52 protein-coding genes (1 of these 52 only partly in view) are annotated in these 56,808 nt (G+C 57.1%); 23 read left to right on the plus strand and 29 right to left on the minus strand.

The features are described from left to right. Positions 1–511: the 3' portion of a helix-turn-helix domain-containing protein gene (locus BLR97_RS11015; RefSeq protein ID WP_089706354.1), read on the plus strand. Its footprint begins 293 nt before the window's first position; only the last 511 of its 804 coding nucleotides appear in the window; its start codon lies off the left edge, out of view; the stop codon is at positions 509–511. Positions 512–537: 26 nt separating this feature from the next. Here the strand turns inward: BLR97_RS11015 and BLR97_RS11020 are convergent, their stop codons facing one another. Continuing rightward, positions 538–1,128, minus strand: coding sequence for a TetR/AcrR family transcriptional regulator (locus BLR97_RS11020; protein ID WP_089706357.1), 591 nt, complete (start codon positions 1,126–1,128; stop codon positions 538–540). A gap of 216 nt (positions 1,129–1,344) precedes the next feature. Here BLR97_RS11020 and BLR97_RS11025 point away from each other — a divergent pair, with 216 nt between their 5' ends. Genes BLR97_RS11025 through BLR97_RS11040 form a run of 4 tightly spaced genes read left to right on the plus strand, consistent with a single transcriptional unit; the run spans position 1,345 to position 7,798 of the window. Next, complete coding sequence (locus tag BLR97_RS11025; RefSeq protein ID WP_089706359.1) at positions 1,345–2,553, plus strand: efflux RND transporter periplasmic adaptor subunit; 1,209 nt, start codon at positions 1,345–1,347, stop codon at positions 2,551–2,553. Continuing rightward, positions 2,550–5,648 (plus strand): efflux RND transporter permease subunit, encoded by a 3,099-nt coding sequence (locus tag BLR97_RS11030; protein WP_089706362.1) that lies wholly within the window; start codon positions 2,550–2,552, stop codon positions 5,646–5,648. The genes BLR97_RS11025 and BLR97_RS11030 overlap by 4 nt, the downstream gene beginning before the upstream one ends. Next, positions 5,648–7,069 (plus strand): ATP-binding protein, encoded by a 1,422-nt coding sequence (locus BLR97_RS11035; protein ID WP_089706364.1) that lies wholly within the window; start codon positions 5,648–5,650, stop codon positions 7,067–7,069. Before BLR97_RS11030 ends, BLR97_RS11035 begins: the two co-directional genes overlap by 1 nt. Before the next feature lie 30 nt (positions 7,070–7,099). Next, positions 7,100–7,798 (plus strand): response regulator, encoded by a 699-nt coding sequence (locus BLR97_RS11040; RefSeq protein WP_089706367.1) that lies wholly within the window; start codon positions 7,100–7,102, stop codon positions 7,796–7,798. Between the two features lie 17 nt (positions 7,799–7,815). Here the strand turns inward: BLR97_RS11040 and BLR97_RS11045 are convergent, their stop codons facing one another. Next, positions 7,816–8,751, minus strand: a complete 936-nt coding sequence (locus tag BLR97_RS11045) for an alpha/beta hydrolase fold domain-containing protein (protein ID WP_422821920.1) — start codon at positions 8,749–8,751, stop codon at positions 7,816–7,818. A 139-nt stretch (positions 8,752–8,890) separates the two neighbouring features. Between BLR97_RS11045 and BLR97_RS11050 the strand changes: the two genes are divergently transcribed. From BLR97_RS11050 to dauA, 3 genes are all read left to right on the plus strand, one after another. Further along, entirely contained in the window at positions 8,891–9,277 is a 387-nt protein-coding gene (locus tag BLR97_RS11050; protein ID WP_089706373.1) for a hypothetical protein, read from the plus strand. A 250-nt stretch (positions 9,278–9,527) separates the two neighbouring features. Next, positions 9,528–11,564 (plus strand): choline BCCT transporter BetT, encoded by a 2,037-nt coding sequence (betT, locus tag BLR97_RS11055; protein WP_089706376.1) that lies wholly within the window; start codon positions 9,528–9,530, stop codon positions 11,562–11,564. Positions 11,565–11,715: 151 nt separating this feature from the next. After that, positions 11,716–13,443: a C4-dicarboxylic acid transporter DauA gene (gene dauA, locus BLR97_RS11060; RefSeq protein WP_089706380.1), complete on the plus strand. Its 1,728-nt coding sequence runs from the start codon at positions 11,716–11,718 to the stop codon at positions 13,441–13,443. 112 nt (positions 13,444–13,555) lie between these two features. On the opposite strand, the gene adhP is transcribed toward dauA, so the two are convergent. Continuing rightward, on the minus strand, positions 13,556–14,584 hold the full coding sequence (adhP, locus tag BLR97_RS11065) for an alcohol dehydrogenase AdhP (RefSeq protein WP_170833017.1): 1,029 nt from the start codon (positions 14,582–14,584) through the stop codon (positions 13,556–13,558). A 115-nt stretch (positions 14,585–14,699) separates the two neighbouring features. Next, positions 14,700–16,220 carry an acetaldehyde dehydrogenase ExaC gene (exaC, locus tag BLR97_RS11070; protein WP_089706383.1) on the minus strand — a complete coding sequence of 507 codons (1,521 nt, stop codon included), beginning with the start codon at positions 16,218–16,220 and terminating at the stop codon, positions 14,700–14,702. A 116-nt stretch (positions 16,221–16,336) separates the two neighbouring features. Here exaC and BLR97_RS11075 point away from each other — a divergent pair, with 116 nt between their 5' ends. After that, positions 16,337–17,020 carry a response regulator gene (locus BLR97_RS11075; RefSeq protein ID WP_089706386.1) on the plus strand — a complete coding sequence of 228 codons (684 nt, stop codon included), beginning with the start codon at positions 16,337–16,339 and terminating at the stop codon, positions 17,018–17,020. On the opposite strand, the gene BLR97_RS11080 is transcribed toward BLR97_RS11075, so the two are convergent. From BLR97_RS11080 to BLR97_RS11125, 10 genes are all read right to left on the minus strand, one after another. Next, positions 17,017–18,417: an ATP-binding response regulator gene (locus tag BLR97_RS11080; protein ID WP_089706389.1), complete on the minus strand. Its 1,401-nt coding sequence runs from the start codon at positions 18,415–18,417 to the stop codon at positions 17,017–17,019. The two genes, BLR97_RS11075 and BLR97_RS11080, sit on opposite strands and share 4 nt — an antisense overlap. Beyond that, on the minus strand, positions 18,389–19,552 hold the full coding sequence (gene nosP / locus BLR97_RS11085; RefSeq protein WP_089706392.1) for a nitric oxide-sensing protein NosP: 1,164 nt from the start codon (positions 19,550–19,552) through the stop codon (positions 18,389–18,391). The genes BLR97_RS11080 and nosP overlap by 29 nt, the downstream gene beginning before the upstream one ends. After that, the gene (locus BLR97_RS11090) at positions 19,533–21,770 is read right to left on the minus strand and encodes an ATP-binding protein (RefSeq protein ID WP_089706395.1); all 2,238 of its coding nucleotides are present in this window, start codon (positions 21,768–21,770) and stop codon (positions 19,533–19,535) included. Before BLR97_RS11090 ends, nosP begins: the two co-directional genes overlap by 20 nt. Continuing rightward, positions 21,760–22,272: a putative pterin-binding protein gene (locus BLR97_RS11095; protein WP_089706398.1), complete on the minus strand. Its 513-nt coding sequence runs from the start codon at positions 22,270–22,272 to the stop codon at positions 21,760–21,762. The genes BLR97_RS11090 and BLR97_RS11095 overlap by 11 nt, the downstream gene beginning before the upstream one ends. Positions 22,273–22,467: 195 nt before the next feature. After that, positions 22,468–22,896, minus strand: coding sequence for a universal stress protein (locus tag BLR97_RS11100; protein ID WP_089706401.1), 429 nt, complete (start codon positions 22,894–22,896; stop codon positions 22,468–22,470). Between the two features lie 14 nt (positions 22,897–22,910). Further along, entirely contained in the window at positions 22,911–25,514 is a 2,604-nt protein-coding gene (locus tag BLR97_RS11105; protein ID WP_089706404.1) for a TRAP transporter permease, read from the minus strand. A gap of 140 nt (positions 25,515–25,654) precedes the next feature. Then, positions 25,655–26,644: a TAXI family TRAP transporter solute-binding subunit gene (locus BLR97_RS11110; RefSeq protein WP_089706407.1), complete on the minus strand. Its 990-nt coding sequence runs from the start codon at positions 26,642–26,644 to the stop codon at positions 25,655–25,657. A gap of 272 nt (positions 26,645–26,916) precedes the next feature. Further along, entirely contained in the window at positions 26,917–28,224 is a 1,308-nt protein-coding gene (locus BLR97_RS11115; protein ID WP_089706410.1) for a TRAP transporter large permease, read from the minus strand. Beyond that, complete coding sequence (locus tag BLR97_RS11120; protein WP_089706415.1) at positions 28,214–28,693, minus strand: TRAP transporter small permease; 480 nt, start codon at positions 28,691–28,693, stop codon at positions 28,214–28,216. The genes BLR97_RS11115 and BLR97_RS11120 overlap by 11 nt, the downstream gene beginning before the upstream one ends. Before the next feature lie 70 nt (positions 28,694–28,763). Next, positions 28,764–29,774 carry a DctP family TRAP transporter solute-binding subunit gene (locus BLR97_RS11125; protein WP_089706417.1) on the minus strand — a complete coding sequence of 337 codons (1,011 nt, stop codon included), beginning with the start codon at positions 29,772–29,774 and terminating at the stop codon, positions 28,764–28,766. Positions 29,775–30,027: 253 nt separating this feature from the next. On the opposite strand from BLR97_RS11125, the gene BLR97_RS11130 reads away from it, so the two are divergent. Together BLR97_RS11130 and BLR97_RS11135 are read left to right on the plus strand one after the other, a co-directional pair. Next, positions 30,028–30,888 (plus strand): DMT family transporter, encoded by an 861-nt coding sequence (locus BLR97_RS11130; RefSeq protein WP_089706420.1) that lies wholly within the window; start codon positions 30,028–30,030, stop codon positions 30,886–30,888. Between the two features lie 174 nt (positions 30,889–31,062). Continuing rightward, the gene (locus tag BLR97_RS11135) at positions 31,063–31,797 is read left to right on the plus strand and encodes a ParA family protein (protein WP_089706423.1); all 735 of its coding nucleotides are present in this window, start codon (positions 31,063–31,065) and stop codon (positions 31,795–31,797) included. 104 nt (positions 31,798–31,901) lie between these two features. Here BLR97_RS11135 and BLR97_RS11140 read toward each other — a convergent pair whose 3' ends face one another. The 8 genes from BLR97_RS11140 to puuE all read right to left on the minus strand — a co-directional run bounded on the left by BLR97_RS11140 (position 31,902) and on the right by puuE (position 38,829). After that, positions 31,902–32,423, minus strand: a complete 522-nt coding sequence (locus BLR97_RS11140) for a DUF192 domain-containing protein (RefSeq protein ID WP_089706426.1) — start codon at positions 32,421–32,423, stop codon at positions 31,902–31,904. Further along, positions 32,420–33,577 (minus strand): ABC transporter ATP-binding protein, encoded by a 1,158-nt coding sequence (locus BLR97_RS11145; RefSeq protein WP_089706429.1) that lies wholly within the window; start codon positions 33,575–33,577, stop codon positions 32,420–32,422. Before BLR97_RS11145 ends, BLR97_RS11140 begins: the two co-directional genes overlap by 4 nt. Beyond that, entirely contained in the window at positions 33,540–34,208 is a 669-nt protein-coding gene (modB, locus tag BLR97_RS11150; protein WP_089706431.1) for a molybdate ABC transporter permease subunit, read from the minus strand. The genes BLR97_RS11145 and modB overlap by 38 nt, the downstream gene beginning before the upstream one ends. Continuing rightward, complete coding sequence (modA, locus tag BLR97_RS11155; RefSeq protein WP_089706434.1) at positions 34,208–34,975, minus strand: molybdate ABC transporter substrate-binding protein; 768 nt, start codon at positions 34,973–34,975, stop codon at positions 34,208–34,210. The genes modB and modA overlap by 1 nt, the downstream gene beginning before the upstream one ends. 3 nt (positions 34,976–34,978) lie before the next feature. Continuing rightward, positions 34,979–36,463, minus strand: coding sequence for a pyruvate kinase (pyk, locus tag BLR97_RS11160; RefSeq protein ID WP_089706437.1), 1,485 nt, complete (start codon positions 36,461–36,463; stop codon positions 34,979–34,981). An 81-nt stretch (positions 36,464–36,544) separates the two neighbouring features. Beyond that, the gene (locus tag BLR97_RS11165) at positions 36,545–37,036 is read right to left on the minus strand and encodes an ureidoglycolate lyase (RefSeq protein ID WP_089706439.1); all 492 of its coding nucleotides are present in this window, start codon (positions 37,034–37,036) and stop codon (positions 36,545–36,547) included. Between the two features lie 9 nt (positions 37,037–37,045). After that, positions 37,046–37,879 (minus strand): bifunctional allantoicase/(S)-ureidoglycine aminohydrolase, encoded by an 834-nt coding sequence (locus BLR97_RS11170; protein ID WP_089706442.1) that lies wholly within the window; start codon positions 37,877–37,879, stop codon positions 37,046–37,048. Between the two features lie 11 nt (positions 37,880–37,890). Beyond that, on the minus strand, positions 37,891–38,829 hold the full coding sequence (gene puuE / locus BLR97_RS11175) for an allantoinase PuuE (RefSeq protein ID WP_089706445.1): 939 nt from the start codon (positions 38,827–38,829) through the stop codon (positions 37,891–37,893). A 309-nt stretch (positions 38,830–39,138) separates the two neighbouring features. On the opposite strand from puuE, the gene BLR97_RS11180 reads away from it, so the two are divergent. The 5 genes from BLR97_RS11180 (at position 39,139) to BLR97_RS11200 (ending at position 44,568) form a co-directional block, all read left to right on the plus strand. Beyond that, entirely contained in the window at positions 39,139–39,894 is a 756-nt protein-coding gene (locus BLR97_RS11180) for an aspartate/glutamate racemase family protein (protein ID WP_089706447.1), read from the plus strand. A gap of 151 nt (positions 39,895–40,045) precedes the next feature. Next, positions 40,046–41,404 carry an NCS1 family transporter gene (locus BLR97_RS11185; RefSeq protein WP_089706450.1) on the plus strand — a complete coding sequence of 453 codons (1,359 nt, stop codon included), beginning with the start codon at positions 40,046–40,048 and terminating at the stop codon, positions 41,402–41,404. A 28-nt stretch (positions 41,405–41,432) separates the two neighbouring features. Continuing rightward, entirely contained in the window at positions 41,433–42,911 is a 1,479-nt protein-coding gene (locus BLR97_RS11190; protein ID WP_089706453.1) for an NCS1 family nucleobase:cation symporter-1, read from the plus strand. 293 nt (positions 42,912–43,204) lie between these two features. Beyond that, positions 43,205–43,726: a hypothetical protein gene (locus BLR97_RS11195; RefSeq protein WP_089706455.1), complete on the plus strand. Its 522-nt coding sequence runs from the start codon at positions 43,205–43,207 to the stop codon at positions 43,724–43,726. 53 nt (positions 43,727–43,779) lie between these two features. Then, positions 43,780–44,568: a hypothetical protein gene (locus tag BLR97_RS11200; protein ID WP_089706458.1), complete on the plus strand. Its 789-nt coding sequence runs from the start codon at positions 43,780–43,782 to the stop codon at positions 44,566–44,568. Here the strand turns inward: BLR97_RS11200 and BLR97_RS11205 are convergent. Both BLR97_RS11205 and BLR97_RS11210 read right to left on the minus strand, forming a co-directional pair. Beyond that, on the minus strand, positions 44,555–44,725 hold the full coding sequence (locus tag BLR97_RS11205; protein ID WP_211605119.1) for a CcdB family protein: 171 nt from the start codon (positions 44,723–44,725) through the stop codon (positions 44,555–44,557). The genes BLR97_RS11200 and BLR97_RS11205 overlap by 14 nt on opposite strands. Then, entirely contained in the window at positions 44,706–44,900 is a 195-nt protein-coding gene (locus BLR97_RS11210) for a type II toxin-antitoxin system CcdA family antitoxin (RefSeq protein WP_244511291.1), read from the minus strand. Before BLR97_RS11210 ends, BLR97_RS11205 begins: the two co-directional genes overlap by 20 nt. A gap of 520 nt (positions 44,901–45,420) precedes the next feature. Between BLR97_RS11210 and BLR97_RS11220 the strand changes: the two genes are divergently transcribed. After that, positions 45,421–45,708, plus strand: a complete 288-nt coding sequence (locus BLR97_RS11220) for a helix-turn-helix domain-containing protein (protein ID WP_089706464.1) — start codon at positions 45,421–45,423, stop codon at positions 45,706–45,708. Positions 45,709–45,844: 136 nt separating this feature from the next. On the opposite strand, the gene BLR97_RS11225 is transcribed toward BLR97_RS11220, so the two are convergent. Genes BLR97_RS11225 through uraH form a run of 3 tightly spaced genes read right to left on the minus strand, consistent with a single transcriptional unit; the run spans position 45,845 to position 48,173 of the window. Next, complete coding sequence (locus BLR97_RS11225; RefSeq protein ID WP_089706467.1) at positions 45,845–46,561, minus strand: GntR family transcriptional regulator; 717 nt, start codon at positions 46,559–46,561, stop codon at positions 45,845–45,847. A 16-nt stretch (positions 46,562–46,577) separates the two neighbouring features. Next, on the minus strand, positions 46,578–47,804 hold the full coding sequence (locus tag BLR97_RS11230) for a urate hydroxylase PuuD (protein WP_089706470.1): 1,227 nt from the start codon (positions 47,802–47,804) through the stop codon (positions 46,578–46,580). A 15-nt stretch (positions 47,805–47,819) separates the two neighbouring features. Beyond that, positions 47,820–48,173 (minus strand): hydroxyisourate hydrolase, encoded by a 354-nt coding sequence (gene uraH, locus BLR97_RS11235; protein WP_089706473.1) that lies wholly within the window; start codon positions 48,171–48,173, stop codon positions 47,820–47,822. Between the two features lie 133 nt (positions 48,174–48,306). Here uraH and uraD point away from each other — a divergent pair, with 133 nt between their 5' ends. Continuing rightward, positions 48,307–48,861: a 2-oxo-4-hydroxy-4-carboxy-5-ureidoimidazoline decarboxylase gene (uraD, locus tag BLR97_RS11240; protein ID WP_089706476.1), complete on the plus strand. Its 555-nt coding sequence runs from the start codon at positions 48,307–48,309 to the stop codon at positions 48,859–48,861. A gap of 90 nt (positions 48,862–48,951) precedes the next feature. Here the strand turns inward: uraD and BLR97_RS11245 are convergent, their stop codons facing one another. Beyond that, on the minus strand, positions 48,952–49,308 hold the full coding sequence (locus tag BLR97_RS11245; RefSeq protein ID WP_089706479.1) for a phasin family protein: 357 nt from the start codon (positions 49,306–49,308) through the stop codon (positions 48,952–48,954). Between the two features lie 128 nt (positions 49,309–49,436). Next, a complete protein-coding gene (locus BLR97_RS11250; protein WP_089706482.1) occupies positions 49,437–50,132 on the minus strand; it encodes a glutathione S-transferase family protein in 696 nt (231 codons plus the stop codon). Positions 50,133–50,480: 348 nt separating this feature from the next. On the opposite strand from BLR97_RS11250, the gene BLR97_RS11255 reads away from it, so the two are divergent. The 5 genes from BLR97_RS11255 (at position 50,481) to BLR97_RS11275 (ending at position 56,674) form a co-directional block, all read left to right on the plus strand. Then, positions 50,481–52,175 (plus strand): L-lactate permease, encoded by a 1,695-nt coding sequence (locus BLR97_RS11255; protein WP_089706485.1) that lies wholly within the window; start codon positions 50,481–50,483, stop codon positions 52,173–52,175. A 146-nt stretch (positions 52,176–52,321) separates the two neighbouring features. Continuing rightward, positions 52,322–53,821 carry a glycolate oxidase subunit GlcD gene (gene glcD, locus BLR97_RS11260; protein WP_089706488.1) on the plus strand — a complete coding sequence of 500 codons (1,500 nt, stop codon included), beginning with the start codon at positions 52,322–52,324 and terminating at the stop codon, positions 53,819–53,821. Between the two features lie 24 nt (positions 53,822–53,845). Then, positions 53,846–54,946: a glycolate oxidase subunit GlcE gene (glcE, locus tag BLR97_RS11265; RefSeq protein WP_089706491.1), complete on the plus strand. Its 1,101-nt coding sequence runs from the start codon at positions 53,846–53,848 to the stop codon at positions 54,944–54,946. Between the two features lie 14 nt (positions 54,947–54,960). Further along, positions 54,961–56,190, plus strand: coding sequence for a glycolate oxidase subunit GlcF (glcF, locus tag BLR97_RS11270; RefSeq protein WP_089706493.1), 1,230 nt, complete (start codon positions 54,961–54,963; stop codon positions 56,188–56,190). 82 nt (positions 56,191–56,272) lie between these two features. After that, on the plus strand, positions 56,273–56,674 hold the full coding sequence (locus BLR97_RS11275) for a heme-binding protein (protein WP_089706496.1): 402 nt from the start codon (positions 56,273–56,275) through the stop codon (positions 56,672–56,674). Positions 56,675–56,808: the final 134 nt, after the last annotated feature.

A 56,808-nucleotide genomic window follows, 5' to 3' on the forward strand; every position in this document is an offset into this window, starting at 1 on the left:
CGAGGGCATGGAGCGCTATATCGGCCGCTACTTTGAGCTTTATCACTCCATGTCCCGGCCGGGGCAGTTAATGCGTACGTTGGTTTGCCTGGAAGCACGGGAAGGCGGCGTGGTTTATCAGCGCACCGAGCGCATGCAGACCACGCCCGACGCCCGCCCATGTCACAATCGCTATGTAGGTACCGCGGTTAAGCTTGCTGATCGACTATTTTTGGTCGACCACGAAACCCTTAACGGCCATGAAATTACTCAGACGATTCTGTTTCCGAGCTTTCAGAGTAAAGTGACACGTTTGACCGGCTTAAAAATGGGTGTGGCGGATAATAGCGAGCGCATGCCCTGCTGTGTCCGGGTGGTGTATCAGCGTCTGGATGAACATGTCAGCCTGCGCGAAGCGCTGGCACAGTGCGGTTTAATAACCCTGGATGATCCGTCACTTGATGACGCCCTGATAGCCGCCACCCGGAACGATATAGCCGGTGAAGAGCATCACTTTCGTGCTCGCCACTAGAACACAAGTGATTAGGGAAACAAACGTTAAGGAGAAGGCACCAACACCTGCTGGAACAGAATCGCCTCGAACTGTTCCATCGGCACCACGGACTTGAGGGTTTTGGCACGCAGAATGGCCCCTTCCCATCCGGATAGGATAAAGCTGGCGAGCGCCTCAGCGGGCAAAGCAGCGCTTAGCTCCCCGGTTTCCTGGGCACTACGCAAGCAGCCAACGAAGTACTGTTCCCAGCGCTGGAACACGCGATCCAAGGCATCGCGGAAGGTATCGCTTTGCCCCGAAAGTTCCTGGCCCAAGTTACCAATCAGGCAACCGGTGGTGTGATTACAGTTGCACATGTGCTCGCGACCGGCGGCAAAATAACGCCTCAGCCGCTCAAGCGGGGGCGTTGAGGTATCTTCCAACAGTTCGGCAAGCTGAGCATCATAGATGTCGGAAAACTGTTCAATCACCGCTAGACCAAATTCTTCTTTGCTAGAGAAATAGTGATAAAACGAGCCCTTCGGCACGCCGCAGGTTTTCAATACAGTATTGATGCCCGTCGCGTTATAGCCGTGCTGGCCGATCAATTCAGCACCGGTCTCAATGAGTTTTTCGCGGGTAGCGGTATTTTTCATAACGTTAAAAATAGACCAGTCAGTCTAGTATAAGCAAGTAAAGCGTCAGCCAAGAGGGTCATCATGCCACGTGGCAGCAATATCGGCACCTTGCGACGAGAGTTGCACGCAATTTGCACATTGCTTACCTAATCGCTGCGTGGCGTTGCGTGATGCTAGCATGATACGCCTGCATAGCTCTAAGTTTCGCTTTCAGCCAATGGATGACCCGCGATCATGACACCACCCCACCCTTTTTCACCTTCGCAACATGGTCGCATTCGGCTAAGTGCCGTGGCCGCACTGATTGTGCTGATAGGCGGCGTTGCGCTGGCGTGGTGGATCGTCAGCCAGCCGCCGCGCATCGAGCGCCAACCGCCTCCCGAGCCTACGCCACCGCTGGTCGATGTGGTCAGCGTCTCCGCCTCGGCCCGGTCGCCAGATTTGCAAGCCTTTGGCCGCGTTGAAGCCGAGCAGGAAACCATGCTCGCCAGCCGGGTCGCCGGACAGCTAGAGCGGTTTGCCGAGGGCGTGTTGCCCGGCCAGGTGGTAGAACAAGACGCACCGGTCGCCTATATCGACCAGGCAGACTTACAGCTGACACTTGAAGATGCCGAGGCGCAATTAGCCAATGCCCAAGCACAACTCGCCTTGGAGCAGGCGGAGCAGCAGCGCGCCCGCAGCGAGTATGAGTCTTTCGGCCGCGAGCTCTCGGCCGAGCGCCGAGCATTGGTGCTACGTGAACCACAGCAGCGCCAGGCTCAGGCGCAGGTGACCCAGGCACAGGTGGCCCGCGACCAGGCAGCGCTGAATGTCGAACGTGCCACCCTCAGCGCCCCCTGGCGAGCCATCGTGCAAGAACGCTTAGTAGGTGCTGGTAGCCTACTCAGTTTAGGTACCGAAGTACTGCATTTGGTGGGCGTCGAACAGTTTTGGGTGCGGGCATCGCTGCCCGGCGAGTGGCTTTACTGGCTGACGGAAGGCAGCCATGTCACCTTGACCAGCAGTGGCTGGCCCGGTGGCGAACAGCGTGGTGGCACTCTTGTGTCCATGCTACCCGCGCTGGAAGAAAATGGCTTGCAAGCGCAATTGCTGATTGCCGTTAGCGACCCGCTCGCGCTTAACACCGACGGCCCCGCCCTGCGCCTGGGCGATGTACTGCGCGCTTCGTTTGAATCCAGCGCCAAGCCCAACCTCATCGCCCTGCCCGCCGCCGCGCTGCGGCCGGGCGAGCAGGTGTGGTGGGTCGACGACGATAATCGCCTCCAGCGTAGCCAGGTCACGCTCGCCTATCGTGGCCAAAACGAAGCACTGGTGAGCGGCGGCCTCGCTGATGGCCGCCGGGTGGTGACGGCCGGTTTAGCCCAGCCCCGCGAAGGCCAGCGCGTGCGTATACGCCAGGGTGATAACACCCTAGCGAACGACGCAGGCGGTGATGCCCAATGATGCGCAAAGGCCCCCTGGCATGGATGGTGGATCACGGCGTCGCGCCAAACCTATTGATGGTGCTGTTTATTGTCGGCGGGTTAATGGCGTCGCTGGCAATCAAAAAAGAGATTTTTCCTGATTTCGAAACCGAAGTGGTTCAAGTCACCATTAGCTACCCCGGTGCCACCCCCGAAGACATTGAGCAAAGCCTGCTGCTGCCCGTCGAAGCGGCCATTTCCGATGTAGAAGGTATTGATGAACTGACCGCCAGCGCCAGCGAAGGCAGCGCCAATGTCAGCGCCACACTGGTGGATGGCATCGACGTCATGCGCGCCTACCAGGATATTCAGCAGGCGGTGAACGCGATCACCACGCTGCCCAGCGCTGCCGACCCACCCCGCTTTACCCTTTCGGGTCGCGCGCACAGCGTCTTAAGTCTGCAGGTTTACGGCCAGACCGACCTAGGAACGCTGCACGATGTCGCCGAAAACGTGCGGGCCGATTTACAGGCCACCGACGGCCTTTCCCGCGCCGAACTATCCGGTAATCGCGACCGTGAGATCCAAGTGCTACTGGATGACGAAGCCATCGAACGCTACGGTCTGGATCATCAGGCGCTTGCCAGTGTCATTGGCGAAGAAGCCCTAGACCTGGCCAGCGGTCAGTTAACCACCGACGAGGGCGAATGGCTGATTCGCTACCAAGGGCGTCGCCATAATGCTGCTGACTTTGCCGAACTACCGGTTCTTACCAGCACGCAAGGCGCGCCCATTCGACTGGGCGAGATCGCCGAAGTCCGCGAGGGCTTTGCCGACACGGATCGCGAGGAATTTTATAACGGTCAACCCAGCCTCTCCGTCAACGTTTACCAGATTGGCGACCAAACCCCGACCAGTATCTCCGAAGCGGTCAACGGGGAACTTGAACGGCTGCGCGCTGGGCTACCGGAAGGCGTTAGTCTGGCTGTCTCCCGCGATAACTCTGAGGTCTACGAAGACCGATTAGGCCTGCTGTTGAAAAACGCCTGGATGGGGCTGGCCTTAGTGCTGGTATTGATGGCGCTTTTCCTGGAAGCACGCCTAGCGTTCTGGGTCACGCTGGGGATTCCCACGGCGTTTTTGGGCGCTATGCTGTTTCTGCCGTGGATCGGCGTGTCGCTCAACCTGATGTCGATGTTCGCGTTTATTATCGCGCTGGGCATCGTGGTCGACGACGCCATCATGGTAGGTGAAAATATCTATAGCTATCGCGAAGAGGGCTACTCGCTGCGCGATGCGGCTGTTAAAGGCGCCGGCGAAATCGCCACCCCGCTGACCTTTGCGATTCTTTCCAACATCGTCGCTTTTCTACCGCTGCTGTTCTTACCCGGCTTTTTAGGGCTGATTTTCGCCACCGTGCCCGTGGTGGTGATTACGGTGTTCTTGATTTCCTGGGCTGAGGCGTTGTTTATTCTCCCTGCGCACTTAGCTCACAGCCGCAAGCCCCGCCAAACACCCAAGTGGCAACGCCCCCTGGAAGCGCTACGCCAGCGGCTACAGGGCGGGCTGCATCATTTTATCTACCACCAGTTCGAGCCTTTCTTGCAGCGAGCGCTCAACGCGCGGTTGCTAACCGTCGCGTTGGGGATCTTCATATTGTTGGTAGCACTTGCCTGGAGCATGAGCGGGCGACTGGGGTTTTCGCTGATGTCGCGGGTCGAGTCAGACCAAGTCCAGGCCACGGTGACCCTGCCGATAGGCAGCCATATCAGCGTCAGCCGCGAGCTGAGCGATCAGTTGTTAGCGGCGGCCGAGGCGTTGAGCGAGCGCGAACCGTCGCTTGCATTTTCTAGCACGCGTAGCCGCCTCGACGGCGAAAGCCTGGAGGTTCGCCTAGACATCGCCCAGGACAGCCTGGCTGAGTGGCCTCCGTCACGCATTGCCAGGGACTGGCGTACGCTTTCCGGCGATTTGCTCGGCGCCCAGTCGGTGCGCTTTGAGTCCGACGTAGGCGGCCCCGGTAGCGGGGCGGCGCTGAGCTTACGCCTGTCCCATCCTGATACCCAAGTGCTCGAAGCGGCAGCCAACCAACTGGCCGACTCGCTAGGCAACTACGGCTTAACCGATATCGATAGCGGCCTGGGCGATGGCAAGCCACAGTTAGAAATGCGCCTCTCTTCTGAGGGCCGCTCGCTGGGCCTCACCGGCAGCGACCTTGCCCAAGCCCTACGTGGGCCGCTTCAAGGCGCGACGGCGCTCGAGCAGTTCGTGGGCCGCAGCGAAATCAGTGTCGAAGTTAAACTGCCCAGCGACAGCCGCAATAGCTTGAACGACCTCTACCAACTCCCGGTGCGCACGCCGGACGGACTCAGCGTACCGCTTTCGCGGGTCGCCGATATAACGCTAAGCCAAGCCTCCAGCGGCCTGCAGCGGATTAATGGTCGGCGTATTATTACCGTCACTGCCGATGCCGAGGATGGGCTGGCCATCAACCAGGTTCTGGCCACTCTGCAGGACGACATCTTTCCCGATCTGGAGAACAACTGGCCGGGGCTTGAGGTCAGCATGGGCGGGCGTCAGCAGGATACCGCCGACAACCTCGCCACGCTACGTACCGCCATGTGGCTGATGATCGCCGCGCTCTATGCGTTACTGGCCATTCCGTTTAGAAGCTACCTTCAACCCCTGCTGGTGATGGCCGCGATCCCGTTTGGCATTGTCGGGGCGATTGGTGGTCACATGCTAATGGGCTTTGGTTTATCGATCATCAGCCTGCTGGGCATGCTGGCGCTCTCGGGGGTGGTAATTAACGACGCGCTGGTGCTAATCGATTACGCTAACCGCAAGCGCCGCGAAGGCATGGCGGCCCGCGAAGCGATTGTCGCGGCGGCCACTCGCCGCTTACGTCCGATCATGATGACCACGCTCACGACCTTCTTGGGGTTAGCTCCGATGATTTTGGAAACGTCGCGTCAGGCGCGCTTTATGATTCCTATGGCCATCTCGCTAGGCTTTGGCATGCTCTTCGCGACGCTGATTCTGTTGATTTTGGTGCCCTGCCTCTATCTTAGCCTTGAGAATCTTCGCGAACGCTTGAAAGCCCCACCTCAGCCTGATTCACCAGGAGCCCGCTAATGTCCTCGCGCTTATCACGCTTTGCCCGAGGTCGTGTCGGCTGGCGCTTTTCGCGACTGGGACTGAAACTGTTCTTGATTATTCTGAGCGTCAACGTGGCGATCTCCGCCGGGGTCTTTATGGCGGTGTCGTTCAGCATCGACCGCGGCTTTCTCGATTACCTTAGCCAGGCTCAGGAGCGCCGGGCCACCCTACTGGCCGACAGCTTGGTCAACCGCTGGCAACCCGGGCAAAGCTGGGAGTGGCTGGAGCGCTCGCCGGAGCGCTGGTCGATGGTGGTGCGCCACGCGCTGGGCCGGGAGCGTAGCGATCGCCCCAGCCCCCTAGGCGAAGCGCAGGACTTCGTACTCCGCGATGCCGAACAGCGCTTCGTTGTGACGCCACGTCACACCGGCGAGGGTAAGAGCGATTGGCATTGGCTCACCCTACGTAGCGGCAATCAGGTGATTGGTGAACTGGGATTTCGTCCTCCCGTGCAAATCATGGAGCGCATGGAAAATCGTTTTCTCGAACGTCAGCAGCGTAACTTGCTGATTATTGTCGTCTCGCTAGGGGTGGCTTCGCTATTATTGGCCGGTGGCCTTTCCTGGTGGCTGGGGCGGCGCACCCGCGCACTGGCGACCGCCACTCGGCGACTAACCGAGGGCGATTACCAAAGCCGCCTTCCGGAACGCGGCCGTGATGAGCTTTCACGGCTAGCGAGGGATTTCAACGTATTAGCCGCCACCCTAGAAGCCAGCCGTAATGCCCGGGCCCGCTGGGTGTCCGACACGGCCCACGAACTGCGCACCCCGCTAGCCGTGCTGCGCGGGGAAATTGAAGCCATGCAGGACGGCATTCGTCCGCTGAACCACGATAGCCTGGCGTCTCTCAGGCAGGAAGTCGATCAGCTAGAGCGCCTGGTCGCCGACCTGCGCTTGCTCTCGCAAAGCGATGCCGGTGCACTGGGTATCCAGCTGGCGCCGCTTAATCTCAGCGACACCTTAGCGGGTCGTCTGGACGATGCCGAACGCTGGCTGAAGGAGAGCCATTTGAGCTTAACCCAGCAGATCGCCCCGAACGTGATGATTCGCGGCGACGCCCAACGCCTGCGACAGCTGTGGGATAACCTGCTAGATAACAGCTGTGCCTACACCGACTCCCCTGGCTCGCTTAACGTCACCTTGGCCTGCGAGAGAAACGAAGCAGTGGTGACCTGGCAAGACAGCGCCCCGGGCGTTCCGGACAGCGAGCTTGCCCGACTCACCGAGCGGCTTTACCGGGTGGAAGGCTCGCGCAGCCGCGCCAGCGGCGGCAGCGGCTTGGGGCTGTCGATTGCCAGCGCCCTGGCGCATGCCCACGACGGCAGCCTTTCAGCCTCCCACTCGATGCTGGGCGGGTTATGCTGGACGCTACGTTTTCCGCTGTTAAACGATCATTAATCCCGATACTTTTCTTCAAGTGAGCTTGCCATGATGGATAACGCCTCTTTACTGGTCGTTGAAGATGAACCCAAGATTGCCCGTCTAATGGCGGATTATCTGACCACCCATGGCTTCGAGGTCACCACCCTGGATCACGGCGACCATGTGATGCCGTGGCTGGCGAAGCAGGCTCCCAGCCTGATACTGCTGGATCTGATGCTGCCCGGCAAAGACGGCCTAACGCTATGCCGCGAGATCCGCCAGCAGTGGCCGCATATCGCGATTATTATGGTGACCGCCAAGGTCGAAGAAGTGGATCGCCTGCTGGGGTTGGAACTAGGCGCCGATGACTATATCTGCAAGCCATTCAGCCCGCGCGAAGTGGTTGCCCGAGTAAAAGCCGTACTACGCCGCAGTCAGGCGGCCGCCGAGCCAGCTCCACCAGCGGCCGGCAACGCGCCGGTCACACTGGATGAAGACGGCTGGCAAGCGCTAGCCAACGGCCAGGACTTAGGGCTGACCGCGGTCGAGTTCCAACTCCTGCGCGTTATGATGCAAGCCCCAGGGCGGATTTTTAGCCGCGAGCAACTGATGGATCACATGTACCGCGACAACCGGATTGTCTCGGAGCGCACCGTGGACAGCCATATCAAAAAGCTGCGCAAAAAAATCCACGAGGCGTTGCCCGAACTGGAAATTATCCGCTCGGTATATGGCGTCGGTTATAAGTATCAGCCGGAGGGCTGATCTTCCGCCCCGCTATATCAGGGGGCAACCTGCTGGTTAAGAAACGCAATACCCGCCTCGATTGCACCGCCGCGCAACAGAAAGCTGGCGAAATGGCCGCGGCCGTGGAGTAGATACAGCTCGCTCTCGACGCCGTTGTCGATCAGCGTCTGGTAGAAATCCCGCCCATGATCAACGGTCACCAGTTGATCCCAGGTGCCGTGGAAGATAAAGAACGGCGGTGCGTCAGGCGTTACCTGCCGCTCGGGGGACGCCAGGCGATACGCCTCCGGCTTTTCGGCGCGGGTGCCGCCGATAAAGTCGACCACCAGGCGCCCATCGTCGAACTTGAGCAGGTCGCTGGGCAGCCCGCCCGCCAATACCGCCGCCAACCGGCTCTGCTCGCCGCCATGGGGGTCAGCCAGCGGCCCCTTTACGCCAGCCACCGCCAGCAGACTGACCAGATGCGCGCCGGATGAAAACCCGACGCCCACGATACGCTGAGTATCCACCCGCCAGGCGTCGGCGTTGTCATGCAGCCAGGCCATGGCCTGCTGCAAGTCGTACAGCTGTGCTGGGAAGCGGTAGGTCGGCGCAAAGCGGTGTTCGATGTTGACCGCCACATAGCCTTGCTCAGCCAACTGCTCGGCAATGCCCTGCATGTCCTCGGGGCCACGGTTACGCCAGCCGCCGCCGTGGACGATCAGCGCCGCCGGACGGCGCGCCCGAGTCGGCGTATCGGGCAAGTAGACCTCCGCATTGAGGGTTTCGGGCCACTCGTCGGGGGTATACGCCATCGGCGGGAGACGTTTATAGGTCAGCGCCTCCTGGGGGGCGGCATCGTCAACCACGTTGGCGGGTGTCCCCTGGCTTGCCAGGTGCGTGACGCCACAGCCGCTGAGCAGTAACGTCAAGACACTGATACCGCCAACGCCCTGCAAGTGCTTCCAGCGAGGTTTCTTCCACATAGCCATTCGCCTCATGGGCTTTCTCCTCTAACGATCCCCCACCCTCTAGCAAGCATACTAAGATCACGATTGTTGCACACTCTCTGCATGTGTTTTGCACCCAGGCGGTCAATACTTAGATCGTCAACTCATCAGGAGATACGTTATGACCCAGTCACTTCGTCAATTAATGGCACCAGCGCTATTCGCCGCCGCCCTCTTGCCGCTAGCCGCTACCGCCCAGGCAGGCCAACATGACGTCGACAAGCAAGGCCCGGATCGCGAGCGCATGGAAGAGCGCATGGAAGCACACCGTCAGGATGTCTACGAACGCGCCGAACTGAGCGACGACAAGCAGCAAGCGCTGAATGAAGCCCATCAAACATTTCGTGAAGAAATGAGGGCGGTACGCGAAGCCCACCGCGAACTTATGGACGAGATTCTGTCCGACGACGAGCAGCAAGCGTTGCGCGAGGCCATGCACGAAGCCCGTGAAGATTACCGCCAAGCGCATGGTCAGCGTCGTCACGGTGAGGAGAAAACCAGCGAATAAGCGCACCTTCGAAACGTCTATCGTGCTGCTAATGCCCGGCTTTTGCCGGGCTTTTTTGTGTCTATAGCGGGTGAAGTAAGGGGTTCAGCGCTTCACGTTTTTGCGTATTGATTACAAAGGAGTATCGCTATGCGTTCGCACAGAGACTTGAAGACGCGCAACAAACCGCGTATTTTATTTGAACGTTCATTCAAAATAAAACGGATTCGTAAATTCTTACGTTTATTTCTAACAAAAGGAGACCGCCTCCATGGCGAAAGACAACCCCGTGCATCCCTCCCGCGATCGCCTAAACCCTGTGGTGTTTCACGGTAGCGTAGCCGGTATCGTAGTGTTCTTGGTGCTTACCATGCTTTTCACCGAGCAGGCAGGCGCTTTTTTTGATGCTGGCCTCGCCTGGGTGAGCAAAACCTTTGGCTGGTACTACATGCTGGCGATTGTCGCGTACCTGGTGTTCGTCGTGATGATTGGCATGTCGCGCTACGGCAGTATCCGGCTGGGGCCTGACCATTCACGACCCGAGTTTTCGCTGCTTTCCTGGTCGGCAATGCTGTTTGCTGCAGGCATCGGTATCGACCTGCTATTTTTCAGCGTTGCCGAGCCGGTGGCCCATTACTTGGCACCGCCCGACCTAGCGCCTGAAAGCCAAGCCGCGATGCGTAACGCCGTCGTCCAAACCTATCTGCACTGGGGGCTCTCCGGCTGGGGACTATACGTGTTGATGGGTATGGCGCTGGCCTATTTCAGCTACCGTCACCGCCTACCGTTGGCGATCCGTAGCGCACTCTATCCGATACTGGGCAAGCGAATTCACGGCCCAATCGGCAACGCCGTGGACATTACCGCAGTGATCTCGACGGTCTTTGGCATCGCGACGAGCCTCGGCATCGGTGTGATGCAGCTTAATTATGGCCTGAACTATATGTTCGACGTGCCGGAAACGCTCACCGTACAGGTTATTTTGATTGTACTGGTGGTGATATTAGCGACGATTTCCGTGGTGACCGGCGTTGAGAAAGGCATCCGTCGACTTTCAGAGTTCAACATGCTGCTGGCCCTGGCGCTGATGCTGTTTGTGCTCTTTTCAGGCAATACCTTGGTGCTGTTGGATAAAGTGGTCAATAACGCCGGTGACTACCTGTCTGGCTTTGTGGCGGCTAGCTTCAATACCTACGCCTTTGACGGTGAAGACGCTCAGCAATGGAAGATGTGGTGGACAATCTTCTTCTGGGGCTGGTGGATTGCCTGGACACCGTTTGTGGGCCTCTTCCTGGCGCGCATTTCCCGCGGCCGTACCATTCGTGAATTTGTCGCCGGCGCGCTGTTTATTCCGTTGGCCTTTATGATGGTGTGGATGTCGATATTCGGTAACAGCGGCATCGACCTCGTTGCCAACCATGGCGTAGCCGAGCTGGGTAAACAGGCGCTGAACACACCGCAAACCACGCTTTATACGCTGCTTGAGTACTATCCCTACGTGGGCATTACCGCGGCCGTCGTGACCATCCTGGGTATTGTGTTCTTTATTACCTCGGCAGACTCCGGCGCACTGGTACTGGCCAACTTTACGTCTATTCTTAGCGACGTGAACCACGATGCGCCGGTAAAACTGCGTATTTTCTGGTCAGCAGTGATCGGCTTGATCACCATTGCGCTGCTGATGGCCGGTGGCTTGAACGCGCTGCAAAGTGCCGTTGTAATAACCGCCCTGCCGTTTTCGGTGGTGATCTTTGCCATTATGGTCGGCATGTATAAAGCACTTAAGCTTGAAGGCAGCAAGGCCGACGCGCGCCGCATGATTGCCGGTGGCGCGCCTGGTGGCGACTGGCGCGAGCGTTTGGATCGCGCCTTGGATACCTCTACCCGCGCGGGTGCCGCCGCAACCCTTGAGCACTCTATTCGCCCAGCGATGACCCAGTTTGCCCAAGAGCTTGAAAGCCGTGGCCAAACCGCCAACGTCACCGAAGAGCACCTTGAGGGCGAGTCACTGCCTAACCTGATGCTACAAGTTGATTTAGGCGACGCCACCAGCTTTGTTTATCAGGTCTGCCCGCACCGCATGCGCACGCCGAGCTTTATCCCGGCGGACGATGACTTCTACGTGCGCCTGGATGTCTTCCTTGCCGAAGGCGGACAAGACAAAGACCTTAACGGTTACACGCGTGGTCAGGTCATTGGCGACTTGGTCGCCGAGTATGAGCGCCACCTGCACTTCTTAACGCTGGCCGGACATCAGCATGCGATGCCGGGCACTATCGGCGAACCACCGGAAGACGCCCAGTTGTAACGGCGTCTGCTTCAAAGCGAAAAGAAAAATCCCGGCCACGCGCCGGGATTTTTTATGTTCGAGCAACTCCATGACTAACAACCAGTTGTGCACATTCCAAGCTAAGCGTAGCGTAATAGCCTGTTTTCCCTGTTCTTAGGAGGTTGGCCCCATGTCCCGCGCCCATCGACCCTCGGATTATGTCTTCCCGGTGCCTGGCAGTGCATTACTTAACGCTTGGCGCGAGGGCTATACGCTGGACAAATTAAAGCGCGATGTGATGGCGGGGCTGACAATTGGCGTGGTGGCGGTACCACTTTCCATGGCGCTGGCGATAGCCACGGGCGTGCCGCCTCAACACGGGCTTTACACCGCGATTGTGGCAGGTGCTGTTATCGCGTTAACCGGCGGCTCGCGGTTTAACATCTCCGGCCCCACCGCTGCCTTTGTGGTGATTCTATTTCCCATTGTGGCTAATCACGGCCTAGGCGGGCTGCTGATTGCTACGCTCATGGCCGGTGCAATTTTGGTGGCGCTGGGGCTTTCACGGTTGGGCAGCCTGATTCAATACGTCCCCTACCCGGTGATTTTGGGCTTTACGGCGGGCATTGGGGTGGTGATTGCGCTGCTGCAACTGCCGGATTTTTTGGGGTTAACCGGGGTCGAACTAGGCGATAGCACCCTGCATAACCTAGTGCTGATTGGCCGAGCGCTGCCTAGCCTGTCGCTTGCAGAGGTCAGCATCGGGCTTATCACCTTGGCGACGCTGTTGATCTGGCCGCGTTTAGAAACACCGGTTCCTGCGCCACTCGTCGGCTTGGCAGTTGGCACCCTGGCTGCCTCGCTGCTGATGGTGGCTGGCATTGAAGTCGATACCATTGCCTCACGCTTTAGCTGGGAATCCCAAGGCGAAATCGGCAGTGGCATCCCGCCCTTCGCGCCAAGCTTTGCTGCACCGTGGCATCTACCAGGGGCGGATGGCACACCGCTTGAGATCAACTTTGCGCTGTTTCAAGCGCTGCTGGGCCCGGCGTTGGCCATCGCCTTACTGGCGGCGATTGAATCGTTGCTCTGCTCGGTGGTGGCGGATGGCCTAACCTGTACTCGTCACGACCCTAACGCCGAACTGATTGGCCAGGGGCTCGGCAACTTAGTGGTGCCCTTTTTTGGTGGCATTACCGCCACGGCAGCGCTTGCCCGCACTGCCACCAACATCAAAAGCGGGGCTTTTTCACCGATCTCCGCCGTGGTGCATTCGCTGGTGGTCTTGCTGGCGGTGGTCGCCCTAGCGGGGGTGCTAGGGTATGTGCCCATGGCAGCTTTGGCTGCGCTGCTGTTTATCATTGCCTGGAACATGAGCGAGGCGCGCCATTTTGTGCACACGCTAAAAAGCGCCCCCGCTAGCGATGTGTGGGTGCTGGTGATCTGCTTTTTGCTCACGGTGATTTTTGACATGGTCATTGCAGTGGCGGTGGGTATTGGGTTGGCAGCAGCGCTATTCATCCGCCGCATGGCCCAGTTAACCCATACCCAGCGCTTGACCAAGCCGGATGGCGACGAACACTTCCCGCCGGAAGTCGCGCTGTATAAAGTCAGCGGCCCGCTATTTTTTGGCGCTGCTGAAAAGGCCATTGCCACGCTGCGGGTGATTGATCACAGCGTGCGGATTGTCGTTCTCGATATGCGCGATGTGCCCAGCCTGGACACCACCGCCATGGTGGCGCTGGATACGCTGCGGCGCGAGCTGGGCGAGCATAACGTAGGGGTGATGTTTGTTGGGCTGCCACCGCGCATGGCACTGAAAATCAAACGCGCGGGCATTAAGCGCGAAGCGGGTAAATTAGCGGTCGTCAGCAACCTTGCCCATGCCGAGCGTATGACGCGCCGCTGGTTGGGCTAACTTGATAGAAGCGAGGTTACTGCAGGGATTTAAACAGCCGGTAAGCAATGACAGGCATGAAATTAAAAAGGGGGAGCTGCCTCCCCCTGGTATGACACCAACTAGCTAACTGTTAGCTAGCCATATCCAACACGATGCGGCCTTCTATCTTGCCGTCGACCATGCGCTGGAAAACATCGTTGATATTATCCAGCGTGTCGGTTGCTACCGTGGCTTTGACCTTGCCTTCAGCTGCGAAATCCAGCGCTTCCTGGAGATCATTGCGTGTCCCCACGATGGAGCCGCGAATGGTAATACCGTTGAGCACCGTGCTAAAGATCGGCAGCGGGAAGTCGCCCGGCGGTAAGCCGTTGAGCACCAGCGTGCCGCCGCGGCGTAGCATATTCTGAGCCTGGTCGAACGCCTTTGGCGACACTGCAGTGACCAGTGCCCCGTGAGCGCCACCAATGGTTTTCTTCAAGTAAGCCGCCGGGTCGGTTTTCATGGCGTTAACGGTCACGGTGGCGCCTAATCGCTCGGCCAGGGCTAGCTTACCGTCATCGATATCCACCGCGGCCACGTTCAGGCCCATGGCCTTGGCATACTGGACGGCCATGTGCCCCAGGCCACCAATGCCCGAAATCACCACCCACTGGCCGGGGCGGGTATCGGTCATTTTCAAGCCTTTGTACACCGTCACTCCGGCACACAGCACCGGGGCAATTTCGATAAAATCGACGCTATCCGGCAAGCGCCCTACGTAGCCCGCATCCGCTAAGGTGTAGTCCGCAAACCCGCCGTTAACGCTGTAGCCGGTATTCTGCTGGGACTCGCACAACGTCTCCCAACCGCCTAAGCAGTGCTCGCAGAAGCCGCAAGCCGAGTAGAGCCAGGGCACCCCGATGCGGTCGCCTTCTTTGACGTGGGAGACACCTTCGCCCACCGCCACGATATGCCCGACGCCCTCATGGCCGGGAATAAACGGGGGCGAAGGTTTCACTGGCCAGTCACCATGGGCGGCGTGTAAATCGGTATGGCAAACCCCAGAGGCTGCCACTTTCATTACCACCTCCCCCCGCTTAGGCCGAGGCACGTCCACTTCTTCTAGCACCAGTGGCTGACCAAATTCTTGTACGACCGCCGCGCGCATTGTTTTATCCATGCAGGAACTCCTAATGGTTTTCGATTCGGCAGCTTCATAACTGCTGTCATCGGTGGCGTCAGAGGCTGACAACACCGCCCGACATTACGCCGGACAGTGTGGCTAGCAGACCGGGCTAGAAGAAGCCCAGTGGATTGATGTCGTAGCTGACCAGCAGGTTTTTGGTTTGCTGGTAATGCTCAAGAGCGACTTTATGGGTTTCGCGGCCAACGCCGGATTTTTTGTAGCCGCCGAAGGCGGCGTGGGCGGGGTACTGGTGGTAGCAGTTGGTCCATACGCGCCCGGCTTGAATACCCCGACCCATGCGGAAAGCAACATTCATATCGCGGCTCCACACGCCAGCTCCCAGGCCGAACTCGGTGTCGTTGGCAATCGCCAGCGCTTCCTCTTCGTCTTTGAAGGTAGTCACCGCCACGACCGGGCCAAAAATCTCTTCCTGGAAGACGCGCATCTGGTTGTTGCCTTTCAGCAACGTGGGCTGAATGTAGTAACCATCGTTGATGCTGGCGTCCATGGTCTCTTTATTGCCGCCGGTGAGGAACTCGGCTCCCTCGTCACGGGCAATATCCATGTAAGACATAATTTTATCGAACTGCTCTTGGGAAGCCTGGGCACCCACCTGCACATCAGTATCCAGTGGGTTGCCGCGTTTGATGGTTTGGGTGCGTTCAATCACCTTGGCCATAAACGCGTCGTACATGCTCTCCTGGAGCAGCGCACGGGAGGGGCAAGTACACACTTCGCCCTGGTTAAAGAACGCCAGCACCAAACCCTCGACCGCTTTATCAATAAACGTCGGTTCGGCGTTCATGATATCGGCAAAGTAGATATTGGGGGACTTGCCGCCCAGCTCTACAGTAGAAGGGATAATATTTTCCGCGGCGCATTTCAGAATATGCGAGCCCACCGGCGTCGAGCCGGTAAAGGCAATCTTGGCAATACGCTTGCTGCTGGCCAGCGCCTGACCTGCCTCAGCGCCGAAGCCGTTAACGATATTCAACACGCCAGGCGGCAGCAGATCGCCAATCACTTCCATCACTTTCAAAATCGACGCAGGCGTCTGTTCGGCAGGCTTGAGCACCACGCAGTTGCCCGCCGCCAATGCCGGCGCCAGCTTCCAGGTGGCCATCAGGATCGGGAAGTTCCAGGGGATAATCTGCCCCACCACCCCGAGTGGTTCGTGGAAATGATAAGACACCGTGTTGGCGTCGATATCGGTGGCAGTGCCTTCTTGGGAACGCAAACAGCCTGCAAAGTAGCGGAAGTGGTCAACGGCCAGCGGGAGGTCGGCATTCAGCGTTTCGCGAACCGCTTTACCGTTATCCCAGGTTTCAGCCACGGCGAGCATTTCTAGATTTTGCTCAATGCGGTCGGCAATTTTCAGCAGAATGTTGCTGCGCTCTTGTACCGAGGTTTTGCCCCACGCTGGGGCGGCTTTGTGCGCGGCATCCAGCGCTTTATCGATATCTTCCGCCGTAGAGCGGGGGATTTCGCAAAACACATGGCCATTAACGGGGCTAATATTATCGAAGTATTGGCCTTTTACCGGGGCCACAAACTCGCCGCCGATATAATTGCCATAGCGTTTTTCAAAGGACACCACTGAACCGGTATCACCAGGGTTGGCGTAGATCATTGTCATGCTCCTGCGTATTATGATTATTAAAGGTGCATTGACAGTGTTGTTCACTAAAGCAAATGGCGATATAGCCCGATGGCAGGATTAGCCCTCATCCCTTGGTAGGAGACGCCATGTATTCCCTGTTGGTGGCGGATGACCATCCGCTGTTCCGCGATGCGTTGCAGGTGGTTATTCACAGCGGTTTGCCGCATAGCCAGCTGCTAGAAGCCGACAGCCTCGCTGCTGCGATGCCCCTGATTGCGCAGCATGACAGCCTGGACTTACTGCTCCTCGATTTGAGCCTACCGGACGCCGAAGGTCTCGACGGCTTAACCCGACTGCGCGAGGCCTACCCTTGGCTGCCGGTGGCCATTATCTCGGCGCATCAAGAACGTCAATTAGTGCTCGATGCCATTAGCCTAGGCGCGGTGGGCTACATCCCCAAATCAACCCCCCGGGAAGCACTGCTCAGCGCGCTCACCCAGATCCTTGAAGGTCAGCTTTACCTGCCAGCTGACGTCATGCGTCGTCCATCGGCACCCGCATCCCGCGCGAAGGCTCCGGCCGACGCCGAACGCTTGGCGGGTGAACGGCTTGCGCAATTAACCGGCAAGCAGCTTGATGTCTTGTGCTGCATGACCGAGGGCATGTCGAACAAACAGATTGCCCGCGAGCTGAGCATTGCCGAGACCACGGTCAAAACCCACGTCTCCGCAATCCTACGCAAGCTGGAAGCCACCAGCCGCGTGCATGCCATCGTGATGGCGGGCGACGCTAACCTGCCGCTATATATGGCCAGCCGAACGCCGCGTTAATCTTTAGCCCCTAGCGGCTGGGTTAACAGGCTGACCAGCAGCATCCGCAATCGCATGGGTTTTAAGGGCTTTAACAAACAGTGCATGCCCGCCTCCCGGGCGGCTCGGCTCAGCACCGCATCGTGGTTGGCGGTAATCACCACCGCTGCTAAGCCTGGGTAGCGACGACGTAGCCGCGTAGCCAACGCTAGCCCCGTTTCACGGTGGTCGCCCAGGTGGTAGTCCACTAATAATACCGCCGGGCGCTCACCATCGCTGGAGGCCTCCAAGGCGCTTACCGTTGCTGCCGCCCGCACCCGGCAGCCCCAACTGCCCAGCAGCGCCTGCATGCCTTCAATAATCGCCAGATCATCATCGATCACCCAAATGACACTGCCGTTGAGCGGATCCTCTGCTGCCTCAGGCAGTCGCGGGGCGCGAGCAGTGTCCGGAACGGAAGGGGGCGCCGTTGCCTCTGCGTAGGGCACGGTGATCGAAAACAGCGCCCCTCGGCCCGGTTGAGAGGCCAGCGTTACCGGCTGTTCGAGCATAGTGCTAATACGATCAACGATTGCCAAGCCAAGGCCTAATCCGCGGCTATGATGGCGCTGGGCATCGGGAGCACGCTGAAACTCTAGGAATATCGCCTCGCGTTGCTGCTCGGCAATACCTGGGCCGGTATCGCCCACTATAATTTCGACGCCTTCGACACGGCGACGACAGCCCAACAGCACACGCCCCTGCTCTGTATACCGCACCGCGTTGCTTAAAAAGTTGCGAATCACCCGCGCCAGTAGTGCCAGGTCGGACTCAACCACCGCACTAGAGGGCACGTAGTGCAACGCCAACCCCCGCACCCCGGCCACTTGGCGATACTCCTCCGCTAGGGCATCCAACAGGGTACTCACTGAAAACGGTGCTTTATCAACGTGCAGCACCCCGGCATCCAGCCGCGAAATATCCACTAACGTGCCGAGCAGCCCTTCCACATCTTTTAGCGAACGACCAATATGGCCCACCAGGGCTTGCGAGGCGTCAGGCAAGGCGTGAGTTTCCAAGGCACTGGCAAACAACCGGGCGGCGTTGAGCGGCTGCAGCAGGTCGTGGCTGACCGCCGCCAGGAATTTCGTTTTGGATAGATTGGCCGCCTCCGCTTCAGCTTTTGCCGCCAGCAAACGCGTGTTGGCCTGGCCCAACTCGTCAAGAGCGCGGTGCAACGCGTCGGTACGCTCTCTGACTTGTTCGGCCAACAGCACGGAGCGCTCGAAGGCGGCATAAGGCGCGCCATCGGCACCGCTATCCGACTCCACGCGGCTCATCAGCGCTTGGCATATTTTGCGCAGTCGGCGATTTTCTTCACGTAAGTCAGCGGGGCTGAGCGAGGTATCGTCACTCGTCGAAAGTTGGAAGAGTGCCAAACGCCACTCCTGTAAATGTTTGATTTACATGCATACCATGGTGCTGTTCACCGTAGGTGTTAAATCCCACTACTCGGGATTGGCGCAGCAGCGTTGAGGCCTGTTCAAGATGCTCGACGGCCTCAAGCTCCATACGCCGTAAAAAACAGTCGCAACCAATCATCAGCGACGGCTGGCCCAACCGTGCGGTCACCCCCTGCAGCATGCGGTTCAGGTCATCCAACAGCGGAGCCGGCTGCATGGCCGTCAGTACGATGCCGTTCTCTACCGCACAGTAAAAGTTTAGGCTGCCGTCGTCATTGACGCACTGAATCGAGCGTACATAATGCTGCCCACCCAGTTGAACCGCGAGGGGATGGCTCGCAAACACGCCAGGCGCCAGTGCATTGGGCGAAACCCCTACCAAGTCGGCGTAGACGCTTGCCGCCGGCAAGCCGTTTAACTCCACGACGCGGCGGCGCTCCCGATCCGCTTCGGTGACCACCAGTTTATGGCTCAACGGAATCAGATGGTGGGTCGAAAACACTTCAAATGGCAGGCCCGTGTTAATCATCACCACCACAGCCGCGCCGCTGTGAAAGCGTCCGTCAGCGTAGACATGGGTATGAGCCAGATGATTGTCATCACCGGCGGAGCCACCAAAGCTGGGTATACGCCCCAGCGCGGCATCCAGCGTTGCCAGCACCTGTTCTTCTCGGCTTGAAAGCCCATCCAGCAGGGTTAACGCAAAGCTGTGTTCGTTCACCGGCGCCAACGCCTGACGACGGCAGCGCTCAATCAAACCATCGACCAGCGGCTGGGCATCGCTCAGCGCGAACTGATCCAAATCGCCGATCAAGGCCGTTTCGATGGCGAAGACCCGCCGGTCAAAGCCAATCGCAACAATACTGCCGCGATCGTAGCCGTGCGGGGTAATCTCACCGGCCGTGGTGCAGCCACTGACCGGCACGTCTGGGAATGCGCTGATCAGCGCGGCCGCCAAACGGTCTAAATCATACTCGGCGCTGCAGAAAAAAATAACGCCGCCAAGGTGGGCGTGGTTGAGGTCTTGGGCTAACGCTTGCACGGCGTGTTCGGCATTCAGCGAGCGGCTAGCAACCACCACAGTGCCCTGATTAGCTGGATAAGTGGTCACGTTTCCACCTCTCTAACGCCGAGTATGTGCGTGCAGCGGTTTGCCGCAACGTACTTAACGCATGGTCAAGCGCGCCAGCGGAGGGTGCTTCCTGCCTGACCAGGGCGTCAAGCTGCTTGGCATGCTGCGCCACCTGCTGCGCACCAATACTTAGCGCTTCGCCACGCAGTTGGTGAGCCAGGCGGGCAACATGCTGGGCGTACTCGGCGGGTAATGACTCAAGCCCGAAGTACGTCGCCAACTGGGCGAGATAATCATCAACTTGCTGATGGTAAAGTGCGATAAGTTGGCGCAAGTAGGCCTCGCCCAGAGTGCCGTAAAGGCTACTTAACGTGTCGGTACTCAACAACGCTTCACCGTTTTCAGGAGGGGAGCTTGCCGGCAGGGGCGTTTTGGGCTCGGTGCCCCCTAGCTGAAGCGCCAGCGTATTACCCAATGCTGCTATCGACAGAGGCTTGGTGATGTAGTCATTCATGCCCGCCTGCAAACAACGCTGACGGTCATCCTCCGCACCGCCCGCGGTCATCGCCACAATGGGCACACCGGTTAGCCAACCTCCCTTGGCTCGCAGCTCGCGAGTCACCTCGAGTCCATCTTTATCGGGCAGTTGAATATCCATAAAAATCAGTTGAACTCGCTGAACCTCCACCATGGCCAGCGCATCTTCGCCGTTTTCAACGCAAATCACTTCGCAGCCCAAGCGCGACAACAGTTCAGTGGCGACTTTACGGTTAATGGCATTGTCCTCGACCAGCAGCAGCGAAGTGCCGGAGAAGCGTTGCTGAGTCGGCGGCGAGGGTAGCGGTGTACCATGATAAGGCGTCGCTTCTATAAGCGGTAATTGACAGCGGAAGGTACTGCCCTCACCGGGTTGGCTATCAACGCTCAATTCCCCACGCATGGCTTCGCTTAGCCGCTTGGAAATCGCCAGCCCCAAGCCGGTACCGCCGAACCGTCGGGCGACCGAAGCATCCGCCTGCTGAAAGGGTTCAAACAGATGCTGCTGCTGCGCGATGCTCAAGCCGCAACCGGTATCCGTTACGTCAAAGCATAAACGGTCATCGGTAGCTGATACGCGCACCTCAACTGAGCCGTAATCGGTGAATTTAATCGCGTTGGCAATCAAGTTAAGCAATATCTGCCGCAAGCGCCCAGCATCTACCATGACCCAGGCCGGTACCTTTTCCTCTATGTGGCTGGTAAGCGCCAACCCCTTCGCTTGTGCCCTGGGTTTAAACAACGCGACAACGCTTTCTACCAACGATTTAACGGCGGTTGGAGCGGTTTCCAGCGTCAGATGGCCCGCTTCGATTTTGGAGAAATCCAAGATTTCATTGATCATAGCCAGTAGCTGGTTAGCGCTTTCGTGGATTGTGTTCGCGTAATCCGCTACCTGGACGCGGTCAGCGGGCTCACGCAGCAATTCGCTCATACCAATCACGCCATTCAACGGCGTGCGAATTTCATGGCTGACCATGGCGAGAAAATCGGATTTCGCGTGGTTGGCCGCCTGGGCTTGCTCGGCGGTGACTTCCAGTTGGCGGCTGAGCTGCTCTTGATTTCGCCTAGCGGCAGCGCTCTCACGCATTTCGCGCACCAGGAACGCCACCACCATCAGCGCCGCTATGCTCATTGCCACAATCAAGCTCATCAATAACTTATACAATAGGCTCAGTTGAGCGCGCTCTTCGGTGGCAGATTCAGCTAAGTAGCCGTTGATGGTAATCACCAGCCGTTCGGTGAGGCGCGTCAGAGTTTGCATCTCGTTTTCTATCGCCGTAATGGGCATTTGCTCAAGTGTATCGTGAGGCTCAAACATAGGGTCGAGAATATCCAACTGCTGTTGGATTTCGTCGAGTAATTGATGTGCAGGCTCAATGCGTCTCAGAAGCTCGCTGACCTCGCCTTCATTGAGCAACGTAATGCGGCTATAGAGCAGTTCAAACCCTAGGTCGAGTTCATCTTGGGCATCAGGCGACACTGGTCCGCGGGTTGCGTTAAGCAGCTGATTCAATAGCTGGACTGCGTCACGATCGAGCTTGTAAACCACCCAAGAGGTATCTTCACGTAGCGATTGTGTCAGATTGTCTTGCCGCCAAGCGGCGATGGTGGCCACCACCAGCGCCGCCGCACATAGCACCACGGCGGTCATAGCGACCAGTTTGAAACGCCAGGGATAGCGCAACAAGCGGGGGCTAGGCGTCATGTTAAAGGGCATTAATCTGCATCACCTGCCAGACAGCGCGAAAGCGCATTTTTTCACTCAATAAGGCGGCATCTTGATCAAAAGGATAAAGCACCCAAAGCGGGCCGTACTCACGGATGGGAATGGCGTTGCCATCACGCTTGAGCGCTAAAATAACGTCGTAGTCGTAAAAATCACTGACGGGGATTTCCGCTTCGTAGCCGTTGAGCGCTAATACATTGACGCTGCCTTCTTCGACGCCCACGCAGGCCAGTAAATCGCGCATCAAAGGCCCTTCGTAGTGACTGCTGCCCTCGGTCCAAGGGGTGCTCGTCTCGAAGCCATGCTGAGGCAATTGCTGCAGCATCTGCCGATCAAAATGCACTTCGTCGGCGTTATTTGGCTTATCAATATCGCCGCCCACTTTAAGAATAACCGGCCCTATCGGCTGTCGGTTTTCTACCGACGTATGCGCGAGCCCCGCCAAGGGAATGCTGAACGCCAGCACGATGTACCCTAATAACAACGCTTTCATTACGATATCCTCTTGCCGCGAAACCCACTGGATAACTGATGGCAGATCCCTCTAAGGTTACGCCATCTCCTTGGCAAGATCCGTATAAACGCGACTTTTTTCGCTGGACGCGGGCTGGTTTTACTCCGCCCAGACGCTGGGAAATTAAAAAGCTCCAAACGACGTTTGGAGCTTTGTGTTTCACCGTGCAGACGGTTAACGGACAATCATGACCGACATTTTGGAATGATGCACCACATGCTCGGCGTTTGGCCCCAGTACATAATCGACAAACTTACGCTTGTTATGAGAGGCCATGACAATCAGGTCAACATCAAGCTGTTTGCCGACTTTGATAATCGCCTCCCAAGGCGAGCCATCAACGATCACGCTTTGGGTGGTAATCGTCTCCGGCACGTGCTTTTGAATAAACGCGTGCTGCGCCTCTTTCACGGCCTCGTGGGCCTTTTCCGAGAAGTCTTTGGGGAAATAAGCGCCCACCATGGGCATCTTAAATTCCGGCAACACCGTCACCACATGCAGCGATGCGTCAAACGTCTGGCACAGCTTGATCGCCGTGGGTAACGCTTTTATCCATGAACTCTCTTCGTTGAGGTCAACGGGCAGTAGAATTTTATGGTACATGGCAGCCACCTCCTTTACGCGGTATTGGCCTTGGTATTGCGACCCTCGGCGTGCCGTCGACGGCGTTGTAGCATCACGATAAGGGCGAATACCGCTAGTGCGGGTATCCAAATCCACTCTTTCGTCCAGCGATCCACCGGTGCCAGCACTTCGACGATTTCTTGATCGAAGTCAAAGCCGAGTTCTGCGGCAGAGCTACCGTACGTCACCATATCGACAGTCGCCGTACCGTCTTCGGTCAGCAGCATCAAGCCGAGATTATCCAAGCGCTCCTGCCCGCTGTCGCCTTCGGGTACCGGCACTAGGATATAGGTGGTCATGGGATCGCCGTAATCATCCAACCCACTGATTTGAACCCGTAGCGACGACTCTTCATCCGCTTCGCCCAAGGTCTCAACGAACTCGGCAGGCGGGGTAGACCGATAAGGATCGTGAATCATGTCCATAAAGAAGCCCGGGCGGAACAGCGCAAAGGCCACCACCAGCAGCAGAATCGACTCATACCAGCGGTTGCGCGTCACCATAAAGCCCTGGGTAGCCGCCGCAAAAATCAGCATCGCCACGGTGGCCACCACAAAGATCAGTATCCCTTGCAGCGGCGTCACATCGATTAATAATAAGTCGGTGTTGAAGATAAACAAAAACGGCAGCGCGGCGGTGCGCAGGCTGTAATAAAACGCCTGGAAGCCAGTGCGAATGGGGTCGCCCCCTGAGACCGCGGCGGCCGCGAAAGAGGCCAGCCCCACCGGCGGCGTCACATCCGCCATAATGCCGAAGTAAAACACAAACAAGTGCACGGCGATTAGCGGTACCAGCAGGCCATTTTGCGCACCCAACTGAATAATCACCGGCGCCAGCAGCGCGGATACCACGATGTAATTGGCGGTGGTCGGCAGCCCCATACCCAAGATCAAGCTGAGAATAGCCGTTAGCAGCAAAATCAACAGCAGGTTGCCCATGGCGAGCGTTTCTACCACCCCTGCTAGCACCAAACCGACGCCGGTCTGGGAGACCGCGCCGACAATGATACCGGCCGTTGCCGTCGCAATGCCTATGCCGATCATGTTACGGGCACCGGTCACCAGCCCGTTCCATAGATCCATACCGCCTTCCCGCAGGTCGGCAGCAATATCGCTGCGGCCCCGGAAATACGCGGTAACGGGCCGCTGGGTCAGCATAATGAAGATCATAAATACCGTGGCCCAAAACGCCGACAGCCCTGGCGACAAGCGTTCGACCATCAAACACCACACCAATACGATCACCGGTAAAATATACTGCAAACCGACCAGCACCGTCGGGCGGGTTTGCGGCAGTTTGACCACCGGCTCGTTAGGATCATCGACTACCAGCTCGGGATAGCCCGAGGCCAGTTTAAGCAGCGCAATATAAACCGCCGCTAGCGCCACACCAATGACCCAGGGAGCCGCCGGGCCCAACACGGGTTTCAACCACCCCAGGCCGTAATACACCGCCAGCGCAGTGATCATCAGCAATAACAAACCGCCTAAAAAGCCGGTTACCTTGCGGATCAATGGCTTAGGTGGGTTACTGCTTTCCAGCCCCTGCATGTTGGCTTTCAAGGCTTCCAGGTGAACAATATAGATCAGCGCAATATACGAAATCAGCGCAGGTAAAAACGCATGCTTGATCACTTCAACGTAGGAAATGCCCACGTACTCGACCATCAAGAACGCTGCGGCCCCCATGACAGGCGGCATAATTTGCCCGTTGACCGAGGACGCCACTTCGACGGCCCCGGCTTTTTCTGATGAAAAGCCCACCCGTTTCATCATTGGGATCGTAAACGTACCGGTGGTCACCGTGTTAGCAATTGAGGAGCCCGAGATCAGGCCGGTCATTCCCGAAGCCACCACAGCGGCTTTAGCCGGGCCGCCTTTGTAATGCCCCAGCATAGAAAACGCGACTTTAATGAAATAGTTACCGGCACCCGCTTTATCCAGCAGGGCACCAAACAAAACGAACAAGAAGACGAAACTCGTCGATACCCCGAGCGCAATACCAAATACGCCCTGGGTGGTTAACCATTGGTGATTGACCAGCCCGTGCAGACTTACGCCGCCGTGGGCCAACATACCCGGCATCCAAGGCCCTGCCAGCGAATAGAATAAAAACACCGAGGCCACAATCATCAGCGGCGGCCCCAACGCACGCCGGGTGGCTTCTAACAACAGCAAAATGCCTGTCACACCGACCACCACATCAATCATCAGCGGGGCACCGGGTCGCTCCGACAAGCCTTCGTAAAAGATGAACATATAGGCACCGCAAAACGCGGCCACCGCCGCCAGCACCCAGTCTTGAATGGGGATACGATCGCGGGGCGATCGCTTCAGCGCAGGGTATGCCATATACGCCAAAAACAGCGCAAAGGCTAAATGGATCGAGCGGGATTGAGTGGCGTTAAACACCCCGAAGCCGACCAAATAAGGCAGCGGCGACGCGATCCACAGCTGAAAGAGTGACCACACCGCCGCAATACCCACCAGCAACTTGCCCGGCACTCCGGCTGGCTTGCGCGAACCGGAGTCCGTTGAGGCGACAAGATCCTCAAGATCAACATTCGACCCACCGGTCTTGGTGTTGTCCGTTGTCATAAGCATGCCCTGCAAAAATATGGATGGCACTGTGGAATGCCAGCACGATGCCTAGCGGCATCCCAAACACAACGCGCGGCCCCGTGGGAGACCGCGCGCACATCTTTCATTGGGTGGTTAATCACCCCTAACCGATGACCTTACTCTTCGATCCAGCCCTGCTCTACGTAGTACCGTTTGGCACCGTCATGCAGCGGAGCGGACAGACCTTGGGTGACCATGTCTTGGGCATCCAGGTTTTCGAAGGCCGGGTGGAGTTGTTTGAAACGGTCAAAGTCGTCGAATACCGCTTTAACAGTTTCATACACCACGTCGTCGTCTAGGTCAGCGGACGTAACGAACGTGGCCGCCACACCAAATGTCTCTACGTCGTCGGGGTTGTTTTTATACAAACCACCGGGGATCACAGAGCTTGAGTAGTAGGGATATTCGTCAACAATGCCTTGAATATCTTCGTCGTTCATCGGAATCAGACGCGAATCAACGGTGGTGGTGGCTTCCTGAATAGAGCCATTTGGGTGACCCACCACATACACCATGGCGTCGATGTTGTTATCAGAAAGTGCGGCAGCTTGCTCGGCAGCACCCAGCTCAGAGACCATGGAGAAGGTATCTTCGTCCCAGCCCTTCGCATCCATCACCACTTCCATGGTGTTACGCTGACCCGAGCCTGGGTTGCCGATATTAACGCGTTTGCCTTCCAGGTCATCCAAGGTTTCGATGCCAGAATCTTGACGGGCCAGTAACGTCAAAGGCTCGCCATGGATACGGAAAATAGCGCGCAGGTCGTCAAACCCTTCGCCATCGAAGGTTCCTTCGCCATTGTACGCTTGGTACTGAACGTCAGACTGGACAACGCCCATGTCCAGCTCGCCGGATTTAATGCCGTTAATATTGGCAACAGAGCCACCAGTGGACGGTGCGTTACAACGAATGTTGTGCCCGTCGCTGCCACGGTTAACCAAGCGGCATACGGACTGACCAACGACGTAATAAACACCGGTTTGGCCACCGGTACCGATGGTAATGAATTGTTCGTCTTCCTCTTGGGCCATTGCTGGAGAAGCAAAAGCGGCGGCGGCGAGTAGCGCACCGGAGAAAGCAGCGGTAGAAAATGCGTGGCGTTTCATGAACACACCTCTTTATCTTGATGTTATGAGTATTGGGCGTTGGGCCATGCCTGCATGATACTTCCACAGGTCAGCAGACCCAAAACGTTGTCAAGTCAATCTGTTATCAGCGCCGACAGTGTCTGTCGGCTGTCACTACTTTAGCGAAAAAAAGCCAAATTAGCGAAATACGAAACGCTAAATAATACCCTAACGTCTATTACTCAGTGTAGCGATCTTCATCGTTTAGGGAGCGTTAACCGGTATTCCGCTGTTGCATAGGCCAATCGACATCAGCCAACGTTATAGCCCAAAACGCGCGGCAGCCAGAGCGCAATACTGGGGAAAACCGCGACCAGCGCCAAGGCACAGCCCATGGCGACCACAAACAGCAGCGCCCAGCCCAGCGTCTGCTCCAAACGAATCTTGGCCACTTCGGTGGTGACCATTAAATTCACCGCCACCGGCGGAGTAAACTGGCCAATGGCAATATTCATCGCCAATAGAATCCCAAACCACACCGGATTCCATTCGAAATGCTGCATCACCGGAATCAAAATCGGCATCATGATCAGATAAATCGAGATGGCATCCAGCAGCATCCCCGCCACCAGCACCGCCAGCATGACTAAGACCAGCAGCAGCACGCCGTTATCGGTCAAGCCAATAATCCACTCCGCCAGGTGGCGGAAGGTGCCCAACATGGTGCCCGCCCAGGCAAAAATACCCGCCAGGGCAATAATCAGCATCACCACGCCGGAGATAATCGCCGCTTCACCGAATAGCTCCCAGAGGTCACGCCATGACAGTTCACGGGTAAGAAAAAGCCCGACGACGGCACCGTAGGCAACCGCCACGACCGCCGCCTCGGTAGGCGTAAATAGCCCCGTGCGAAGCCCGCCGAGTATTAACACTGGCGCAAAAAGCGCGGGCAAAGCCTGCCTAAAGGTACCTCGCACACTCAGCCGTTCGGCGCCTTCCCCCGACGTACCGCCTTCCCACCCATAACGTCTGGACACCAGCAGTGCCGGTAGCAACAGCGCCAGGCCAGCCAACACACCGGGAAACAAGCCAGCGGCAAACAAGGCGCGCAGGTCAACACCCGGCACCACAATGGAATAGAGAATCAGCGCCACCGAAGGTGGAATGAGAATGGCAGTGGAGGCAGACGCCGCAATCAGCGTAGCGGAGAACGGCTTGGGGTAGCCCGCCTTGGTCATGCTCGGCAGCATCACCATGGCAACCGCCGCCGCATCGGCGGGGCCTGAGCCGCTCATACCGCCCATGATCATACACACCAGCACCGCGACCAACGCTAGCCCTCCGTGGCGCGGACCAATCAATGCCTGGGCGAAGCGCACCAAGCGTAGCGCGACGCCGGCACGCTCAAAAATCAATCCGGTTAGTATAAATAACGGAATCGCAATGAGCGGGTACTTAGCCACGCTGTTGTAGGTATTGGTGCCCAGCGTTGCTAACATATCCGGCGAAAGTCCGAGCACAATGCCCACCGCCCCCGACAGCGCCAGCGAAAACGCCACCGGCACGCCGGCAATAAGAAACCCTGCGAACGCCAGGATCATCCATACGTCAGGCGTCATCGTCGTGCCTCCCGGCCAGACGATCGCGGGTTTGCTGCAGCAACCGCCACAACATGGCAGCAGACAGCACCGGCAACCAGACGATGTACCACCACTGCGGCAGGCCAAGACCGGGCGAGAGCGACTGCCACTGATATTCCTGCCAGGCTAGTTTAGCCCCGAACCACGTAATCAGCCCCAGTACCACTAGCCCGCAAAGCGCTTGAAAGACGATCAATAGCCGCCGGGGGCCAGGTGGCAGCGCTCGCTCTAAAAAGCTGATACGAATATGGCGCTGACGACGCAACGCCACCGAGGCGCCAGCGAAGGTCAGCACCACCAGCAAGAACACCGAAAATTCCTCAGTGAATGAAAACGACCCGCCGGTTAAATACCGCGTGATCACATTACCCAAGCTAATCAGCGAGATAACGATCAGTGCCAGTGCCCCCAGCCAGCGTTCGGGGCGCGCATCTGGAATGCCTTTCATGGCAGCCTCACAGCTAAAGCTACCGGCCCTAAAGGCCGGTAGGAAAACAATAAAAATGAATAGGCTGTGCCTAGCGAGCGTCGATGGCCGTCTGTGCTGCCTCTACGAGATCTTCACCAATCCGCGGTGCCCACTCATCGTATACAGCGCGTGTGGCGTCAACAAAGGCTTGGTACTGCGCATCGGTCAGTTCCGTCACCGTGACGCCGCGCTCCCGAATAGCCGCGAGGCGATCGCTTTCTTCTTCACGCGTCATAGCGATTTCCCACTCGCCTGCCTCGACGGCGGTTTCGCGCAGCAGGGTACGGTGTTCTTCGCTAAGCGACTGCCACACCTGCTGGTTAACAGCGAAAATCAGCGGGTCGTTCATGTAGTTCCACAGCGTCAAATGCTCTTGGCCGACTTGGTCAATGCGCGCCACATCAAATACCGAAAGCGGGTTTTCCTGACCGTCTACCGCCCCAGTAGTAAGCGCCGGCTTGGCATCCGCCCAGCTCATTTGCGTGGGATCGGCATCCAGCGCCGAGAACGTATCCTGGAACAGCGGCGACCCTACCACGCGAATTTTGAGGCCTTCCAGATCACCCGGCTCACTGATCGGCCCGCGGGAGTTAGAGACCTGGCGGAAGCCGTTTTCACCCCAGGCCAGCGGCATCACACCACGGGATTCAATCGCTTCAAACACCATCTCACCGGCCTTGCCACCGGTGACCGCATCCACAGCAGCTTCGTCGGGGATGAAAAACGGCAGTGAGAAAAGGTTAAGTTCAGGTACCTGCGGCGACCAGTTGATCGTCGAACCAACGGCGGCATCAATTAACCCCGAACGCATGGCGGAAAATTCGCGGGTTTGATCCCCGGATACTAACTGCGAGTTGGGATAAACCCGCATCGTCAGTTCACCGTCGCTACGTTCTTCAACCAATTCTGCCCACTTTTCCGCAGCCTGCCCCCAGGGAAACGCATCCGGCAGCACCGTCGAAACAGACAGCTCCCGAGCCTGTGCGGAAAGCGAAGCAGAGAGCAGTGCAGCACCGGCCAAGCCGGCAGTGAAACGAGCCATTGAGCGTGTCAGCGTCATGGTAGATCCTTTTTATCGGTTTTTGTGATGACTTTATTATTGGGCCAGCCCTTACCACCGAAGTCGACTCATATTGGCGATAAGCACCCCATTGTAGGTATTCTTTTGTTGAAAGGAACCCATCCAAACGGCTATTGAAGACCAATATGGAACGCCGGAGGCTGCATACCGCCAACCCGGGGCTTATACGACAATATTGTCACCTGATATCCTAGCCGCGCTTTCTCTTCTACTTCTACCAACGGACATCAACGTGCCACTACGCGACCTGCTGCTCGGCCTCTTTGTCATCGCTATATGGGCGCTGAATATCATTGTTATCAAGGTCGGCGTGGCGGAACTGCCGCCGCTATTGCTGACCACGCTGCGCTTTACGCTGGTCGCCGTGCTGCTGGTGCCCTTCTATCCTGTGGCGCGAGCTCAGCTGCCATTTTTACTATTACTTTCCTTCACCTTCGGTAGCCTGCATTTCGGCCTGCTGTTCATTGGCTTACAGCAGGCCGAGGCGGGTACTGGTGCGCTTTTAGTGCAGATGGGCACGCCCTTTGCCACGCTGCTGGCGGTGATCTTTCTGAAAGAGAAGCTGGGCCCCAAACGTGTTGTCGGGCTGCTGCTCTCGTTTGCGGGCATTATTGTGTTGGCGGGTGGGCCCACCTTACCGACGCCCCTCCCCCTGGCGATTCTTTTGTGTAGTGCAATGGGCTGGGCGGTGTCACAGCTATTGATTAAGCGTGGCCCGCCGATTGCGCCGATGGCGTTGGCAGGCTGGGTGGCGCTGTTTGCGGTACCCCAGGTAGCGCTGGGCTCGTGGCTGTTTGAGAGTGACCAGTGGCAGGCAATACAGCAAGCGAGCTGGTTGGGCTGGGGGGCGATGATTTACACCGCCGTGATGTCGTCAATTGTCGCTTACGGGATTTGGTATGCGCTTTTACGCCGCCACCCGGTTAATCGCGTGGTACCCATGACGCTACTCGTACCGGTATTGGCAGTCGGCCTAGGCGCGCTATTAATGGGCGACAGCCTAGGCGTGCATAAGCTGGTGGGCGGCGGCTTAGTGGTGGCGGGTATCGCCCTGATTGTGCTTAATTTCAGCCGACGCCCGCGCTCCGTTTAATTCGCGAGTTGGCAGGGATCGACGATCTCAGGGCGATCCGCCCGTCGTTATCGATAAAGGCAATGTCGAGAGGAATCAGCGTAGCGACATCGGCAGCAGCGCCGTCATCGAAACGTCACATATCCGCGCGGGCCAATCAGTTAAGCTAGATCGTTACCGAGCCGGGAGTTCACCATGAAGATGCTGGCGCTTTATAGTATCAAGGGCGGCGTGGGCAAGACCGCCTCCGCCGTTAATCTCGCCGCCGAAGCGGCACGCGACGGCAGGCGGGTGTTGCTGTGGGATCTAGATCCCCAGGCCGCCACCACCTTCTACCTGCGCAGCAAACCCAAAGTGCGCGGTGGCGTCGACAAACTGGTCAAGGGCAAGGCCGATCTCGATCGGGCGATCCGGGAGACTGACATCGAGGGGCTCGACCTGCTGCCGGCGGCGCTGGGCTCGCGCGAACTGGAAGCGTCGCTGGAAACCCGCAAGCCCAGTCGGCTGCGCAAGATCCTCAATCCGGTGAAGGGTAGTTACGACTTGGTGATACTCGACTGCCCGCCGAGCCTGTCGGCGCTCGCCGAGCAGATCTTCTCCAGTGTCAATGCGCTACTAGTGCCGGTGGTGCCGACGACCCTGTCGTTGCGCACCCTTGAGCAACTGGACGGTCATCTCGACGAGGTCGACCATGCCTGCCCGATCTGGCCGTTCGTGACCCTCGCCGACCGCCGCAAGACCCTGCACCGCCAGGTGATGGAGACTCTCAGCGAACGCTGGCCGAAGCGCCTGTCGACGAACGTTCCCAACGCTAGTGCGGTCGAGCGCATGGGTATAGAACGCGCTCCGGTGGGGCATTTTGCCCGTAGCAGTCGGGGCGCTCGCGCCTACGCCGCGCTGTGGCGAGAGATCGCGCAGCGTCTGCAATGACCGTCTGCAACAACTGTTTACAACAACCCGGCTCAAGGCCGGGGCGGTGGCTTGGTGGTCGTGGGTATTGCCCTGATTGTCATCCGATTCCGCCGTCGTCCAGCTTAATCTGCGGACTGGCAAAAACCGGCCTCGTCGGGGATGGAAACACAGTCGCCCACTTGGATGCCGCGTTCGGCAAAGTAGCCAGCGTTGACCTCTAGTGCTGAATGATACGCCGCGCCAGCCGGATAAGAGGGGCAGTCACTCGGCGAGGAAGATTCACAGGGCGGCATGGTATTAATCGCTACAATCCGTCCATCGCTATCGATAAAGGCTATATCCAAGGGGATCAGCGTGCGATACATCCAAAAGGCATTGTTAGCCGACTGCTCGCGCTTAAAGCGGAACAGCATGCCGCTTGATTCGGGTAAGCGCTCGCGCCCCATTAAGCCGCGCTGACGCTGGGAGACCGTTTCCGCTACTTCGACCTCTAAACGATGTGGGCCGCCCTCGCTGTGAATAGCCAGCGCCATTGTCTCGGCGTCATCGGGACTCGTTTGTGCCCACAATGATGCGCCCGGCAGATACCAGGCTAACGGCAGCATAAGCGACGCTTTTAGCAGCGTCCGTCGATTCATGGTCATGGTGTGTTCCTTTTCTCATCGGGCGCTGTGTCTACGCCGTGCCCTGGCATTAGATGAATGCCCCCCGCCAGCAGCGACACATTCACCGCCACGCCGGGGGTTAATTGGTTACGTCGCACTGCGTGGGTCGCGATATCGAAACGTAGCATATCGCCATGTGGAACGCGCAACGCGACCGAGGTCATGCCGCCTAACACGATAATCTCGTCGACCGAGGCAGCTACAGGATTCTCCCGTTCCCCCTGTGAGGGGCGATCACGGCGATGGAGGACGATATCCGAAGGCGGTAGATACCAGGCCACTCGCTCGCCAACGTTAAGCCCCTCAAGCCCCGAGGCAACGTCTAACGCATAGCGCCCCCACTGCAAGCGTCGCGTGCCGTCAACCTCGACCACCTGCCCGTCAAACACGTTATTCCGATCCAACAGCCGTGCAACGTTGGGTGACGCCGGGGTGCGAAACAGCGTTTCGGGCGGGGCTTGCTGCAGGCTATTACCGTTATGCAGCACGCAGATTTGATCGGCCAGCGCGGCGGCTTCTTCCAGGTCGTGGGTGACCAGCACAATGGGTATCGAGATCTGCTGGCGAAGCCGGGCCAGCTCGCGCTGTAACCGTCGGCGCGTGACTTGATCCACTGCCGAAAACGGCTCGTCGAGCAGCAATACCTGAGGGTCTCGAGCCAGCGCACGCGCCAGTGCCACGCGCTGACGTTGGCCACCGGATAGCTCACTAGGGTAACGATTTTCCAACCCTTTCAAGCGCACCGTTTCAAGCCACTGCTCGGCTTTAGGACGGCGCAGCGGTGTCGGCAAATGGCGTAGCGGTAGCTGAACATTGGCAAGCGCAGTTAAGTGGGGAAACAGCGCATAGTCTTGGAAAACCATGCCCACACGACGCCGTTGGGGGGATAGCGATTGTTGGCGCTGGGTATCGAGCCAGGTGTCACCCGCGCACTCGATACGCCCGTGCTGGGGGCGATAAAGCCCGGCAATGGCACGTAACAAAGTGGTTTTACCGCTACCCGAAGGCCCTACCAAGGCTAAAAGCTCTCCGGGTAAGCAACTGAACTCGGCATTCAACGGGATTGGCCCGGCCTGCTGCGCTTCAACGGTAAGCTTAACCACGCGCCCACCTCCGGCGACCCGCCAAGCCATAAACCACGCCCAGGGTGGTAAACGAGACCACCAATAATAGCGCGGCCATTTGTGCTGCCCCCTGTTCGTCAAAGGCTTGCACTCGATCGTAGATGGCAATGGCAAGGGTGCGTGTTTCGCCGTCGATGGCCCCACCGACCATCAGGATCACACCAAATTCACCCAGGGTATGGGCGAACGTCAGCGCGGTAGCAGACAAAATGCCCGGCCACACCAGCGGCAATTCAATAAGCAACAGCGTTTGCCAAGGGCTAAGCCCGCTGCACCACGCTGCTTCGCGCAGGTTGTGGGGCACGTTTTCAAAGGCACGTTGAATCGGCTGGATGGCAAACGGCAGGTTAGCCACCAGCGAGGCCAACAAAATACCGCTAAAGGTAAAGGTTAGCCCACCCCCCGTCAGTGACATCCATAGTTGCCCTACGGGTGCCTCGCGGCCAAAACTTTGCAGTAAATAAAACCCTAACACCGTCGGCGGTAGTACCAACGGTAGCGCCACCAGCGCCTCGCAAAGCCCTTTGCCGCGAAACTGCGCCGTGGCCAGCCTCCGACCGACCCAAATACCAATGGGCAGCAAGAACAAGCAGGTGAAGATCGCCAAGCGTAATGAAACAGACAGTGCCGACCAATCCATTAGTCTGTACTAAACCCGTATTGGTGAAAGATAGCCTGCGCTTCAGACTGCTGCAGCCAGGTGTAAAACGCCCGTGCGGCGTCGCCTGCCTGCGGGGTCAGTACCATGCGCTGACGTAACGGCGTGTGCCACGCCTCAGGGATCAACACATACTCGCTGCGCTCGCTAAGCGTCGGCGCAAGCACTAATGAGTACGCCACCAACCCCCCACGGGCCTCATCTGAAAGCGCGAACTGGGTCGCCTGGGAGACGTTTTCCCCCTGCACCCGTAGCGGCTCGGTGGCGTCCCAAAGCCCCTCATTCCTCAACACTTCTCGAGCGGCAATGCCATAGGGCGCATGCTCTGGGCTCGCAATGGCAATGCGCAAGCGCTGCCCGGCTTGCAAAGCCTCCAAGGCGGCGTGAACGCCCGCCAGCGGGGCTTGCTCATCGGGTGCTGAATATCGACCTTTGGGCTGCACCCAGGCTAAACGTCCTCGCGCGTAGATCACGCCGTCATTATCGACATCGCCATCCTGGTAGAGCGCTTGAACAAAGCCCTCATCAGCAGACAGAAATAGCTCGAAGGGGGCGCCTTGGGCAATCTGGCGTCGGAAATTACCCGATGAGCCAAAGTTAAGGCGCAGCGTATGCCCTGTTTGTTGGGAAAAACGCGCGGCGGCTTCTTCCAAGGCAAACTGTAAACTGGACGCCGCCGCCACAATCGGCGCGCCCGCGGATGCGGGCACGCTCGCCAGTAACAAACAGGCCAGTAGTAGTGCACGCATGGTTTAGCGCTGCGCTTGGGCGACGTGCTGTTCGGTAATCGTCATCACTTTCATGGTATTGGTCCCTCCGTGGGCATTCATATGATCACCGCGGGTAAGAATGACGTAATCACCCTGCTTAGCCACGCCCTGTTTGACCAACCTTTCGAGCGCGCGGTCATTAAGCTCTTCGGCGCTTATCGCCGAGGTATCAAACGGCAGCGAAACGACCCCGCGATAAAGCGCCATACGGCGCTGAGCGATGGGGTTGTGGGCCAAGCCAACAATCGGCAGGCCCGAGCGAATACGCGAAGCGATCAACGGCGTGTAACCCGACGAGGTCATACAGGCAATCGCAGCGATGCCTTCCATGTGGTTGGCCGCGTACATGGCGGAAAGCGCAATGGTCTCATCCGCGCGGGTAAAGCCTTCATGGATACGGTGCCCAGATTCTTGGGCAGACCTTTCCCGCTCAGCCCCCAAGCAAACGCGCGACATGGCTTCCACGGTTTCTAGCGGATAGTCGCCCGCCGCCGTTTCCGCTGAGAGCATGACCGCATCGCTGCCATCCAGCACCGCGTTGGCTACATCGAATACCTCGGCGCGGGTAGGGAGCGGTGATGAAATCATGCTCTCCATCATTTGTGTGGCGGTAATCACCGCGCGATTGAGCGTCCGCGCTCGCTTAATCATGCGTTTTTGCACGCCAACCAACTGGGCATCGCCAATTTCAACGCCCAGGTCGCCCCGCGCCACCATCACTGCTTCCGAGGCTTCGATAATGCCGTCTAGGGTGGCGTCATCCGCCACGGCCTCAGCGCGCTCCACCTTGGCCACCAAGCCAATCTCTTTACCTTCCTCGCCCAACAAGCGGCGCGCCTCGAGCATGTCTTCGGCATGGCGGGGGAACGAAATAGCTAGATAGTCGACACCTATCTCAACGGCGGTTTTGAGATCGACCTTATCTTTCTCAGTCAGCGCGGGGGCCGACAGACCACCGCCCTGCTTATTGATGCCTTTGTTGTTGGAGAGCTTGCCGCCCACCACTACCGTGGTATGAACCTGTGTGCCTTTCACCTCGGTGACATCCAGCACCACGCGGCCGTCGTCGAGTAGCAAACGATCGCCTGCCGACACATCGTCGGCGAGCGTCTTGTAATCGCAGCCAACCTGGGTGATATCGCCCGCGTCGCCGTCCATCGCCATATCCAGAATAAACGGCCGCCCTTCTTCCAACATCACCGCGCCATCTTTAAAGCGCGCGACGCGAATCTTTGGCCCCTGCAGGTCGCCTAACACCGCGACGCTGCGTCCCAGTTTGGCAGCGGCTTCGCGCACCTGCTGCAAACGGCGACGGTGATCATCGGCGGAGCCGTGGGAGAAATTCAGCCGCACCACGTCGACCCCCGCCGCGAGCATGGCATCTAGCACGCCCTCGCGGTCACTAGCAGGCCCTAGCGTGGCGACAATTTTGGTGCGGCGAATTGAAGAATGGTGCAGTGCGTTCATAAAGCTCCCGGCGATTAACGTAAGTGATCATTAGCCTACCAGTATAAAGCGCTAAACATGACCGCTATGCAACACCCTGCGTTATTCGTCCAGGTGAATTCGCAGGGTCAAGGGGTATTCGTCACAGTTGCTTCCGTCGCCGCCCCGATCCACGACCAAAAACTCACCTTCGCGCTCCAGAACCGACTGAATGGCGTGCCAGGTACCCGCGTGATAGTTCACGCCCTGGCGACCATCGGTCACAAAAGCACGTACATCGTCAGGGCTAATATGCTCACCGGGAGGGGCAACCACGACAATAAACCGCTCCTGATGCAGTGGCATAAATGCCTGGCTGCCCTGAGGGTGGCGCTCGAGAAACGTTAGCTCCAGTGGGAGGGTGACCGGCTGACTGACAAAGATATTAATCAGCGTGTGGGCGTTTTCGCCCAGGGTTTCCACCTTCGCCAGATCATGGTGGCGCTGAGTGCGCCCGCCGTTGATGGGAAACGACGCGGAGGTACGCGCATCAATCACGTCGCCAAAGGGAGCAAAGGCCTCTGCTGTTAGCGGCTCGGCTTTCAGCTTCAACATTGCGGCTCCTTAACGAGATGACAGTTTTAGAGAAGCATGGCGATTAACATCTTTATACAACAAATACCGGAAAGGCCCGGGGCCACCGGCGTAACACGCCTGGGGGCAGAAGGCGCGCAGCCACATGAAATCCCCCGCTTCGACTTCTACCCAGTTTTGGTTTAAGTGGTAAACGGCTTTGCCTTCAAGCACGTAAAGGCCGTGTTCCATCACATGGGTTTCGTCAAACGGAATCACGCCGCCGGGCTGAAAAGTCACAATGTTCACGTGCATATCGTGGCGCACATCGGCGGGGTCGACAAAACGCGTGGTGGCCCAGCGCCCTTCGGTACCCGGCATTTCGATAGGCGCAATATCCTGCTCGTTGGTGACAAACGCCTTCGGCACCTCAAGTCCTTCGACATACTCGTAGGCCTTACGCACCCAGTGAAAGCGCACCGGCGCGTTGGATTCGTTATGCACCTGCCAGTGGCTACCGGGGGGAATAAACGCATAGCCGCCAGGCGTCATCGTATGGCGCTCGCCGGATAGAGTAAGCGTTAACTCACCGTCGACGATAAACAGCACGCCTTCCGCCTGGGGATCCAGCTCCGGCTTATCGCTACCGCCCTCTGGCTGCACTTCCATAATGTACTGGGAAAACGTCTCGGCAAACCCCGATAGCGGCCGCGCCAGCACCCACAACCGGGTGCCTTCCCAAAACGGCAGATTGCTGGTGACGATATCGCGCATCACCCCTTTGGGAATCAGCGCGTAGGCCTCGGTAAATACGGCGCGATCAGCGGTTATCTGTGTTTGCGGCGGATGCCCGCCGGTGGGGGCGTAGTAAGAAGGTTTGTGCATTATTTTGCCTTTCAGCGGTTCGTTGCGGGATGGTGCTCGGCCCAGTGACGGGCAATATCAACCCGGCGGGCAACCCAAACTCGGTCATGGGTTTCGATGTAATCCAAAAAGCGTTGCAGGGCGCGAAAACGTCCTGGGCGACCCAATAAACGACAGTGCATGCCCACCGATAGCATTTTGGGTGCCTCCTCCCCTTCCGCGTAAAGCACATCAAACGCATCACGCAGGTAAGTAAAGAAATGATCCGCGGTGTTAAACCCTTGCGGCGAGGCAAAGCGCATATCGTTGCTGTCCAGCGTGTAAGGCACGACCAGGTGGTTGTGGTCACTGCCCTGACTATCGGTCACCTGCGTCCAGAAAGGCAAGTCGTCACCGTAGTAGTCGCTATCGTAAAGGAAACCGCCCTCGTCCAACACTAAACGCCGGGTATTGGGGCTATCGCGGCCGGTGTACCAACCCAGCGGTTTCTCGCCGTACAGCCGCTGGAAAATCTCCATGGCTTTTTGCAGGTGTTCCCGCTCAACGTGCTCGGGCACTTCCTGATAGTGAATCCAGCGGTAGCCGTGACAGGCAATCTCGTGGCCTAGTTCTTTAAATGCCATGGCGACATCAGGATTGCGCTCCAGCGCCATGGCCACACCAAACACCGTGAGCGGCAAATCGCGCTTCTCAAATTCACGCAGAATTCGCCACACCCCGGCGCGGGAGCCGTATTCGTAGATTGACTCCATGCTCAGGTGCCGATCTGGATAGGCCGGTGCGCCGATAATTTCCGATAAAAACTGTTCGGAGCCTGAGTCCCCGTGGAGTACGCAATTCTCGCCGCCCTCCTCGTAGTTGAGCACGAACTGAACCGCTATTTTGGCGTTGCCAGGCCAGTTGGCGTGAGGCGGGTTGCGCCCGTAACCGATTAAGTCGCGAGGATAGTGGCTCTTAGAGGATGACGACATACGTAGCTCCTTATTCATGCAAACCCTGGCTCATCACTGGCGAATACAAGCCCAGCGCTACAGAAAATTATTTGTATACAAAATAGCGGCATTAATAACCAACCGCAACGCAGTCGACTGCTAATCCCCTGATGCTAATAGCGTTTCTTAGTTTAAACACCGCTAAGCCGCTGAATCCTGAACAAATGGTCAAATACGTCGGCACCCATTTTCGTAGCGTATTGCCACTTTGATACTTGCGTCTCGCCAAATACCGCCCTATTTTTGTATACAAGAATTTCCATATTGTTTACACACGGAATAGCTATCGTGCATATACGCATTATTAACCCTAATACCACTGCGTCCATGACCGCTGCTATGGGTCAGGCAGCCCAGCAGCAGGCCGCCGCGGGCACCTCGGTTAGTGCTTCACAGCCCGACGCGGGCCCCGTTTCTATTGAAAGCCATTTCGATGAAGCTATCAGCGCGGTGGGGGTTGCTGAAGAAGTCATTAAAGGCGAGTACGAAGGCAACATTGATGCCTACGTGGTGGCCTGCTTTGGCGACCCAGGCTTGCTCGCCGCGCGGGAGCTAACGCGCGCCCCGGTGATTGGCATTGCCGAAGCAGTCTTCCACTTGGCCACCCTGGTGAGTACTCGCTTTTCCATTGTCACCACCTTGGGCCGTACCGGCATTATCGCTGAGCACTTGTTGGAACAGTATGGTTTTCATCAGCACTGCCGCCGTATACGTGCCGCTGAAATCCCGGTGCTGGATCTTGAGCGCCACCCTGAAGTGGCGTTTACCCGTATCGTCGAAGAGTGCTGCCGCGCCCGGGACGAGGATGGCATTGGCGCCATCGTTTTAGGCTGCGGCGGTATGGCGAATTTAACCCAGGAGATCAGCCGCGAAGTCGGCCTGCCGGTAGTAGAGGGTGTTACCGCCGCGCTGAAACTGGCGGAATCGCTGGTCAGTTTAGGGCTACACACCAGCAAACACGGCGATCTTGCCTACCCACGGCCAAAAGCGTTCACCGGTAAATTTTCCGGGCTTTCTGATCTTGCGCTACCGCTTAGGTCATAAAGCTCTAAAACAATAACGACTCAACATTATTTAATAACAATAGCTTAAACAGAATTTTGCAAAAGTACGTCCATTAGCACGCCACGCCGCAAGCGTTTCCCGATTAAAAATTGGGAGTTAATAAAACCGATAATCTTGCGAGGACGACACCATGAGCGCTACAACCTCGGCTCTTGCGTCAGAAGAACGATCCGATACTGGATCAAAAGCACTCGGGGCAGAGAGCCTGGCCCCTCAACACACCCGCATAATGGGGCGCAGCTCCTATTTTCTGGCGTGGTTCGGCGGCTGCGTTTCCATTGGCACCTTCGCCATGGGCTCAAGCGTGGTCGGCACCTTAAACCTGTTACAAGCCACGTTGGCCATTGCCATCGGCTGCTTTGTGATCGGGATAGCCTTGGCCATTAACGGGGCCGCAGGCTACAAGTACGGCATTCCGTTTATGGTGCAGGCGCGCAGCGCCTTTGGCTTTACCGGCACGCGCTTACCGGGCTTGGTGCGCGCGGTACCTGCGGTAGTCTGGTACGGCTTTCAAAGCTGGATTGGCGCCGGGGCACTCAATATGGTGTCGGCCACCCTGTTCGGTTTCGATAACCTGATCTTCTACTTTATTACCTTCCAGTTTCTGCAAATCGGCCTGTCGGTAATGGGTTTCCAGGGCATCAAGTGGTTAGAGAATATCGGCAGCGCCTTTATCCTCGCCTCGCTGATGTATATGTTTTACGCCACGGTGCAGCGCTATGGCGATGAGCTTTCGGCCAGCCTGCTGACCATGGAAGGTTCCTGGGGCATGCCGTTCTGGGGCGCGACCATGCTGTTCTTGGGCATCTACAGCACCATGATGCTCAACGTTAGCGACTACGCCCGCGAGCATAAAAAGGGCACGGCCCAGAGCCTGCTGACCACCATTTATGCCATGTCGATTCTGCCCTGCACGCTGTTTATGGGCTTGATCGGCTATATGGTCTCCCAGGCCACTGGCACCGCCGACCCTATCCAGGTGTTTGCCAACGCGGTGGACAACACCCCACTGTTAATGACCACCCTACTGTTCATCGCCTTTGCCCAGGTCACCACCAACGTCCTCAACAACGTGGTACCGCCGACCTATGTATTGATGGACATCTTCAAGATCAAATTCTCGTTCGCCACGATGATCGTTGGCTTGCTGGCCTTTGCCACCTTCCCCTGGAAACTGGTACAGCCGGGTTCTGCGGCGGGCCTACAGCTGTTTGTGCAGACTTACTCCGCCTTTTTAGGCCCCATCTTCGCCGTTCTGGTGGTGGATTATTACATTATCCGCCGCCGCACTTTGGATATCAGCAAACTGTATGACGCCACCGGCCCCTACCAAGGCGTGAACTTAGCCGCGTTCATCGCCACGGCGGTGGGCATTGTGGCGGCGCTCTCTTTCTCGGCGATCTCGTGGTACGCCAGCCTGATCCCTGCCGGCCTAAGCTACTACCTGCTAATGAAGTACTGGGCACCCTGCCAGCGCTTTAGCCAGTAAATCCATTTGCCAACTTGGGGCCAATACCATGAAAGAGAGCAACGACATGAGCGAGCTAGATATTAAGCACATCGATCCGACGCTGTATAACGAGGATCTCGCTCCGCTTAAACCCCAGGATCGTAACTGGGGCGCGTTTGAGATCTTTAACGTCTGGTCTAACGACATCCAGAGCCTGTTTGGTTACACCCTGGCGGCCTCGCTGTTTTTAACCTACGGCCTGAATGGCTGGGCGGTGATGGCGGCGATTATCCTGGCGGGCGTGATCGTGATGTTTTTGGTCAACCTTACGGGTAAGCCCAGCGTTAAATACGGCATTCCCTTTCCGGTGATGGTGCGCGCCAGCATGGGGGTACGCGGCGCCAACCTGCCCGCGATGCTGCGCGCCATTGTGGGGATTTTCTGGTACGGCGTGCAGACCTACTTTGCCTCCACGGCGGTTTCCCTTCTGATTACGGCCTTTATTGGCGCTGGCAGTGGCAGTACCTTCCTAGGGCTTTCAGGCGTGGCGTGGGTGTCATTTGTGATTGTGTGGTTGTTTCAGATCGCGATCTTTTGGCAGGGCATCGAGCGCATTAAGCACTTTCTTAACTGGGCAGGCCCGCTGGTCTACTTGGTGATGCTGGTGCTAATGGTCATTGTTTGGTACCAGGCAGGAAGTGAGCTGATCCCCGCCATTGGCACCATTTTTAGCGGTGGCACTGACACCAGCGGTAGCTCTATCGCGGCCTTTATGGCGATTGTTGGCACTATGGTGGCGTACTTCGCAGCGGTGGTGATCAACTTCGGCGATTTCACCCGCTTTGTGAAAACCGAGCGCCAGATGAAACTGGGCAACCTGCTGGGCTTGCCGCTCAACGTGGCGTTTTTCTCGTTTATCGCGCTAATTATTACTGCGGGTACGCTGGTGCTGTTTGGCGAGGCGCTGACCAATCCCGCCGATATCGTTGAACGGGTTGATTCGCTGCCGCTGACGATTATCGCCGCCCTCACCTTCTTTGCCGCCACAGTGGGCATCAACCTGGTCGCCAACTTCATTCCGCCCGCCTACGACCTGGCCAACCTGTTTCCCAGCAAAATCAGCTTCAAGATGGGCGGCCTGATTACCGCAGTAATCGCATTCTTTGTCGGCGCGCTATGGCTTTCGGTGATCAGCCAGATTGGCGTTCCCGGCTTTGTGAATGCGCTAGGCGCCGTCGTCGCGCCCTTCTACGGCATTATCGTGGTCGACTACTACCTGATTAAGCGCCAGCACTTAAACATGCAGGAGCTCTTCTCATCAGCGCCGGGCAGCGCCTACTACTACGTAAACGGCTGGAACACCCGCGCGCTTATCGCCTTTGGCGTGGCGGCGTTGTTTTCGCTTTCTACCGTGTTAGTACCTGCACTTTCAGCCCTTGGCGGCTTTGGCTGGATGATTGGTGCGGCCCTGGGTGGGCTGTTCTACTACGGCTTAATGCGCCAGTTTAAGGCAGAGCCTGCGTATGCTGAACAGAAGGCAGGTTGAGACGGCAACGCCGTAACTGACGGCTTAGCTACTCGAACAAGCGCCATCGGCACACAGCCGATGGCGCTTTTATGTTTCACAAAGCTCCCCCCTGAGCACGGAAAACATTTTCGGCCTACAGGGCGCGTTTTTCCGCCAGGCTCAGCAGAACGTTTGCTCATCTTCCTGACGTTTACGTCATAAAAACCATCAAAAAATACGTTGAAAAATGTCTTTGTATGTATATGCGCAATTTGTAAAGATGATGAGAAATTATAACGCGCATGCGCACTAATAAACTGTTAGGACTCAGTATGAGCAAAGGGCTAAGTAATAAGCTAGCGGGCCAGGTTGGTGAATTTCTTGTTTGTGCAGAACTCGGCCGTCGGGGGCTCATCGCTACTTCATTTACAGGCAACGTTCCCGAATTTGATCTTATCGTAGCCGATGGATCACTTAAGACGTTACCTGTACAAGTCAAGACTTCTAGAGGCCATAGCTGGCCAACGAGAGCCAGTCTATGGATCAATGTCACCATTGATGAAAAGGGAGAAAAACAGATTGATCATGGCGATTCCGATATCCCGCATCCCGATCTGATTTATGTTTGTGTCTTGTTAGCAGCCCCCGGAGCAGACCAAGCCGACCGATATTTCATACTGCTAAAACGAGATCTTCAGGCTATATGTGCGAGAAACTATCGGGACTGGATGTCAAAGCACAATTGGAAGAGACCAAAGAATTTTCGTTCTCTAGACAACAGATACTACGTCACAGATCTCAAACCTTTTGAAAATAATTGGGCTCTATTCGAACAACAATTGGGTCCGTCCTAACAATTACATGAGTGCGCGCTTGCGGCCGCCGGACACTCGCACGCTCGAGTTTTATGGCAGCGTTAGATTTCAAATTGGAGCATCCAGAGAACGGTATGTTATATTTCGATCCAACAATCGGCTGGTCAACGATCGTACAGCTAGCAGGATTCGTGGTTGCAATAGCTACGGTATTCTACCAAATGCACGCCCAGCGAAATCTCCAACGAGAGAAGCACCGGCAAGAGTTGCAGGTGAGCACTTACGAAAAGATTGCGGAGCAAATGAGCTTCGTATCCCCGGTTGGGGTAGCGATGACGTTTCAAATATTTTACGAAGCACTGGAGAATGCAGTAGCAAAGAAAAACGAAACGGGCACATACGTTCCTCCTCCATTCGATCCCAAAGAATTAGATAACGATTTCAAAAAGTCCAGCATGGGACTTTGGGAAATTGCCTCCTCAATTCAGGCTTATGAAATCGTGGCGCCGAATATCCCTCTTTTTCGGAAAGCTTTAGTAATCAAGCTTCGCCAGCTTGGAGGTGCATATCTGCCACTTGTGCAGGCATTGCCTTACTTACTTATATCCGAAAAGGGAATCACCGACCCAGAAAAACTAATGATTCCAGATGAACAGGAATTCCGCACACTTCAGGCTAAAGTTGACAAATTTCATGAAATTGCCTATGACGTTACATCATTTTTATATGACATTCAGGTAGAAATGCAGAATTCGTTACTGGGGACGCTATTTCACAGAAAGGTTCCCGTCAGAACTCCCGAGAACAAGTCGTATATTGTACTTACCTCGGAAGATTATGAGATGCTAGAACGAATAGAAAGGTTTGTTAAAGAAAGCTGATTTCCGGCGTGAGTCCTCGCATGGCGTCGCTATCCAAGGCGGATCGTTGTCCCAAAGGGATGACGATGCGCGTTGCCAGCTCGCTGAGAAGACTACTCTGAATATCAACAAGGTAAGAATAGTGCGCTTTGCTGGCGTTACTTGGGTTGGGGTACACATCGAACTATGCCATCAAACTCCCTGAACTCTTCGCCGAAGCAACCATGTTGTTCGACAATATCGTTGTAACTCTTTATCGCTGCGCGATTTTCTTCAACCCATTGTGCTGCTTCGCGTTTGGAAAGCTCTTCTTTTAGCGCGCGTTCCAGAGTAGCCGACAGGTTAATATCCATTTCCCGGATCTTGCGTAGCAGGTCGCTGTTGATGGAGAGGTTTGTCGCTTTAGTGGGGCAGCTGCATTATAGGGTTCTTCCATAAGAGCCTCCAAGTGGCTGGTTGATGCACGATCTTAATTTATGTGGTCGGCAATGCGCATTCAAGCGTTTAACCAAGACGTGATGCCCTGATCCATCCTTGATATTTATACGGCATCGCCGTATATTTTAAGAATGCTATTCATCGAAACCTCCACGTTCACCAAGCTACTGCCGGATTACCTCACGGATGAGGAATACCGTGGACTTCAAACGTACCTTCTACAGAAGCCGGATGCGGGCGACCTTATAAAAGGCTCGGGTGGTGTGCGCAAGGTTCGATGGGCACCAGCGAAGTCAGGAAAGAGTGGCGGTATTAGAGCCATTTACTATTGGAAGGTATCTGACCACGAGATATGGATGCTCACGCTGTACAGTAAATCAGAGCGCGCCAGTATTCCTGGTCATGTGCTCAAACAGATAGCGGAGGCCATCAAAAATGAGTAATAGAAACCTTGGCGCGGAGATACTTGACGGCATCAACGAAATCAAACAGTTCAAGAAAGGTAAGCTAGCGCTTCGGACGCATGAGCTTTCAGAACCCTCTTCACCTAAATTGATCAGACTGAAGTTGAACATGTCACAATCGGCGTTTGCAGGCCTAATGGGCGTGAGCGTACGAACCCTTCAGGACTGGGAGCAGGGGCGGCGCGATCCCCAGGGTCCTGCGATTGCCCTGCTGCGCATTGCTGAGCAACACCCGGAGGTTTTTGATCAGCTTCACTAACCAACGTTGAGGGTAAAGCTCTGTGCCGGCGGCCAAACCCTGCGCTTCGCGGCGGTGATATCAGGTTGATGGCAAGGGCTAAAGGTTGTTAACCGCGACGAATCTGCTGCTCGTCACCATTGACGCTAGGGGCTTTTCAACCCCCAAATATCTGCTGCAAATCCGGAACGTTCTCCTCCTCTTCGACCATGGAGAGCGAGGCTTCGATGGCTTTTAGGTGGCGGTTCATAAAGGCTTTGGCGCGCTCGCCGTTGCCGGTTTCCAGGTAGCCGATCAGGTCATCGTGGTCGTGGGATTCGCAGCCTAAATGGCCGGGGTGACCGTAAACGGCGAGTATCAGCGATGAGCGCGAGCAGAGCTGTTCGACAAACGCTGCCAAGGCAGCGTTGCCGGAAAGCTGCGCTAAACGCACGTGAAAATCTGCCGATAGACGAATGGCCACGCTTTGTTGCCCGCTGCGCAGCGCTTGGCGTTCGCGCTTGGCCATGTCACGCAGCTCTGCCGCTTCTTTTTCGCCCATGCGCCGGGCTACGTCGGGCATTAATCCGCACTCGATTAACTGGCGGGCATCGAATACGTCTTTGGCTTCATCGGCGGTGGGCCGGGTCACGCTGGCCCCACGGCGCGGCGTCAGGGTCACCAGCTGCTCCAGCGCCAGCCGCTGCAATATCTTGCGAATGCCGGTGCGGCTGATGCCGAACACCTCGGCCAGGGCATCCTCGCGCAGCCGCGCACCAGGCTTTAAGCGCTGCTCAACAATCGCATCGCTAACCGCGCGATAGATCGCTTCGTGGCGTTCATCGCCCTCCGCTTTTGACGCGGGTCGTTTAACCACCGCCTGCGCATCGCTCATGGACTCTCCTCGTTTGTCATTCCTCCCAGGCGGCAATGGTATCGCGCTCTTCATCGCTCATCTTGGTCAGGTTGCCTAGGGGCATATAACGACTTTCGACGACCTGCTGAATGACCACTTTATGAGCCAGGATGTCGTCCCAGTCGTCGAACGCATAATCGGCAGGCGGCGCGGAGAAACCGGGGTGTTCCGGCTCACGGGCGTGACACTGCACACAGTGTTCTTCTATCAGGCCGCTTATCTGATTCTCGGGGGCGACGCTTGTCTGTACATCCGTTGTTTGGTCGTCTTGGCTAGCCGGGTCAGCGGAGCGCGAGTCCGGCGCCGCCACCCAAAACGCCAGGATGATTAACGCTACCCCGGCAGCCGGATACCCCCACTGCCATTTGCCAGCATGCATTAGCACGAAGAACTGACGGATGAGTGCCCCTGCAAAGATAAACAGCGCCATCACCACCCAGGCCAGCTCGTGGGTATAAAGAAACGAATAGTGATTACTCACCATCAACAACACGACCGGCAGCGTGAAATAGGTATTGTGTACCGAGCGTTGCTTGCCGCGTTTGCCATCCAATGGATTCGGCGCATCGCCTGCTTTCATGGCGTTCACCATGCGCCGCTGGCCGGGGATAATCCAGAAGAACACATTCGCCGACATGGCGGTGGCCATCACTGCCCCGGTGAGCAAGAATGCCGCCCGCCCGCCGAACAGTTGGGTGCTCAAGTAGGCCACTATCACCATCATCACCGCGACGGCGACGCTCAGCAGGCCATCGCGCTGCATGGTGGGGCTGATGCGCTTGCACAGTTCGTTGTAGACCACCCAGCCGCCGAACAGGAACAGCAACGCCAGCAGGTTCGCCTGCCAGCCCGACAGGTTGGCGGCCCACTGCCAGGGACTATCCGGGTTTACCAAATAAAAACCGGGATTAACCATATACAGAATGACGAACAAGGCAAAGCCGGTAAGCCAGGTGGTGTAGGCTTTCCAGAACGACCAGTGCAGGTCATTGGGCAGCTTATCGGGGGCCGTGGTGTATTTCTGGTTGTGGTAAAAGCCGCCACCATGGACGGCCCACATTTCGCCAAAAATGCCCTTCTGGCGATCCGATTCTGCCTTTGGCGTGCGCAGACTGTTATCCAGCATTACGAAATAGATGGATTCACCGATCCAGGCGATCGCCGCAATAACGTGCAGCCACCGCAGCAGCAGGTTAACTGCCTCAATCAAATACGCTTGCATTGCCAGCCTCCGCGATTAGCTGCCACGGTACGTCGAGTAACCATACGGTGAGAGCAATAGCGGCACATGGTAATGCTGCTGTGCGTCTGCTACGCCGAAGCGGATGGGAATAATGTCGAGAAACAGCGGTTCAGCGGCGTCAATGCCCTTGGCGCGCAAGTAATCGCCAGCGTGAAAGCACAGTTCATACTCGCCCGGCGTTAGGGCTTCACCCTCTAGCAGCGGCGTATCGCAGCGGCCATCCTGATTGGTTGTCACCGTTTTTAAATGCTGGCGTTCACTGCCGTTCAACCGAAAGATGTCGATGGCAATTCCCTGGCCAGGGCAGCCATGTGCGGTATCCAATATGTGGGTGGTCAGACGTCCCATAGTGATTCCTTATAGCTATTGTGTGTCGTGACATAAGGGTTAACGTATCGCGTGCCAATAGCTTTAGAGTACCGTTAGCTTGTTTTATTGTATACATTGCGCCATCACAAACTCAGCTTAGCCTGGAGCCACCATGTCGTCATCTCACACTGCGTTATGCCTACACCCCCGCCCGAGTGAGTTATCCCTCGACGCCTTTATCGACCATTATGGCGATATCTACGAGCACTCGCCCTGGGTGGCGCAAGCCGCTTGGGAAACTGGGTTAACTCCCGCGCACGACGATCCCGATGCGCTTGCCGAGTTAATGGGGCATCAGTTGCAGCAGGCAAGTAGCGAACAGCAGATCCGCGTGATTCAGGCGCACCCGGATCTCGCAGGAAAAGCGGCATTGGCAGGGGGATTGACGCAGGATTCGACGAGCGAGCAAGCCGGAGCAGGGCTTGATCAATGCTCACCGGAAGAGTTCGCACGCTTCGAGACATTAAACGCCGCCTACAAAGAGGCGTTCGGCTTCCCTTTCGTGATCGCCGTTAAGGGCTTGGATCGGTATGCCATCTTAAAGGCCTTTGCCCAACGCCTTGAGAACGACGCCGCGACGGAGCGAGAAACGGCGATAAAACAAATTATTCGTATCGCTCGCTTACGGCTGCATGCACGCGCAGAAAATAATGGGCATCAAGCTTAGTTGCTCTCGTCACATTTTGTATACAAACAAAAAACTGCGCCCTAAAAAGAGCGCAGTGATAGATCTGAGCTGAAGCGTTAGTGGCCTAGCTTACTGCTTGGCTGATTCAACCGCTTTCTTGGTGGTGTCTTCGGCCACTTTCTGGCTGTCTTGCACGAAATGCTGGCTAAGCGAGGTGACTTTCTCACCGTCGCCTTTCATGCGTTCCATCAGATCGCTGGCGGTTTTCTGCTGACTTTCGATCGCTTTTTTAAAGCTGTCGGCGTCTTTCACTTCCAGCCAAGTCCGGGCCTGAGCAATGCTCAGATCCGAATAGGCGCGTGCAGCGTCAAGCTGTGCGCTAACGATCTGGTCATAATAGTCCAGCGCCGTGAGCGTATAAGAACGCATCGGCGATACAAAGATGGACTCGACTTGCTGGCTGGTTTTTTCGGCGGCTTTATTCATCGCGCTATCTCCTTAAGAGTGATAAACGACATAGGCGCGCCTAAAAAAGGGAACATCAGTAAGGTCGGCGCCTCTGCTACCCCACACGTTAGCAGGCACTTTTGTGCAGTGCAACATTAATTTCGTCACTACGCTAAATCGCGCACCGTGGTCGCCTTACCCGCAACGCCGTCGTGAGCGCTCAGCATGCGTTTAAACCATTGATCAACGTCATCGCCTGCCGTTACCAGCGGCTCTAAAGACACGGTATAAGCCCACATCATGCTGCCAAATAACAGGTAGTCCGCACCGCTCGGGGCATCGCCATCGATAAATTGACTTTCTTTCAATTGGGCATACACCGGCGCCAACGCTTGGGCTAATTGTTTCCGGCCCTGATCAGGCTGGTGAAGTGCTTCCAATGTGCAGCCAAAACGAGCTTCGCGGGTTTCGCGAAAGTATTCACGGTCGCTTGGGTGAATAGCCGCCAGCAAATCCAGCGCGACAATTTTAAATAGCACGGGCGTCACGCTGCGCTCTACGAAATGCTTGAAGAATCGCGCCCGTTGATAGCTTGCACCCTCGCCAAAAAGCGGCGCCTGGGGATAGGCATCGTCAAGATAACGCATAATGTCAAAGCTATCGGTGACCACCTGCTCTCCATCAACCAGTACCGGCACTTTATCGTGATGGGCGAACGCGAGCGCTTCTTTTTCGAGGAAGTGCCAAGGACGCGTCGTAAACTCAAGGCCTTTGTGGGCTAAGGCCATACGCACTCGCCAGCAAAAAGGCGAAAAACGTAATCGCTCGTCGCGGCCACATAAATCATAGAGCTGTCGTGCCATGATGAATCTCTCTTTATTGATGCGTTAAAAGCTAAGGGGTAAAGCGTTTTACCACGCGACAGTATTAACATTCGAGCATAAGTGCTAGCGAAGACTATCTATTAGTCTAATGAATAACGCTCGATAACGGCTCACCAGATGTTCATAAAAACAATTAAAAACATGAACTTAAACCCCCATACATTAAGAAAAACAGAGCATTTGGCCAGCCACATATTGGTCTTACCAATTTTCCAATAGTGGTCATCTAACCGGCTGCGCCGTATCTTTCACCATGACATTAAAGGCCGCTATGCGGCCTGTCATCTTTGTGGAGTACTTGATCAATAACGAGGGGCAGTTCCTCCCATGAATGAATCATTTCTTGCACTTCTGGCATTTACGCCACTGCTATTAGCAGGGGTACTGCTAATTGGCTTTAAAATACCCGCCAAGATAGCCATGCCCATCGTTTTTCTTGCTGCAGCGATCATCGGCCTGACCGCCTGGGACATGTCCTTTTCGCGGATTGCGGCCTCGACGATTCAAGGACTCATCCAAACGGCGGGGCTGTTATGGATTATTTTCGGCGCAATCCTACTGCTTAATACGCTTAAGCACTCGGGGGGCATTACCGCCATTCGTAACGGGTTTTCGGGGATCAGCCCCGACCGTCGCGTTCAGGCGCTGATTGTCGCGTGGCTGTTTGGCTGCTTTATTGAAGGGGCGTCTGGATTTGGCACGCCTGCCGCCGTTGCCGCACCGCTAATGGTGGCCCTGGGTTTCCCCGCGTTGGCAGCAGTGGTCGTCGGTATGATGATCCAATCCACCCCGGTGTCTTTCGGTGCCGTGGGTACGCCGATCGTCGTCGGCGTGGGTAGCGGGCTAAATCGCGCTAGCATCACCTCTGAATTAGAAGCGGCCGGCTCAACCTGGGAGATCTTTTTCCAGCAGGTGACCAGCGGCGTGGCCATTACTCACGGCATTGTGGGTGTTTTAATGCCGCTGATCCTAGTAGTCGTGATGGTTCGCTTCTTCGGCGCCAATAAGTCCTGGAAAGAAGGCTTATCAATTACCCCCTTTGCCCTGTTTACCGGCATCTCTTTCGTAGTGCCGTACATGCTGGTTGGCGTGTTTCTGGGGCCCGAATTCCCGTCCATGATCGGAGCGATGGTAGGCCTCGCCATTGTCGTGCCTGCTGCGCGTAAGGGCTTCCTGCTGCCCAAAGACACCTGGGACTTCCCCGAATCGAGCGCCTGGCCCGACGAGTGGATCGGCAACCTGCAAATCAAGCTTGAAGACGTTGTCGGGCAAGCGCCAATGTCGACCTTCAAAGGCTGGATACCCTATGTTTTGTTGGCGGTTTTCCTGGTCGCCTCAAGAACCATTGAACCGTTAAAAGCAGCACTCACTTCACTTAGCCTGAGCTGGTCGAATATTCTCGGCGAAGAAGGCATTAGCGGCAGCATGCAGCCACTTTACCTGCCTGGCGGTATTATCCTGGCGGTGGTCGCGGTCACCTTCTTCATCCACCAGATGAATGCCCGCAAGATGAGCGCGGCGATATCCGAGTCGACCAAAACCATTTTTGGTGCGGGCTTCGTGCTGATCTTCACCGTGCCGATGGTGCGTATTCTGATCAACTCCGGGGTTAACGGGGCCGATATTGTCTCGATGCCGGTGATGATGGCGCAGGCTGTTGCCAGTGGTGTCGGGGACATATACCCGTTCTTTGCCCCGGCTATCGGTGCCATGGGGGCCTTTATTGCTGGCTCTAACACGGTATCTAACCTAATGTTGGCCGAGTTCCAGTTTAGCGTTGCCGAAACCCTTGGCCTGTCTACCGCGATGATGGTGGCACTTCAAGCAGTCGGGGCGGCAGCCGGTAATATGATTGCGATCCACAACGTAGTGGCCGCTTCTGCTACGGTTGGTTTATTGGGTCGTGAAGGGGCTACCATCCGTAAAACGATTCTGCCGACCATTTATTACCTGATCGCTGCTGGTCTGATCGGCTTGATCGCCTTTTACGTTTTGGGGGTCACCGATCCGCTCGTCGGATAGCCATACATGACCCATTTAGGTCGCCGGGTGGGAACCTCGGCGACATTATGCAAAAGCTTCCCACCACCGGGATAGATTTATGGAAATCTTTTCCATAATATAAGTCTAACAATTGCCCACGCCCTCCTCACCGCTAGGAGCTAGCCATGAATATCTCCTTTGATGAGCGCCTCGACGGCGAACTGGTTCGCCGCGACAAAACCGAGGTGCTGACCGACCTGCAGCAAGCCGTGCCCACGCTCACCTTGCTGCACCGCGAAGAAGACCTGCACCCGTTTGAATGCGACGGCCTGGCGGCCTACCGCATCTTGCCGATGCTGGTCGCACTGCCAGAGACCCTGGACGAAGTTGAGGGGTTACTCAAACGTTGTCACGCACTGGGCGTACCGGTGGTGACACGCGGTGCGGGCACCGGGCTTTCCGGTGGCGCGCTGCCCCTCGAACGGGGCGTCTTACTGGTTATGTCGCGCTTCAATCAAATCTTAAAGGTCGACCCCGAGGCGCGCTTAGCCAGGGTACAACCCGGCGTGCGTAACCTGGCGATTTCCGAAGCCGCCGCGCCCTTCGGGCTTTATTATGCACCGGATCCCTCGTCGCAAATCGCCTGCTCGATCGGCGGTAACGTGGCCGAAAACGCCGGGGGCGTGCACTGCCTGAAATACGGCCTGACCGTGCACAACGTCATGCGTGTTGACGTACTGACGATTGAAGGCGAGCACATGACGCTGGGCTCCGAGGCCTTGGACGCCCCAGGTTTTGACCTGCTCGCGTTGATGAACGGTTCTGAGGGCATGCTGGGTGTGGTGACCGAAATCACCGTCAAACTGTTACCCAAGCCCGAAACCGCCAAGGTTCTTATGGCGAGTTTTGACGACGTTGAAAAAGCCGGCCGGGCAGTGGGCGATATTATCGCCGCAGGCATTATCCCTGGCGGCTTGGAAATGATGGATAAGCTGGCCATCAAGGCCGCGGAAGATTTCGTCAAGGCCGGTTATCCGCTGGATGCCGAAGCCATTTTGTTGTGCGAACTCGACGGCGTAGAAGCCGACGTGGACGACGACTGCGACACCGTGCGCCGTGTGCTAACCGAGGCCGGCGCAACCGATATTCAGCAGGCCCGCGACGACGCCGAACGCGCCAAGTTCTGGGCAGGCCGGAAAAACGCCTTCCCGGCGGTTGGGCGTATGTCGCCGGATTACTACTGCATGGACGGCACCATTCCCCGCCGCGAATTGCCCCGCGTGCTGAAAGGCATTGCCGCGCTTTCTGAAGAAAGCGGCCTGCTGGTGGCCAACGTCTTCCACGCCGGTGACGGCAATATGCACCCGCTCATTCTGTTTGATGCCAACAAGGAAGGCGAGCTGGCACTGGCGGAAGACGTGGGCGGCAAGATCCTCGAGCTGTGTGTCGCCGCCGGCGGGTCAATTACCGGTGAGCACGGCGTGGGGCGGGAAAAGATCAATCAAATGTGCAGCCAGTTCCAGCCCGATGAGCTGAGCATTTTTCATGCATTGAAAGCGGCATTCGACCCGCAGGGGTTGCTCAACCCCGGTAAGAACATTCCCACCTTGGCGCGCTGCGCCGAGTTTGGCGCGATGCATGTACATAACAACGAACTCCCGCATCCGGATCTGCCGCGTTTCTGATGCGCACCATGACTAGGAAAGACCATGACTGACACCGTGACTCACACTGCGGATCGCGACATAGCCGACGCGCTATGCGAGCAGGTTCGCGAGGCCTACGCCTCTCGCACGCCGCTGCGGATTGTCGGCGGCGACACCCGCGCCTTTTACGGCCGCCCGGTAGACGGCCAAGCGCTCAACGTCACTGACCACAGCGGCATCGTTGATTACGACCCAGTGGAGCTTGTGGTCACCGTGCGCGCAGGCACCCGCTTAAGCGCGTTAGAGGCCGTGTTAGCAGATAAACACCAGATGCTTCCCTTCGAGCCCCCCGCTTTTGGCGAGGCCAGCACGATTGGCGGCGCCGTTGCCACCGGACTTTCCGGCCCACGCCGCCCCTGGGCAGGCGCGGCCCGCGACTTCGTCCTTGGCACACGAGTCATTACCCAGGAAGGCAAGTTGTTGCGCTTCGGCGGTGAGGTAATGAAAAACGTCGCCGGCTATGATTTCTCGCGCTTGATGGCTGGCGCACAAGGCACGCTTGGCGTGCTGGCCGACATTTCCTTCAAAGTCCTTCCATTGCCCAGCGCCACCCACAGTTTGCGCTTGCCGATGGGCATCGATGACGCACTGAAAAAACTCGCCGAACTGGGCCGCCAGCCGCTGCCGATTACCGCTGCTGCTTGGCACCAGGGAGAGCTTTTCATTCGCCTGGAAGGCGGCCACAGCTCGGTAAAAGCCACTCAAGAACGCCTGGGCGGGGACGAGCTTGACGCCAGTTTTTGGCAATCCCTACGCGACCACCAACATGCCTTCTTCACGCTCGGCGAAGGGCAAGCGTTATGGCGGCTATCACTGCCACCCAACACGCCGCCTTTGGCGCTGTATATTGCCGATGCGGATATCTTTTACGACTGGGGCGGCAGCCAGCGCTGGGTGAAAACCTCGCTTGATGCCGACACGCTGCGCAATGCTTGCCACGCCGCAGGCGGCCATGCCACCTGCTATACGCCCTATACGCAAGGTGGCGCGCAAAGCCCCTTTACGCCGTTGCCCAGCGTGGTGGAAAAATACCATCGCAACTTGAAAGCGGAGCTGGATGTCCACGGCATTTTTAACCCTGGACGTCTCTATGCGGCGTTTTAATCAGGAGAGCTGACATGCAGACGCAATTTACCGATGCCGCCCTTGAAAAGCCGCATATCCAGGAAGCCGATCGCGTTTTGCGCACCTGTGTACACTGCGGTTTCTGTAACGCCACCTGCCCCACCTATCAACTGCTGGGCGATGAGCGTGACGGCCCCCGAGGGCGCATCTATTTAATGAAAGAGCTGCTTGAGAGTCACGATGACGATGACCAGGTAACCGAAGAAACTCGCCTGCATCTGGATCGCTGCCTCACCTGCCTCAACTGTGAGACCACCTGCCCATCGGGGGTGGAGTACCACAAGCTGCTCAACATTGGGCGTGCCGAAATTGAACGCCGCGTGCCGCGCCCCGCTAGCGAGCGGGCGCAACGCTATGCGCTGCGCAAAATGCTGGTCGATCCGCAACGTTTTAAGGCACTGCTGGCATTGGGTCAAACCTTCAAGCCGCTGGTGCCGGGCAAATTGCGCAGCAAAATGCCCCCCGCACCGGTCGATGCAGGCCAACGGCCCAGCACTCAGCACAGCCGCCAGGTACTGATGCTGGAAGGGTGCGTGCAGCCCGGGCTGTCACCCAACACCAACGCCGCCACCGCGCGAGTGCTGGACCGTCTGGGTATCAGCGTCACGCCGGTGAGCGAGGCGGGCTGCTGCGGTGCGGTTGACTTCCACCTCAACGCTCAGAAAGACGGACTCGCCCGCGCGCGCGCCAATATCGACGCCTGGTGGCCCCACGTTGAGCAGGGCGCGGAAGCCATCGTGCAAACCGCCAGCGGCTGCGGCGCCTTCGTTAAAGAATATGGCGAAATGCTCAAAGACGATCCGGACTATGCAGAAAAAGCCCAAACAGTCAGCGCGTTGGCCAAAGATATCGTGGAAGTACTGCGCGACGAGCCGCTGGAAACGCTGGATGTTCAGGCCAGACAACGCTTGGCATTTCACTGCCCCTGCACCCTGCAACACGCGCAAAAGCTCAACGGCGCAGTTGAAGGCGTGCTCACCAAGCTGGGCTTTGCGCTCACCCCGGTGCAGGATGCTCACCTATGCTGCGGCTCGGCGGGTACCTACTCGATTACCCAGCCAGAGCTTGCCACCCAACTGCGCGACAATAAGCTTAATGCGCTGGAAGCAGGTGACCCGGAAATGATCGTCACGGCGAATATCGGCTGCCAAACTCACTTAGCCGGCGCCAACCGCACACCGGTTCGCCACTGGGTCGAGATCGTGGACGCCGCCTTACACTGAGCCAACCGAAAGGCTTTACCGCCCATGCTGCTTTCGTCAGCATGGGCTTTTCTAACAGGAAACCTGACAAAAGGACATCCTAATGCAAAGCAAAGCGATTCTATCCCAAGCGGACGTTATTAACGTACTTGATGCCGCCCAAAAAGAAGCCGACAGCAACGGCTGGGCGGTCACCATTGCCGTCGCCGACGATGGCGGCCACCTGCTCGCCCTGCGCCGCCTGGACGGCGCCGCCCCCTTTAGCGCCGACGTTGCCACCCAAAAAGCGCGTAGCGCCGCCCTCGGCCGCAAAGAAACGCAAGTGTTTGAAGATATGATCAACGGCGGTCGCACCGCGTTTGTCACTGCGCCACTTGAGGCGTTGCTGTCAGGTGGTGTGCCCATTATCGTCGATGGCCAAGTGGTCGGTTCGGTAGGCATTTCAGGCGTTAAGCCGGATCAGGACGTTCAGGTTGCCAAAGCCGGCGTTGCCGCGATTGCCTAAGCAATGCCTTTAAAAGGCACGCACAACGAAAAGCCCCGGATCATTGATCCGGGGCTTTTTAAATTCGTTCGGTATAAAACCGATGACTTACTATGCTGACAATCTATACTGACGATGAAAACCAGATCAGACGA

Origin of the sequence: Vreelandella arcis (genome assembly GCF_900103865.1) — a bacterium.
Classification (GTDB): Bacteria; Pseudomonadota; Gammaproteobacteria; order Pseudomonadales; family Halomonadaceae; genus Vreelandella; species Vreelandella arcis.

Excerpts from the sequence above, each read along its gene's own strand:
- glcF (WP_089706493.1), top strand. The coding sequence starts at position 54,961 with ATGCAGACGCAATTTACCGATGCCGCCCTTGAAAAGCCGCATATCCAG.
- BLR97_RS11135 (WP_089706423.1), top strand. The coding sequence starts at position 31,063 with ATGAAGATGCTGGCGCTTTATAGTATCAAGGGCGGCGTGGGCAAGACC.
- BLR97_RS11230 (WP_089706470.1), bottom strand. The coding sequence starts at position 47,804 with ATGCAAGCGTATTTGATTGAGGCAGTTAACCTGCTGCTGCGGTGGCTG.
- BLR97_RS11250 (WP_089706482.1), bottom strand. The coding sequence starts at position 50,132 with ATGGCACGACAGCTCTATGATTTATGTGGCCGCGACGAGCGATTACGT.
- BLR97_RS11165 (WP_089706439.1), bottom strand. The coding sequence starts at position 37,036 with ATGTTGAAGCTGAAAGCCGAGCCGCTAACAGCAGAGGCCTTTGCTCCC.
- uraH (WP_089706473.1), bottom strand. The coding sequence starts at position 48,173 with ATGGGACGTCTGACCACCCACATATTGGATACCGCACATGGCTGCCCT.
- glcE (WP_089706491.1), top strand. The coding sequence starts at position 53,846 with ATGACTGACACCGTGACTCACACTGCGGATCGCGACATAGCCGACGCG.
- BLR97_RS11120 (WP_089706415.1), bottom strand. The coding sequence starts at position 28,693 with ATGAAAGGCATTCCAGATGCGCGCCCCGAACGCTGGCTGGGGGCACTG.
- modA (WP_089706434.1), bottom strand. The coding sequence starts at position 34,975 with ATGCGTGCACTACTACTGGCCTGTTTGTTACTGGCGAGCGTGCCCGCA.
- BLR97_RS11090 (WP_089706395.1), bottom strand. The coding sequence starts at position 21,770 with ATGCCCTTTAACATGACGCCTAGCCCCCGCTTGTTGCGCTATCCCTGG.
- BLR97_RS11200 (WP_089706458.1), top strand. The coding sequence starts at position 43,780 with ATGGCAGCGTTAGATTTCAAATTGGAGCATCCAGAGAACGGTATGTTA.
- BLR97_RS11035 (WP_089706364.1), top strand. The coding sequence starts at position 5,648 with ATGTCCTCGCGCTTATCACGCTTTGCCCGAGGTCGTGTCGGCTGGCGC.
- BLR97_RS11245 (WP_089706479.1), bottom strand. The coding sequence starts at position 49,308 with ATGAATAAAGCCGCCGAAAAAACCAGCCAGCAAGTCGAGTCCATCTTT.
- betT (WP_089706376.1), top strand. The coding sequence starts at position 9,528 with ATGGCGAAAGACAACCCCGTGCATCCCTCCCGCGATCGCCTAAACCCT.
- BLR97_RS11115 (WP_089706410.1), bottom strand. The coding sequence starts at position 28,224 with ATGACGCCTGACGTATGGATGATCCTGGCGTTCGCAGGGTTTCTTATT.
- modB (WP_089706431.1), bottom strand. The coding sequence starts at position 34,208 with ATGGATTGGTCGGCACTGTCTGTTTCATTACGCTTGGCGATCTTCACC.
- BLR97_RS11255 (WP_089706485.1), top strand. The coding sequence starts at position 50,481 with ATGAATGAATCATTTCTTGCACTTCTGGCATTTACGCCACTGCTATTA.
- BLR97_RS11050 (WP_089706373.1), top strand. The coding sequence starts at position 8,891 with ATGACCCAGTCACTTCGTCAATTAATGGCACCAGCGCTATTCGCCGCC.
- BLR97_RS11190 (WP_089706453.1), top strand. The coding sequence starts at position 41,433 with ATGAAAGAGAGCAACGACATGAGCGAGCTAGATATTAAGCACATCGAT.
- BLR97_RS11110 (WP_089706407.1), bottom strand. The coding sequence starts at position 26,644 with ATGAAACGCCACGCATTTTCTACCGCTGCTTTCTCCGGTGCGCTACTC.
- BLR97_RS11170 (WP_089706442.1), bottom strand. The coding sequence starts at position 37,879 with ATGCACAAACCTTCTTACTACGCCCCCACCGGCGGGCATCCGCCGCAA.
- BLR97_RS11040 (WP_089706367.1), top strand. The coding sequence starts at position 7,100 with ATGATGGATAACGCCTCTTTACTGGTCGTTGAAGATGAACCCAAGATT.
- pyk (WP_089706437.1), bottom strand. The coding sequence starts at position 36,463 with ATGAACGCACTGCACCATTCTTCAATTCGCCGCACCAAAATTGTCGCC.
- BLR97_RS11275 (WP_089706496.1), top strand. The coding sequence starts at position 56,273 with ATGCAAAGCAAAGCGATTCTATCCCAAGCGGACGTTATTAACGTACTT.
- puuE (WP_089706445.1), bottom strand. The coding sequence starts at position 38,829 with ATGTCGTCATCCTCTAAGAGCCACTATCCTCGCGACTTAATCGGTTAC.
- adhP (WP_170833017.1), bottom strand. The coding sequence starts at position 14,584 with ATGGATAAAACAATGCGCGCGGCGGTCGTACAAGAATTTGGTCAGCCA.
- BLR97_RS11100 (WP_089706401.1), bottom strand. The coding sequence starts at position 22,896 with ATGTACCATAAAATTCTACTGCCCGTTGACCTCAACGAAGAGAGTTCA.
- BLR97_RS11105 (WP_089706404.1), bottom strand. The coding sequence starts at position 25,514 with ATGACAACGGACAACACCAAGACCGGTGGGTCGAATGTTGATCTTGAG.
- dauA (WP_089706380.1), top strand. The coding sequence starts at position 11,716 with ATGTCCCGCGCCCATCGACCCTCGGATTATGTCTTCCCGGTGCCTGGC.
- glcD (WP_089706488.1), top strand. The coding sequence starts at position 52,322 with ATGAATATCTCCTTTGATGAGCGCCTCGACGGCGAACTGGTTCGCCGC.
- BLR97_RS11125 (WP_089706417.1), bottom strand. The coding sequence starts at position 29,774 with ATGACGCTGACACGCTCAATGGCTCGTTTCACTGCCGGCTTGGCCGGT.
- BLR97_RS11020 (WP_089706357.1), bottom strand. The coding sequence starts at position 1,128 with ATGAAAAATACCGCTACCCGCGAAAAACTCATTGAGACCGGTGCTGAA.
- BLR97_RS11185 (WP_089706450.1), top strand. The coding sequence starts at position 40,046 with ATGAGCGCTACAACCTCGGCTCTTGCGTCAGAAGAACGATCCGATACT.
- exaC (WP_089706383.1), bottom strand. The coding sequence starts at position 16,220 with ATGATCTACGCCAACCCTGGTGATACCGGTTCAGTGGTGTCCTTTGAA.
- BLR97_RS11195 (WP_089706455.1), top strand. The coding sequence starts at position 43,205 with ATGAGCAAAGGGCTAAGTAATAAGCTAGCGGGCCAGGTTGGTGAATTT.
- BLR97_RS11045 (WP_422821920.1), bottom strand. The coding sequence starts at position 8,751 with ATGGCTATGTGGAAGAAACCTCGCTGGAAGCACTTGCAGGGCGTTGGC.
- BLR97_RS11025 (WP_089706359.1), top strand. The coding sequence starts at position 1,345 with ATGACACCACCCCACCCTTTTTCACCTTCGCAACATGGTCGCATTCGG.
- BLR97_RS11220 (WP_089706464.1), top strand. The coding sequence starts at position 45,421 with ATGAGTAATAGAAACCTTGGCGCGGAGATACTTGACGGCATCAACGAA.
- BLR97_RS11095 (WP_089706398.1), bottom strand. The coding sequence starts at position 22,272 with ATGAAAGCGTTGTTATTAGGGTACATCGTGCTGGCGTTCAGCATTCCC.
- BLR97_RS11075 (WP_089706386.1), top strand. The coding sequence starts at position 16,337 with ATGTATTCCCTGTTGGTGGCGGATGACCATCCGCTGTTCCGCGATGCG.
- uraD (WP_089706476.1), top strand. The coding sequence starts at position 48,307 with ATGTCGTCATCTCACACTGCGTTATGCCTACACCCCCGCCCGAGTGAG.
- BLR97_RS11210 (WP_244511291.1), bottom strand. The coding sequence starts at position 44,900 with ATGGATATTAACCTGTCGGCTACTCTGGAACGCGCGCTAAAAGAAGAG.
- BLR97_RS11145 (WP_089706429.1), bottom strand. The coding sequence starts at position 33,577 with ATGGCTTGGCGGGTCGCCGGAGGTGGGCGCGTGGTTAAGCTTACCGTT.
- BLR97_RS11225 (WP_089706467.1), bottom strand. The coding sequence starts at position 46,561 with ATGAGCGATGCGCAGGCGGTGGTTAAACGACCCGCGTCAAAAGCGGAG.
- BLR97_RS11140 (WP_089706426.1), bottom strand. The coding sequence starts at position 32,423 with ATGACCATGAATCGACGGACGCTGCTAAAAGCGTCGCTTATGCTGCCG.
- BLR97_RS11030 (WP_089706362.1), top strand. The coding sequence starts at position 2,550 with ATGATGCGCAAAGGCCCCCTGGCATGGATGGTGGATCACGGCGTCGCG.